Genomic DNA, 57,671 nt, shown 5'->3' on the forward strand with positions numbered 1-57,671 from the left:
GAAAGGACTTTCATGAAGATTGCCGTCATCGGTATGGGCAAGATTGGCCTGCCGCTCGCCGTCCAGTTCGCCTCGAAGGGCCATGAGGTCTTCGGCGTCGACGTCCAGCAGCGCGTCGTGGACACCATCAATGCGGGGCAGGAGCCCTTCCCCGGTGAGGCCTTCCTGGCCGAGAAGCTGGCCGAACTGGTGCCGGCCGGGAACCTGAAGGCCACCACCGACTACTCCGCCGCCATCCCCGGGGTGGACGCGATCGTGATCGTCGTGCCGCTGTTCGTCAACGACGAGACCTGGCAGCCCGACTTCGCCTGGATGGAGAACGCCACCAAGAGCTTCTCCGAGCACCTGACCCCCGGCACCCTGATCTCGTACGAGACCACCCTGCCCGTCGGGACCACCCGCAACCGGTGGAAGCCGATGATCGAACAGATCTCCGGCCTGAGCGAGGGCAAGGACTTCCACCTGGTCTTCTCCCCGGAGCGAGTGCTGACCGGCCGGGTCTTCGAGGACCTGCGCAAGTACCCCAAGCTGGTCGGTGGCCTGTCGGAGGAGGGCACCAAGAAGGCGATCGAGTTCTACGAGGCCGTGCTCGACTTCGACGTGCGTCCGGACCTGGACACCCCCAACGGCGTGTGGGACCTGGGCACCGCGGAGGCGGCCGAGATGGCCAAGCTGGCCGAGACCACCTACCGCGACGTCAACATTGGCCTGGCCAACCAGTTCGGCAAGTTCGCCGAGAAGAACGGCATCGACGTGTTCAAGGTGATCAAGGCCTCGAACTCGCAGCCCTACAGCCACATCCACCTGCCCGGCATCGCCGTCGGTGGGCACTGCATCCCGGTCTACCCGCGGCTGTACCTGTACACCGACCCGGACGCCACCATCGTGCGGACCGCGCGTGAGGCCAACATGACCATGCCCGAGCACGCCGTGACCCTGGTGGAGGGCGCGCTGGGTGGCCTGGAGGGCAAGAAGGTCCTGATCCTGGGCGCCTCCTACCGCGGCAAGGTCAAGGAGACCGCCTTCAGTGGGGTCTTCCCCACCTTCCAGATCCTGTCCGGGCGCGGCGCGGTGGCCACCGTCACCGACCCGATGTACACCGCCGAGGAACTGGCCGCGTTGAACCTCACCCCGCACACCGACGGGGACCCGGTGGATGCCGTGATCGTGCAGGCCAACCACCCCGAGTTCAGCAGCATCGGCAAGGACGCCTTCCCCGGCGTCCAGGTCCTGGTGGACGGCCGCAACTGCACCGACCCCGCCCAGTGGGACGGCGTCAAGCGCTTCGTGATCGGCGACGGCGAAGCCTGAACCTGAGGGCGGTGGCGACGCCGCCCATCATGCTGGCCAAGCCCGTCAGGGTCACCTGACAGGAACCGAAGAACAACGTGGGGCCATCCCGGATCATCCGGGATGGCCCCACGTGTTTGTCTCGTGCTCGGGTCAGAACAGCAGCCGGATCCCGTTCCAGTTCTGACCGATCTTGGTGGCGGCACCCCACCGCGGGGTGTAGGCGACGTTACCCGGCTGGATGCAGTGCATGCCCGCGTGGTCACCGGGGGAGCAGCTGTAGCCGAACGAGCTCCGGTTGGCGTAGACGTACAGGTTGCCGTCGGTGCGGCGGGCAATCAGGTCCGCCGAGGCATCCCCGTTGAGGGAGCCGGGGGACTGCACCAGCTGCATGGCGCCCCAACCCTGACCGGTTCGCACGGCGTCCAGGAAGCAGCCCATCTCGGGGTCGCAGGAGCGGTAGTGGGACCACAATGTGCCGTCGGGCTGGACCGTAGTGTACTCCGGGCCGGGCCCCGGGCCCCAGACAAAGCGCGTCGAGCTGGCGAGCCTGGGCAGGCCGTCCTCCACCACCGGTTGCCCGGGCTCGAGTTCGTGCAGTCCGGTGCTGGTCAGGCCGGTCAACCCGGTGGCCTGCACCCGCGGGCCGTTCATGGTGCGGTACTTGGCGACGTCGGAGCGCAGCTGCTTGCCGGCACCGAGCTTCCCGTTGAGTCCGACGGGGAAGCCCCACAGGGTGCCGTCCTTGCGCAGGGCAAGCAGACCGGATGCCTTGCCGACGCCGTAGCCCTCCGGCACCCGGGTGATCTCACGGAAGTTGGCCCAGCCCTTGCCGGCCTGGATGCCGCTGGCCAGGGTTCCAGCGGGGGTGGTGCGGTAGTACATCAGGCGGCCGTCGGTGGTCACGGCCAGCACGTCAGCCCGTCCGTCGCCACTGAGGTCGCCACCAACCAGCCGGGGCGGCAGACCAGCGCAGGGCGCGACGGTGACGGCCCCGACCTGCGAACCACTCGCACCGCCGTGGACCCAGCGGTAGCGTCCCGAGCCGAGCCCGGTGAAGGTGACCGTCTGCCCCGGCGCGATCTTCCTCGTCTCGGTGTCGCCCAGCGTGATCTCGGAGAACTGGTCGGCGGCGTCGCCTCCCTGCTGGGTGACCTTGAGGGTGCCGCATGACGGGTTGGACCAGACCACCCGGGGCGGGGTACTGGCATGGGCGGGCGCGGGGGCGGTGGTCAGCCCGGCGCCGACCAGGGTGAGGGTGGCTGCTGCAGTGGCGATGCGTCATCGCATGGGTGTTGCCTTTCGGGAGGCCTCGGGGGAGAGGAGTTGCTGCTCACGATATGCCCAGCGGGCCGCAGGCAATAGCCTGTCGCTGAGCCAATCTGGCTCTTGACCCAAGGAGAACCGCATGATTCCCGGCAGCCCCACCTGGATGGACCTCGGCACGCACGACGTCGAGGGTGCCAAGGCCTTCTACACCCAGCTCTTTGGCTGGGACTTCCTGGACCAGGGCCCCGACTTCGGGGGCTACCTGATGATCAAGCAGGGCGACGGCTTTGTCGGCGGCGCGATGAGCTCGCTGATGACCCCGGAGGGGCCCGCCGAGGAGCCGCAGTACCCGACGTCGTGGACCATCTACCTGCGCGTCGAGGACATTGACGCGGCGCTGGCGAAGGTGGAGCCCAATGGTGGGCAGGTGATGGTGCCGGCCATGCAGGTGGGCGAGTCCGGAAAGATGGCCGTGGTGGTCGACGCCGCCGGCGCCGTCGTCGGGATGTGGCAGCCGCTGGACTTCGACGGTTACGACTTCACCGGCCAGCCCGGCACCCCGGTCTGGTTCGAGACCATGAGCAAGGACTACGACGCCGCCGTTGCCTTCTACGCCGAGGTCTTCGGCTGGGATGTCACCGCGATGCCCGGGATCCCCGAGGGGCAGCCTCGCTATGCCACCAATGGCGGCGGGGAGCGGGCCGCCTGCGGTATCTGCGAGGCGGACTCCTTCCTGCCCGACGAGGTGCCCTCCTTCTGGCGGATGTACCTGCAGGTAGCCGACACAGACCAGGCCGTCGCCCGGATCCAGGAGCTGGGCGGGCGGCTGCTCGACGGTCCGATGGACTCCCCCTTCGGCCGGCTGGCCACCGTCGCCGATCCGCAGGGTGCGATGTTCCAGGTGATCACCTCGGCGATGCCGGGCTGAGCCTTCAGCCCTGCTCCGGTCAAGGCTGGCGTGCCGCGTCGGAATGCGTCGTCTCACCAGACGGCGTCCATGGTCTCAAAGGGTGAATGTTTGACCGTTGAATTTGCCCTGGACAGTCAGATTGTGGACCCGTTCTCGGGAGTTGAGACGACGCGTCTACGCTTTGGCCGTGAATGAGAATGACCAGAACCTCCAGCCGGACACCCGGACGTCGGAGGAGCACGCCCTGCGGCGTGGCCTGACCGGACCGCAGGTCGCCATGATCGGGCTGTCCGGGGCGCTCGGCACCGGCCTGTTCCTCGGCTCCGGCGAGATGATCAAGATCGCCGGCCCCTCGGTGATCCTCTCCTACGCCCTGACCGGCCTGCTCTCCCTCGTCGTGGTCTGGGCCCTGGCCGAGATGACCGTCGTGCACCCGGTGGCCGGCGGCTTCGGGGCCACCGCCCACGCCTACCTCGGGCCGATCGGTGGCTGGTTCATGCGGTGGAATGTCGCCGTCGTGATGTGCATCGCCGTCGGTGTGGAGGTGGTGGCCACCGGCAAGTACCTGCACTGGTTCTGGCCCGGGTTGAGTGTGGAGGTGGGCACCGTGCTCTCCTCCCTGGTGATCATCGCCATCAACATGGCAACGGTGAAGGCCTATGGCCACTCGGAGTACTGGTTCAGCATCATCAAGGTGGCGATGGTGGTTGCCTTCATCGCCCTGGGCACCATCCTGATCTTCTTCGGTCTGCCCAGTACGCCGGCCATCGGCACCCACAACTTCACCGGCGGGCATGGCTGGCAGGGCTTCGCGCCGTTCGGCATCAAGGGCATGCTGGTGGGCGCCGTGATGGCCATCTTCTCCTTCGGTGGCGTGGAGAATGTCTCCGTCGCCTCCGCGGAGAGCGAGAACCCGGAGCGCGACGTGCCCCGCGCCGCCCGCGCCATGATCCTGCGCCTGGTCTTCTTCTACGTCGGCGCCATCGCCGTCGTGATCGCCCTGCAGCCCTGGCAGCACTCGGCCACCACCAAGGAGAGCCCCTTTGTCACCGTGCTCTCCCTGGTCAACATCCCCGCCGCCGCCGGGATCATGAACTTCATCCTGATCACCGCCGCCCTGTCCGCCGCGAATGGCTGCCTGTACGCCTCCGCCCGGATGCTGCACTCGCTGGCACTGGACCACCTGGCCCCCGCGGCGGTGGCCCGCACCTCGGCCCACGGCGCGCCGCGCAATGCCGTCGCGCTGGCCACCTTGGGCATGCTGGTGGCCTCGGTCATCACCATCGTCAGCCCGGACAACGCCTTCAAGATCCTCTACGGCATCCTGATCTTCGGCCTGCTGACCACCTGGGTGCTGATCGTGATCACCTACCTGGGTTTCCGCCGCGGCCGCGCCCAGCTGGGGCTGCCCGGCGCCAGCGCCCGATTGTGGGGCGGCCCGGCGACCGCCGTGCTCACCCTGGTGGTCTTCGCCGCCATCTACGTGGCCATTTGGTTCATCGAGGGGCTGTCCTTCGCCATGCCGATCGGCGTGGGATATGTGGCCGTGCTGACCGCCGCCTACTTCCTAGTCCGCACCCGGGTGAAGAAGTTCGGGCCCAGCGTGCTGGACGACGAGCTGGTGGCCCGGGCCGACGCCGGAGTGCTGCCGGACAATGCCCTGGCTCGGGAGCGCGCCCAGCACGCCCTGGTCCGGATCGGCCGGGCGCACGGGATGGTGGCAGCCGGGAATGACGGCGAGGTGCCCGCCCCGCCGCACCTCTGAGTCCTCCGGGTCCGGGGCATCCACCTCTGTTACCGGGCCGGGGCGCCCACCTCTGAGCCCTCCGGGCCGGGGCACCCACCACTGTGACCCGCCCAGAGGTGGCCGCACTCCATCCACCACTGTGACTGCGCAGCCGTTGATGCTCGGGGCAGCCGTTCCAGCTGCTGCCCCTGGATTTAGCGGCTGCGCAGTTGTCGTCGCCCCCGGCCTCGCCATGGGTGGTCGCCCCTGGCCGTCTCCCCGGTCTCGGGGTGGCCGCACCCTATCCGTCACTGTGACCGGGCCCGGGGTGGCCGCGCCCATCCACCACTGTGACTGCGCAGTCGTTACTGCTCGGGGCAGCTGTTCCAGCTGCTGCCCCAGGACGTTGCGGCTGCGCAGTCGTCTGCCCGGCCGTGGTCTCCCCGGCCTTGGGGTGGCCGCATCCCGTCGACCACTGTGACCGGGCCCGGGGTGACTGCATCCCATCCACCACTGTGACCCGCCCAGAGGTGGCCGCACCCATCCACCACTGTGACTGCGCAGTCGTTAATGCTTGGGGCAGCTGTTCCAGCTGCTGCCCCAGGACCTTGCGGCTGCGCAGTTGTCGTCGCCCCCGCCGTCGTCTCCCCGGCCTCGGCAAGGGTGGTCGCCCCCGGCCTCTCCATCGGTGGTCCTCTCCTCGGCCGTCTCCCGGCCGGGGCTTGCCCTCCACAGTCGTCGTCTCCCGGCCCCTCGCCGCGTCGGGAGAGGGGGATGGGTCCGGGGCACTAGAGTTGGCTGCGCCCACCAAGCTCAAGGAGTTGCTCATGCGCGTCGTCAGCATCGTCGGGGCCCGCCCCCAGTTCGTGAAGCTGGCCCCCGTCGCCAAGGCATTGGATGCCGCCGGGATTGACCACAAGATCGTCCACACCGGCCAGCACTACGACGTGAACATGTCCGACAGCTTCTTCCAGGAGCTGGGCATCCCCAGTCCCGACGTGCACCTGGGCGTCGGCTCGGGCAGCCACGGCGCCCAGACCGGCTCCATGCTGGCCCAGATGGATGCCGCCTTCACCGAGCTCAAGCCGGACTGGGTGCTGGTCTACGGCGACACCAACTCCACCATCGCCGGCACTCTGGCCGCGGTGAAGATGCACATCCCCACCGCCCATCTGGAGGCGGGGCTGCGCTCCTACAACCGTCGGATGCCGGAGGAGCACAACCGGGTGCTGACCGACCATGCCGCCGACATCTGCCTGGCCCCCACCCAGGTGGCCGTGCAGCACCTCACCGACGAGGGCCTGGGCGAGCGCGCCGTGCTGGTGGGCGACGTGATGGTGGACGTCTGCTTCCAGGTGCGCGACGCCGTCAAGGACCGCCCGCTGGCCATCGAGGGCATCAATCAGGGCGACGAGTTCATCCTGGCCACCATCCACCGCGCCGACAACACCGACGACCCGGCCCGGCTCAAGACCATCCTGGAGACCCTGGCGGCGCTGCCGGTCAAGACCATCCTGCCGGTGCACCCGCGGCTGCGCGCCAAGGCCGCCGAGTTCGGCCTGGACATCGAGGCCGGCAACCTGGTGGCCGTCGACCCGCTGGCCTACCCGGACATGGTCAATGCCGTGGTGCAGTCGGTCGGCGTGGTCACCGACTCCGGCGGCCTGCAGAAGGAGGCCTACCTGCTGGGCGCCCCGTGCACCACGCTGCGCACCGAGACCGAGTGGGTGGAGACCCTGGAGGACGGCTGGAACATCCTGGACCCGGACCTGACCCAGGTGGGCCAGGTGGCCGTGCGTCCGCGGCCCGACGCCGAGCGCGGCACCCCCTATGGCACCGGCCACGCCGCCGAAGAGGTGGCCAAGGCGCTGCAGGCCTATCGCGTGGATGCCGCCGGCAATCTGGTGGGCCCCACGGCGTGACCGGGCAGCTCTCTGGGGCGGGGGCCCGGATTGCCCACCTCAGCACCGTCCACCAGTCCTGGGACAACCGCATCCTGAACAAGGAGTGCCGGGCCCTGGCCGAGGCGGGCTTCGACGTGCACCTGGTGATCTCCGCCGACGCGGACCGGGTGACCCACGGGGTGCAGGTACATGCCCTGACCCCCCGTGGCCGGGCCGCCCGGCTGCTGGGCTCCCAGGCTGAGGCGTGGCGGGCGCTGGACCGGATTGCGCCGCACCTGTTGCACTTCCATGACCCGGAGCTGATCCCGCTGGCGCTGGCCTACGGCCGTCGGCACAAGATCCCGGTGGTCTACGACGCGCACGAGGACCTGGTCAAGCAGATCGACACCAAGCCCTACCTGCAGGGGCGCAAGGGGGACGCGGCCCGGCGGGCGGCCCGTCGGCTGATCCGGATGGCCGACCGGCACTGCGATGCCATCGTCACGGTGATCGACGAGATTGCCCAGACTTTCTCCCCGGTGCGCGACGGGCGGGAACGCCCGGTGGCCGTGGTCCGCAACCTGCCGTGGAAGAGCGACTTCACCGTGGTGGACCCCGCCGCCACGGATCCGGTGGCCGTCTACACCGGCGACATCAGCCAGGAGCGCGGCCTCACCCGGATGCTGGACGCGGTGCACCACGTCGAAGGGGCACGGCTGGTGCTGGCCGGCCGGAATCTGGTGGGCGATGCGCTGCCCGTCGGGGACCCGCAGGTGGACTACTGCGGCCTGGTGCCGCCGGCTGAACTGCCCGGGATCATCGCCCAGGGCAGGGTGGGCCTGGTGCTGCTCTCCCGGCTGCCCAACTACGAGCATTCCCTGCCCACCAAGGTCTTTGAGTACATGGCCTCCGGCCTGCCCTTCCTGGCAAGCGACTTTGGCTACTGGCGGGAGCTCTTCGGCGGGATCGACGCCGGGGTCTTCGTGGACCCGGATGACCCGACGGCCGTCGGAAGCGCCCTGGCCGAGCTGCTGGCCGACCCGGCCCGGTGCGCCGAGCTGGGCGCCAATGGGCGACGAGCGGTGGCGGAGAGGTTCAGCTTCGAGGCCGAGGCGACGACGTTGGTCGGCCTGGTGAACCGCCTGCTGGCCGCCTGATTCCGGCCCCCCGAACCCACTGCGCAGCCGATCCTTCTTGGGGCAGCTGTTGGAGCTGATGCCCGGACACCCAACGGCTGCGCAGTGATGAGGTGAACTGGCAGCATCACGGTGGCCGAGCGTGCCCAGGCCCTTCGCCCGACCCAACCACGGCGGCCGATCTTGTTTCGGCCTCACGAAGAAATATCCGCCCCCCATTGCATCCGGGGCAAACGCTGACGTAACCTAACACGTGTTAGGTACTCAACGAGGAGCCAGCATGACTGACATCACACGCCGGGCGGTGCTCGGGGCGGCCGGAGCCGGGGCGGTGGGGACCGTCCTGTCTTGGAAGCGCCTCACCGGCCTGGACATCCCCGGGCGGGGCGCGGACGCGCTCAACATCGCCATCAACGGCACCGCGCAGGATGCGGCGTCCAACCAGGGCCTGATCGGCGCCTTCACGAAGCAGCACCCGGACATCAAGGTCCGGATCGTCCCCATCCAGGGCGCCGACTGGAGCGACTTCTTCGCCAAGATCCTCACCCTGGTGGCCGCCGGCACCCCGCCGGACGTCGTGATGGTGGCCACCGAGGGAACCCAGCTGTTCGCGGAGCGGCTGGCCCACCCGTTGGACGAGTTCGTCACCCGGGACAAGGAGCAGATGCGGGAGTTCTTCGAAGATGTCCACCCGTCGCTGATCGAATCCTTCATGTACCAGGGCCAACTCTTCCAGCTGCCGCTGAGCTGGAATGCCGCCAACATGTACTTCTCCTCGAAGGCAATGGAGCGGGCCGGTCTGGACTACCCGAAGCAGGACTGGACCTGGGATGACTTCCACGGGTACCTGCGCCAGATGCGCAAGGCCTCGACGGGCACTTTCCGCCCCTTCTTCTGGACCAACCGGCTGTGGGGCGGCGTCGTGCCCTGGCTGTACAGCAACGACACCTCCTTCCTGAAGCCCAGCCGCTACCCCGGCGGCGAATGGCTCTGGCGGGAGTTCTACCCGGAGCAGAAAGGCCGCAGCGGTGGCTACCGCTGGACCGAGCCCAATGCCGACGACCCCAAGGTGCTGGAGGCCTTCGAGTTCCTGCAAGGACTGGTGGCCGAGAATCTCGGCTCCTCCCCGGTGCAGGGCGGCGGCAATGAGCTGGTCAGCCGCTTTGGTTCCGGCGTGATCGGGATGACCCCCTCGGGCGGCTACTGGGTGCACGGCCTGAACCAGGCCGGGATGAAGCGTGACGACTATGACGTCGCCTTCTTCCCCAAGGGACGCACCCAGCAGCACCAGTTCGGCACCGCCGGCTACGCCATCATGCGGGCCTCCAAGCGCAAGGACGCCGCCTGGGAGTGGCTGAAGTTCTGCGTCAGCAAGGAGGGCATGAGGATCGCCCAGAAGAACCCGGACTCCAACAGCGCCCGGCGCTCGCACAACACCACGCTCTACCAGCCCACCGGACCCAAGCACTGGGAGGTCTTCTACGACACCCTGGACAAGTTCCCGACGACGGCTCCGGTGCCGGCCCCGCCACAGGAGGCCGCCGTGGAGACCGCCCTGATCAAGAACGTGCTGGGCGCCGTCACCGGCTCCCGGCCCACCGTGAAGCGCGCGCTGGCCACGCTGCAGCGCGACCTCGAACTCGCCGTGAAGGGGTCATGATGACTCTGCCCGTCAACACCGCCGCGGCCGCCAAGGCCACCCCGGACACCGCCGTCTCCCGCGCCCCCGGCAGCAAGGCCGAGGGCAAGCTGGCGGCCCTGCTGCTGGCCCCCACCGTGATCGGCATCGCGCTGTTCACCCTGGTGCCGATCATCGGATCGATTGCCCTGGCCTTCTTCGACTGGGACATCATCTCCACCCCACGCTTCGTCGGCGCCAAGAACTTCCAGACCCTGGCCAGCTCGCCCACCATCCGGGTCAGCTTCCTGAACACCTTCGCCTTCGTGATCGTCGCCGTCGCGCTGCAGATCAGCGTCGCCCTGGGGCTGGCCGTGCTCGTGCAGTCCAAGATGCCCGGCTGGCTGCGCTCCTTCTTCCGCTCGGTCTTCTTCTTCCCGCTGATCCTGTCCGCCGCGTCGGTCTCGCTGATCATGAGCTACCTGTTCAACGAGGACTTCGGCACCGTCAACAAGCTGCTCGGCCTGATCGGGATGAGCCCGGTGCACTGGCTGACCAGCACCACCGGCGCCATGATCGTCACCGTCCTGGTCTACGTCTGGCAGAACTTCGGCTTCACCTTCCTGCTCTTCATCGGCGGCCTGTCGTCGATTCCGCAGGACATCTACGAGGCCTGCGACATCGACGGGGCTTCCCCGATGCGGCGCTTCTGGCAGATCACCCTGCCGCTGGTCAGCCCGACGATGCTGGTGGCCACCGTGATGGCGATCATCGCCGCGCTGCAGATCTTCGACCAGCCCTATGTGCTCACCAAGGGCGGCCCGGGGGATTCCACCCGCACCGCCGTGATGGTGATCTACCAGTCCGCCTTCCAAGAGCTGCAGTTCGGCCTGGCCGCCGCCATCGGGCTGGTGTTGATGCTGATCATCATGCTGGTCACCTGGCTGCAATTCCGTCTGTCCAAGCGTTTCGTCTTCTACATGTGAGGGGCACCGACATGTCCACGTCAACCATCGCCCCGTCCACGACGGGAAGCACCCAACCCACCACTCGTCGCGGCCCCGGAGCCCGACGCCTGCTGCCGCTGGCCGGCCGGATCCTGGTCCTGCTGGTGGCCCTCTTCCTCACCCTGGGGCCCGTCGTGTGGACCCTGTGGGTGGCCTTCACCCCCACCGACGAGCAGGGCCGTCGCACCCTGAGCCTGGCCGCCTTCACCGACGCCTTCTCCAAGGTGGACATGGTGCGGCTGTTCTGGAACTCCATCCTGGTCACCGCGCTGTGTGCCGTCGGGCAGATGTTCACCGCGGCGCTGGCCGGCTACGCCTTCGCCCGGCTGCACTTCCGCGGCCGCAACGCGCTGTTCGCCGTGATCCTGGCCACCATGATGGTGCCGATGCAGGTGACCATCGTCCCGGTCTTCATGCTGATCCGCGGCATGGGCCTCTCGGACACCCTGCTGGCGCTGATCCTGCCCGCCCTGCCCACCGCCTTCGGCACCTTCCTGATGCGGCAGTACTTCATGGGCATTCCGGACAGCCTGGCCGAGGCCGCGCAGATCGACGGCGCCACCCCGTGGCAGGTCTTCTGGAAGGTCTACCTGCCCTTGTCCACGCCCGGCCTGGCCATCGTCGGCATCCTGGCCTTCAATGCCATCTGGAATGAGTTCTTCCGCCCGTTGATCATGACCATCAGCGAGGAGAACTTCACCCTGCCGCTCGGCCTGGTCAGCCTGCAGGGTCAGCTGGGCACCGGCAGCATGAGCACGGTCCTGGCCGGCGTCGTGCTGTCCATGATCCCCGCCCTTGTCGTCTTCGTCTTCGGGCAGCGTCCGCTGCGCGAGGGCCTCACCGCCGGAAGTGTGAAGTGAACCCCGACGTCTGCCTGCCCACCCGCCACATCCGCCCCGCGCAGGGCTGGATCAACGACCCGAACGGTCTGGTCTTCCACGACGGCCGCTGGCACGTCTTCTTCCAGTTCAACCCCGACGAACCGCGGCACGGCCAGATCCACTGGGGGCACGTCAGTTCCGACGACCTGCTGACCTGGCGCGAGGAACCCATCGCCCTGCGCCCCCGCCCCGGAACGCTCGATGCGGTGGGCTGCTGGAGCGGCTGTTGCACCCTGGACGCCGGCCTGCCCACCTTCTGCTACACCGCCGTGGATACCACCCCGGCGGATGCGGTGGGAGCCATTGCCACCGGCTCCGCGGACCTCACGGCCTGGGCCCAGACCGAAAGCCCCAGCGCAGCCCGCGTCGGGGTGGCGGTGGCCGAGACCCGGGACCCCTTCGTCGTCTGGATCGAGGGGCGACGCTACATCGTGCAGGGGCACGGCGGCCCCGGCGTCCCCGCCGAGGTCCTGGTCTACGACGCCACCGATCTTGCCGACTGGAAGCTGCTCGGGCCGCTGGTGGATGGGTCCGATCCGGTGGCCGTGGAGTTCGCCGCCGCGGACATCTGGGAGTGCCCCAACCTGGTCCAGGTGGACGGGGAATGGGTACTGATCCTCAGCCTGTGGCGCCACGACGGAACCCAGGGCCAGCTGAGCGGGGTGCGCTGGCTGGTGGGTGACGTGGCCGTGACCGACGGCTGTCCACGCTTCATCGCCCGCGATGGCGGGGTGCTGGACGACGGGCCCGCCTTCTACGCGCCCCAGGTTCTGCTGGACCGGGATGCTGGCGGCAATGACCGGGTGCTGTTGATCGGCTGGTCCTGGGAGCTGGGCCGCGACGACGCCTGGCTGGCGGAGCACGGCTGGGCCGGGGTTCTCACCGTCCCGCGCGAGCTGCATGTGCGCGACGGGAGGCTGGTGATGGAGCCGGCGCCGGAGGTGTTGACCGCTGCGGGCGAATCGTTGGGGGAGTCCTGGCCGGCCGGTGATGGGGCCGTGTTGGTCACCACGTCGGGCCCGGGGACACTGGTCTGTTCCGATCCGGACGGCCCGGGTGAGGTGGAGATTCCCGGCGCCGCGACGGTCATCGTCGACGGCTCCATCCTCGAGGTCTTCCACGGCGGGTCCTGCTTCACGACGCGGATCTACGCCCGTGAGGCCTCGGTGTGGAGTGTCCGTGCCGACGAGGCCACGGTCCGCCGCCTCTGACCCAACCACGATCCCCGAGCTTGTCTAAGGGTGGCTCGGCGTCGGATCGGCAGCCTCTGGCGCTGCGTCTCGTCGACACTCGCTCGCTCGCGTCTCCTCGCGGAACCGCGCTGCGAGGCTCCGAGCCCGACACCGAGCCGCCTTCCACGATCTCCGAGCTGCCCTTCCACGATCCCCGAGCTTGTCGAGGGGGCTTGGCTGGCCGTCGTCGTGGGGCTCAGCCCCTGGGCGGGGCCACCGACGCGCGGGAGACCGCCGGGCTGTGCACGGCGATCTCACCGGTGGGGATCTCCTTGCCCTGCAGCAGGTCCAGCAGCAGGGTGGCGGCCAGCTCGCCCATCTCCCGGTGGGGGAGCAGCACGGTGCTCAGGCCCAGCTGCGGCGCGACATTCGGGTCGTCGTCGTAACCGACCACCGACAAGTCCTCCGGGATCCGCAGCCCCTGCCGGGCGGCGGCCAGGAAGACTCCCATCGCCACCCGGTCATTGGCGCACATGATGGCCGTGGGCGGCTCGGCGACGTCCAGCACCTGGGTGCCCACCGCCAGCCCGTCGCTGATCTCCCAGCCGGAGCGCACCAGCCTGGACCGGGCGCCCGCGACGGCCAGGGCGGCCCGGTGCCCCTCGATCCGTCGGCCGTTGGCGGTCACCTCCTCGGTGCCGGTCAGGTAGGTGATCTGGCGGTGGCCCGCCGCCAGCAGCAGCTCGGTGGCCCGGCGGCCGCCCGCCACCTCGTCGGACACCACGCCGGGAACCCGGCCTTGGGGGTCGAAGGCATTGAGCAGCAGGCACTTCTCGGCCAGGAAGCCCGCCGGTGGCTCCCACGGCTGCAGGCCCTCGGCGGCAAAGAGCAGGGCGTCGCACTGGCGGGCGCGCAGCACGTCCACAGCCTCGGTCTCCAGGCCGCGGTCCTGGTGGGAGTCGATGGCCAGCAGCAGGTACCCCCGCTGGGCGGCGACGTCGGTGGCACCGGAGATCATGGCGCCGCCATAGCTGCCCGACGCGATGGAGTCGGTGACCACGCCGATGGTGTGGGTGGCGGCGCTGCGCAGGCTCCGCGCCACGCTGTTGGGGCGGTAGCCCAGCTCTTCGGCGGCCGCCCGGACCGCGGCCTGGTTCTCGGCCGAGATCACCCCGTCGGCCCGCCCGTTCAGCACCAGGGAAACCGCGGTGCGGGAGACCCCCGCCAGGGCGGCTACCTCATGCGACGTGACGCCTCGTGCCATCCGTGCCCCCGGCTCAGTGCAGCACGACGGTGCCGGTGGGCAGCACCAACTCCGGGGTGCCCTCCTCCTCGGCGCCCTGGCTGGAGACCTTGTCGAACAGGATCTTGATGGTCTGCAACCCGATCTTGAGGTCCAGCATCGGGGAGTAGGTCTTGATGTAGAGCAGGTCGAAGTTCAGCTTGGCCTGGAAGTCGCTGGCGTACTTGCCGTAGACCTGCGCATAGCCGGTCACGCCGGCGCGCACATTGTGCCGCAGCGGGTAGTGCGGGTTGATCTCGGTGAACTGCTGCACGAAGAAGGGCCGCTCCGGCCGGGGCCCGATCAGGCTCATGTCCCCGCGCAGCACATTGATCAGCTGCGGCAACTCGTCGATCCGCAGGCTGCGCAGGTACTTGCCGACGCCGGTGACCCGGGCGTCATTGCTGGTGGCCAGCATGGGGCCGGACTTGGCCTCCGCATTGGCCGCCATGGAGCGGAACTTGAGGATCTCGAATTCCTTGTTGTCCTTGGTGATCCGCACCTGCTTGTAGAAGACCGGGCCGGGGGAGGTCAGCTTCACCAGGACGGCGGTGACCAGCATGATCGGGCTGACCAGGATCAGGCCCACCAGCGCCGCCAGGAAGTCCCCGACGCGCTTGAGCAGGTCATATTCCCCGGGGATCTTGAACGGGCTGACCAGCACGATCGACTCGTCCTCGATGCTCATGATGTTGGGGTTGATCATCAGCAGCCGCTGGAAGTCCGCGGTCAGGAAGATCTCCTTGCCCTGCTCCAGCAGGTAGTCATAGACGTCGCGACGGGTGTCGTCGTCGATCTTGTCGCTGACGTGCACCGAGTCGTACTCGCCCAGCCGGTCCCGCAGGTGGGCGACGTAGTTGCCGTCGACGACGTGGGTCAGCTGGTGGCGCGGGCTGCGGTTGGACAGGAAGTTGCGCACCGCGCGGGACTCCTGGTCCGGGATCACCAGGCACATCACCCGGTTGTTGCCCCGCACCCTGCGGTAGACGCCGTAGACGATCACCCGGAGCACGGACAGTGCGACGAAGCTGACCAGCAGGTTGATTGCCAACACCCCGCGGGGGAAGGCGAACCAGTTGCCGGCAAAGGTGGCGGCCATGATGATGCCGGTCACGATGATTTGGTCGATCAGCGTGATGATCACCAGGTCCAGCCGGGTCTTGTTGTAGAGCACGTAGATGCCGGAGAAGACGCTGACCACCACGAAGCCGAGCAGGGCCCAGCTGAAGGTGGAGGTGACCGCCGCGAGGTTGCGCTTGGGCATCTCCCCGCCGAAGCGCAGCCAGACCGAGAGGAAGAGGCAGGCGGTGAAGACGGCCATGTCGGCCAGCACCATCAGCGATTTCTCGGCCTTGGCGAAATTGTCCTTGCGGGCCACGGACGTCCCTTCTGTGGTTCAACTCCCGGGGGAGGGTTCCGGCGCGCGGACTCCCATGGGTCGGCCGCCAGTCTACTTGCCCACCGCTGAGTGGCCCCTGTGCCACGACGGGTGGCGCGGGCCGCGTGGCCCCGGGGCGGTGTCATGGACTGTGTCAGACGTCCAGTTCTGGGAATCGACCCCGGGATTCCGCCCGCCCGGCGGGCCCCCGCGGGCGGTGGCGGGGCCCGGGCAGGTTGGCGGTCATTTTTCAGAATTGGACGGCTGAACAACCCCTGGTGATGTCGGGTGGGGTGCCGGGCTGGGGACGCGAATCGGGCCGGACACCCGGTGGTGTCCGGCCCGTCGTCGGGGCAGGTTACTGCTGGGCGGACTTCTTCGCCGTGTACTGCGTCACGGCCTTGTCCAGCGCGGCCTGCAGCTTGTCGGCGCTGGCCTCCAGGCTGAAGCGCTCGGTCATCAGCTGCCGGGCGCGGGCATGCCAACGGTCCATGGTGGCGGCATCGGCGTCACGCACCCGGCGGATGCCGGCCACCAGCTCCATCGGCTCCACCACGGCGCCCACCTCGTCGTCGGTGATCACCTTGCGCAGCGGCTGCTTGGCATTGGAGACCACCGCCAGGCCGGAGGCCAGGTAGTCGTATAGCTTGTTGGGGCTCATCCCCTTGTCAAAGACGCTCTGCGGGCTGACGGTGTGCAGGCCGACGTCGCCGGCCTTGAGCAGCCGCACCAGCTCCTGCTTGTTCACCTGGCCGTGGAAGCGGACATTGGTCAGGCCGCGGCTGGCCACCTCGTCGACGGCCCATTGCTTGCGGGAGCCGGAGCCAATCAGGAAGAAGTCGACGTCGGGCAGCTGCTGGGCGGCGTCCAGGATCAGGTCCAGGCCCACATAGCTGGAGTGGTTGCCGCTGAAGATGGCGGTGAACCGGGTGAAGCCCAGCTCGGTGCGCAGCTCCTGCTTGCTCTGGGGCACCTCGAACTCGGCCAGGTCCGCCCCATTGGGCACCACATTGAGCTTGGCGACGTCGATCCCCAGCCCGCGGAAGTGGTCCTCCCAGCCGTCGGTGACCGTGATGATCTGCTCGGCATTGCGGTACAGGGTGCGCTCCACGGCCACCAGCACCTTGTGCAGCGGGCTGCCGGCCTTCAGCGATCCGCCGCTGACCAGGCTCTCCGGCCACAGGTCACGGACCTCCATCACGAAGGGCTTCTTGCGCGCCTTGGCCAGCGCCATGCCCGCCACCGGCGCGAGGAGCTGCGGAGAGGAGGCGAAGACCAGGTCACAGTACTTGCCCAGCCCGGTGGCGAAGGCCTCGACGGCGAAGACGCCCCAGCCCAGGATCCGCTTGCCGCCATTTCCGGCATAGGCCGGCACCGGCACCAGGTTGAAGCGCGGGTCGACGGAGCTCATCAGCTCGCCGGTGGTGTGGTGCCGCTTGCTGGAGATGATCCGGAAGTCCCAGCCCTTCAACCGGTTGAACATGTCGAAGGTGCGGGTGATGCCGCCGTACTCCCGCGGGAAGGCGTACTGGTTGATCACCAGCGCCCGGCGGGTGCCGTCGGGCGTGCTCTGGCTGGGCTGGGTCATGAGGGGTCCCTTCTGTCCTGCGGCGGGCGGCGTCGCACCTGGCGCGACGGGCACCAGCCAGTCTAGGAGACGGCCGCGCCATCATGTCCCGGGCGTGGCCCGTGCGGGGCGGTGGCCGCGGGGGGCGGCTGCCCGACGAGCCGACAGGAGGCGCTGGTGGGGGCGGCGCTCGGTGGTGGACCGCCGGGCTTCAGGGGGTGCGCGACGACAGCTCGTCGGCCGCGCGATTTCCTGCCGGACAAGGAATTTCCCCGCCCTCAGGCTGTGTGTTGGCTGAAGGTGCATCCCTGCCTTCCGGCGGCAAAACGGGCTGACAAGCCGCTACGGCATTGGGTGGGGGGCATGGCCGGGTGAAGGGCTGTGTGTTGCCTGAAAGCGGGTGCCGGTGGTGGCGCTGCTGGGGCATCGTGTGGGGAGGAGATCCGGGTGGAGGGGGATCCTGCGCGCCCATCCGGGTGTTCGGGAACCGCGGCGGGGGCCGATAGCCTTGATCACGTGCGCACCAAGACCAATTCTCGTGGGGACGAGGGTCAGGTGCCGCGACATGACGACGGGGATGTTTTTGATTTGCTGCCATCGTAGGTCGGCCGAATGCGGATGCGGGCACTGTGCTCTGCCGCGGTTCGGCTGCGCGTGGACGGCGCTGATCAGCCGAACGGGGGGACGCGGATGACCGGTGCCGACGATCCCGCGCGCCCCGACAAGCTCGTCCGAGCAGCCCGTTCGGTGCACACCGGTGGCCTGTTCACGGCGCTGCGCGGCCGCATCCCCACCGTGATCGGCATGATCCTGCTTCCCCTGTTGATCGCCTCCACGCTGCTTTGGAGCACCGCCGGCGCCGGCGGCCGCGTGCACCGCGCCGAGGCGGCCATCGTCAACCTGGATCAGGGGGCCACCGTCGGCAAGGAGCAGGTGACCTTGGGGCAGGACTATGCCCGGCACCTGCGCCAGCAGGAGGCGCCCAATTTCTCCTGGCGCTACGGGGTCAGCGTGGAGGAGGCCGAACGCGGACTGGCGTCGGGCCAGTATTCCGCCGCGGTGATCATCCCCAGCGGCTTCTCGCGGGTGCTGACCGGCACCAGCGCGCAGGGCTCGGCGGAGAAGGCCACCCTGGTGGTGGAGCGATCCCCGGTGGCCGGCGTGAGCGACCAGGTGGTCTTCGGGCAGCTGTCCGACGCCGCAACCCAGTCCCTGTCCAGCTCGGTCACCAAGAAGTACCTGGACAACTTGTTCGTCACCTCCGCCGAGGTGGGTTCCGTGCTGGGGGGCACCTCCACCCTGGCGCAGGAGGCTGCCCTGGCGGCCGGCCGGATCGATCGCGATGCCAAGGGCGCGCAGCAGTCCTCCCGGGATCTGTCCAAGCAGGCCTCCTCGGCCTCGACGGTGGCCAAGGACGCCGCGGACAGTGCCCGTCGGGCCGCCACGACGGCCGCTTCCGCCGCCAGCCCCAGCGCCGGCCCCAGCGCCGTCAGTCCCGCCGTCGGAGGCGACGTGGCGGGGGCGCGCCAGCGGGCCGATGAACTGGCCAAGGCCTCCACCGCCAGCCAACAAGCAGCCGAGCAGGCCGCCCGGCAGGCCAGCGACGCCGCCGGCAAGGGTGCCGCGGTCCAGGGCAGCAGCGACGCCATGGCACGGGCCGCCGCCGCCAACCAGGCCGCGGCCAGCGCCTACACCGGAAAGGTGGGCCAGGCGGTGCGCCAGCAGGCCGAGCTGCAGGCCCAACTGGGCCAGCTGCAGCGCTCGCTGGGCAGCTATGTCAGCAATGTGCGGGTGGTCACCGATGCCGTGCAGCAGGTCAGCGGCCGGGTGGACGCCACCGAGGACGGCTCGGGGATCAGCGTCGGTCAGGACTCGACGGGTGGCACCGGCCCCAACCGCCCGCGCTCCGCGATGCTCGGCCCGGTGCGGGCCCAGAATGTGGGTGCCCGCACCCTTCCGCAGGGTCCGGCCGACGACGCGGCCGCCCAGCGCGATGCCCTGGTGAAGGCGCTGAAGACTGCTGCCGAACAACTGGCCACCAGCGGCCGGGAGATGGCGCCGCTGCGCCAGCATGCCGAGGCCACCGTGACCGCGGCGGAGGCCGTGCAGACCAGCTACCGCCAGCTGGTCAAGGACCTCCCCACCACCGAGGTGCAGGAGAATCCGGGCAAGGGCAATGGGCCCGAGGCCTGCCGGGCCCTTTCCTCCCCGTCGGAGCGCCAGGCCTGCAAGGTTGGCTACAACGCCGCCGTGCGGCAGGTGAACGCGGCCCTGGACACCAGCCGTCTGGCCGCCACCGCCGAGGTGATGGTCAGCCAGAGCAAGGCCACCCGCGACGGTCTGGCCGGCCTGCAGAACTCCAGCAGCACCACGGCCAAGGAATTGCTCGAGATCGCCCGGCAGTTGCAGGGGCTGACGGTGGTGGTCACGGTTGATCCGACGCCCAGCACCCAGCCGACTCCCTCCCGGAGCCCGGACCCCTCCCAGACTCCCTCGGCGGAATCCTCCTCCACTCCCGAGCCGAGCCGGACCCCGTCGGCCGAGCCGACCGCCCCGCCCACCGACAGCGCGGCACCCAGCGCAGAGCCCACCCCCAGTGCCACGAACACTCCCAGTGCCACGGACACCCCCGGAACGACGCCCTCTTCCGGCAGCGACCAGCCGAGCCCCACCGAGCAGCCCTCCTCGACGGCTGGTTCCAGTGACCAGCCCAGCGCCTCCACCGAGCCGACGTCGAGCGATGCCCCCAGTGCGTCCAGCCAACCCTCGTCGACGGATAGCCCCAGCGCGTCGACCCAGCCGTCGGACCCCGCCAGCCCTGGCACCGACCCCAGTGCCACGGCCACCTCCTCGGCGCAGCCGACCGCCACCGACGAACCCACGTCCTCCGCGACGCCCAGTTCGACGGACCAGCCGGTCCCGACGGATCAGCCCAGCGCCACGGATCAGCCGGTCCCGACGGATCAGCCCAGCGCCACGGATCAGCCCAGTTTGCCCACTCAGCCCGAGCCGACGCAGACCAGCGAGCCGGACCCCGGGAGCGGCCCCGAGCCCACCAGCGCGCCCGGGCCGGATCCCGCCGACGTCCCGTTGCCGAATGTCCCGGACCCCACCGTGCCGGATCCCGAGCAGCCGACCCTCGTCGGTCCGAAGCCCGGCACCTCCCCGACGTCGCTCAGCCCCGCCCCCGGCCAGAACCCGCCGGCCAATGCCGCGGTGGACAGTCTGCGCAGCCAGCGGGTCCGCGCGGCCATGGGTCAGCTCAATGCCAGCAGCACCACCGTGCAGCGCCAGCTGGACCAGCTGGGCAAGTCGCTGGCCACTGGACAGCAGGGTCTGGAGGGGGTCGCCAGCGGCTCCGACGCGCAGCGTGCCCTGAGTGACGGCGCCAGCTCGGTCACCCGGGCCAGCACCGCGCAGGCGTCGGTGGTCAAGCAGCTCACGTCCAGCCTGGACAGCCTGAACAAGGACATGGCCGGGCTCGGTGAGAGTCTCACCGGGCTGCAGAGCGGCGCGACCTCCCTCAGCCAGGAGCACACCCAGCTGAGCGACAATGCCACCAAGCTGGCCGGCCAGGTGGATTCGCTGAACCAGACCATCACCGGCCTGCAACGGACCACCCAGCAGGTGGCCACCGACGCCGGAACCGCGGCCACCCGCACCGCCGCATTGCAGGAGCAGATCAGTGCCCTGCAGCAGTCCAGCGGGATCGTCGACACCCGCACCAGTGCCATCGCGGAGGCGAGCGGTCAGCAGGCCAAGCGCGCCGACCGGGTGGCCAGCCAGATCTCCCAGGTGCAGGGCCAGGTGCCGGCCTTGGACACGGAGCAGCGGCAGAAGCTCTCCGACGTCGTCAGCCAGCCGATCGACACCTCGCAGAGCAATGCCTTCCGCAACATCGGCTGGATCAGCATGCTGATGCTGCTGTCCTTGTGGATTGGTGCCATGGGTCTGCACTCCACCCTGAACGGGATCAGCGAGCAGGCCAAGACCTCCCGGGCGAGCTCCCGACGGGTGTTGCTGGGCGAGATGGGTCCTTCCGCCCTGGTGGCGGTGCTGCAGGCGCTGACCGTGAGCGTCGCCGGGCAGGCGGCTCTGCACCTGTCGGCGGGGCGCTGGGCCGGCGTGACGGGTGTGCTGATCCTGGCCAGCCTTGCCTTTGCGACGGTGAACCACGCGCTGGTGGCCTTCCTGCGGGCCTTCGGCCGGCTGGTCGCCGCGGCGTGTGCGGTGATCACCGGGGTCACGGTGCTGACCCAGAGCCACCCGGCCGGGATGAACCTGCTGCTCAACATCTCGCCCGTCACGCCCGCGGTGGACGCGGTGCGTTCGGTGATGACCGGCGGCTCCTTCCCCGGCAGTTTCCTGGGGCTGCTGGCCTGGTTGGTGGTGGGTGCGTTGTTCAGCGCCCTGGCCATCCTGCGGGCCCGCTCCCCGGAGCCGATCCGGGTGCCCACCATCCACGACGAGGACTGAGCACCCCTTCGCAGGCGCTCGCTGATGCTTCGTCGCTCACGCTCGTCCGGTCATCTTCCGCCGCTCGCTGGCCGCCGCTCGGGTTTCGTTTTCCCGCGTCGGATCAATCCGACGCGGGAAAACCAAACCCGAGCGGGAGTGGACCTGAGCTGGGGACCGGCTTGGGCCGGAGCCCTGGAGGCTGGGAGTTGGGCCGGGCCTTGGGATCAGGGAGTTGGGCCGGGCCTTTGGAGCCGGGGGATTGAGCTGGGGGCTTGGGCTGGATCAGCCCCGGATCTCGTCGACCGTGACCGTGGTCAGCCGCACCTCGACGGGGATCTCGTCGCCCACGGCCACCGAGCCGGCGCCGGGCAGGAAGACCAGTGAGCTCTGCATGTGCGGCGGTTCCACGAAGAAGCGCTTCTTCCCGGCCAGGGTGTACGGGCTGAGGGCAAAGCCGAGCGCCTCCATCGAGCCGGAGACCATGGTGATGGCCCGCTGGCGCAGGGTCGCGGCCGACGTGGGGGCCTCCAGGGCGATCCCGTTGGCGGTGCCGCCGCTGAGCACCACCACCCAGCCGTCGGAGGGCATCCGTCGCTGCCAGTAGCCGACCCGCTCGCCCCGGCGGACCCGGTGCATGTCCAGCACCCGCGCCGTGGTGCGACGGGTCCTGGGCGCGCCCAGCCACAGCTTGGTGCCCACCCGCAGGTGGCAGTCGACGCCGACCTCATCGCGCAGGGTGTCGTATTCGGCGGCGGTGAGGTGGGAGAGCCACAGCGGGGCGCGGTGTGCGGCCAGTGCGGCGGCGGTCAGAGCCCGGGCCTCGCGCAGCCGGTCGTCGGCCACCATCGGCAGGTGGATGGTCCAGCCCGCCACCCGCAACTCGCCCAGCCGCTCGGCGGCGCGCTGCAGCTCGTCGACGCCCAGCCCGTGCCGACGCATGGAGGTCATCACCTCCAGCACCACCCGGGCACGCGGGTTGACCGCCTGCGCGGCGGCCAGATCATCCAGCCGGGCGATGGTGCTGATCACGTGCTCGTCGCGCAGGATCTCCTTGCCGTCGAACGGGCTCCACGGGGTGAGCACGACGACGTCGCCGCCCCAGCCACCCGCACGGACCGTGGCCACCTCCGGCTGGGTGCCGACGGCCAGCACCTGCGGCCCGTCGGGCTGCTGACTGAGCAGGGTGGCCTCCTGCGCCAGCCGCTCCAGGCCGTAGCCATAGCCATTTCCCTTGGCGACCGGCACCAGCCCGGGCGCCTGCTCGGCGAAATTGCGCAGGTGGGCGCGCCAGGCCTCGGTGTCGATCTGCAGGGCGAGGCTCACTGCTGGGCCTCCTCGCCGCGGGCCGGCTCGGCCGATTCCCGGGTGGGGGCGCCGGGAGAGAACTCCGGTTCCTCGGCCCGGGCCCGCTTGGGAGCTGTGGCCGCAGGAGCCTCGGCCCGGGCAATGGGCTGCTCGGCCTTCGCACCGTCGGCTGCCGCGCCCGGCTGGGCCTGTTCGCTTGGTGATTGTTCGCTCTGGGGTGCTTCCGGTTGGGCCGGCCCGTTCTGGTGCTCGTCGGAAGCGACGACGGCACCCTTGGCCGGCCGCACCTTGCTTGCCAAACCCTTGCCCGCCAACCCCTTGGCGGCGGCGGTCTTCTGCGCCACGGCGCCCTTCAGCTTGTCCCGGTTCATGTAGGCGTCGAAGGCCAGGTAGAGCGCCTTGTTGAGCGGCAGGTCCCATTCGCCCGGGTAGTCGACGGCGCGGCCGCCGGTGCCCACCTTGAACTGGATCAGGCCGATCTCCGGGTCGTCGGCGGCAATCCCCTCGGTGATCCCGCGCAGGTCGTAGACCGTCGCGCCGGCCGCCAGCGAATCCTGGATCATCTGCCACTGGATCCGGTTGCTGCCGCGCACCTCGCGCTTGGAATTGGAGCTGGCGCCGTAGGAGTACCAGGTGTGCTTGCCGACCCCGATCCAGGTGGTGGCGGCCACCACGTCGCCCTCGTGCTTGGCCAGGTAGACCCGCATCCGGTCTTCCTTCTCCCCGTTGAGTGCGTCCCACATGGTCTGGAAGTAGCCCAGCGGGCGGGGGTGGAAGTGGTCGCGTTCCGCGGTGACCAGGTAGACCTCGTGGAAGGCGGCCAGATCATCCCGGGTGCCGCGGATGATCTCGACGCCCGCCTTGTCGGCCTTCTTGATATTGCGTCGCCACAGCTGGTTCATCCCCTTGAGCACCTCGTCGGCGGTCTTGGGGGTGCCGTCGTCGTGGGTCAGCGGCAGCTGGAAGTTGAACTTGGGCTGTCCGGCGGCAAAACCCTCGCCGTCCTTGGGCGCCTTCCACCCGAGCTGGCGCAGGGTTTCGGAGACCTTGGCGACGTCGGAATTGGTGACGTCTGGGGTGGCCTGGCTGAGCCGGGTCAGGTTCTGGTCGGCGACGGCGGTCTTGATGGTGTCCGGACCCCAGGCGTGCTCGACGATGGCCGGGCCGATCCGCACCCCGAAGGCTCCCTTGGCCTTCACGTGCTCGGCCAGCGCGGTGAGGATCTCATCCAGGTCATCGCGCAGCCAGTCGACCACCGGGCCCTCGGGCAGGTAGGCCAGGTAGCGCTTCAGCTTGGGCAGCTGGCGGTAGAGCACCAGCCCGGCGCCGATCAGCTCCGAGCCGTCGAAGAAGCCCAGCGACTCCGAGCCCCATTCCGGCTTGACCTTGGCCCAGGCGGGCAGCTGCAGGAAGCTCACGGTGGTGGGGTAGTTGCGGTCCGCGGCCTTGGCCTCGACGAAGGCGAGGTGCTCGGCGGCGGTGATCTGGCGCACGGTGATCGTCACCCTTCGAGGCTACCGGAAGCCCACGCCCGCCTCACGGATCGACGCTGGGGCCGCACGCAAGCCGGATGTGGGCCGTCCTGTCCGGAGGGCACGCCAAAGTTGGCAGACTTTTTGCGATTTGAACGTGTCCAATCGGTTTCTGTGTCCACAGGGCCGCCAACTTTGGCAGCAGGTTGCCGCCGGCGGGGGCCTCGACGGGCGGATCGTCGACTTGTCGAATGGCGGCCACCGTGGTCAGGCCAGCGATCCGTCCCTGAGACAGGGAACGGCCGCCGTGGTTGGAGCAACCACAGCGGCCGAGCTTGTCGAACCCTCTCGGGTGGGCCGGAACTCAGGCGTCGTCGGAGTTGGTGCTGATCCCGGGGCGCCCGTCGTGGACGATCTTGCCCGGGTTCAGGTTCTTGCCCGGGTCCACGCCCTCGAACAGCTTCCTCTGGATGTGCACGCCGGCCGGGGAGATGTCCTGCTCCATCCACGGCGAATGCTCCTCACCCACACCGTGGTGGTGGCTGACCGTCCCGCCGTGGTCCATGAAGGACTGCTGCACCGCGCGCTTCACGTGGTCATAGGTGGCCATGTTGTTCTCCGAGCCGTCGGCGACGGCGAAGGTGAAGTACTGGCAGGCGCCCGCGTGGTAGCTGTGGGAGATGTGGCACATGATGAAACCCTTGTGCCCGGTCTCGGCGAAGGCCTTCTCTGCGGCCTTGACCGTCTCGTCGTGGATCTCCTTGGTGCGGCTCCACGGCGTCGAGGTCTCGCTCACATCGGCCGGGATGCCCATGTTCAGCAGGAAGTCCCGGATGTAGGGGATGTCGTACTTCTTCTGGTCGAACAGGGTGCCGGGGCCCTTGCCGACGTTCATGCCGCCCTGTGCGCGCACGATCTTGTTCACGACGCTCTTGGCGTAGCGCACGTGCACCGGGCTGCCCTCGAAGCCCACGAAGGAGATGCAGATCTCCTCCAGGTTCCAGCCCTTGGCCTCCATCACCTTCTGCATGGCCTTGTTGATGTAGTGGCTCTTCTTGCTGGACTTCTTGCCGTTCGCCATGGAGAACTGGGTCTCGGCGGCGTCGGAGACACGCAGCATCATCGGCTTGGCGTCGGAGTGGGCAATCAGCTCGGCGGCCTTCAGGCCGGCGTCGTAGGTGGGGTAGAAGTAGGCTTGGATCTCGCGGGCCTCCGCAATCCGGTGCACCTGCATCCACGCCTGGGTGATGATCCCCAGCCGGCCCTCCGAACCCAGCACCATCTCCCGCACGCTCGGTCCCGAGGAGTAGGACGGCAGCGGCCGCAGGCTGAGCACCTGGGTGCGTCGCTCGGAACCGGGCTCGGCGGGCATCACCATCTCCAGCCCGCGGGTGATGTCGGCGATGTCGCCGTACTTGTCCGACTGGGAGCCGGTGGAGCGGGTCGCGATCCAGCCACCGACGGTGGACCACATGAAGGAGTCCGGGAAGTGGCCCAGGGTCCAGCCCTTGGCGTTCAGCTGCTCCTCCATGTCTGGGCCCAGGGCGCCGGCCTGGATCAGCGCGATCTCCGCGGTCTCGTCGATCTGCAGCACCTTGTTCATCCGGCCCATGTCGACGGTCACCACCACGCGCTGCTCGCCTGGCTCGGCCTCCAGCGCGGCGACGATGTTGGAACCGCCGCCATAGGGGATCAGCACGGCATCGGCGCGCAGGCAGGCCTCCATCACGGCCTCCACCTCGGCGGAGCTGCCGGGGTAGACCACGACGTCGGGCACCCGGCCCAGGATGCCGCGGCGCACCCGCACCAGGTCACGGACACCCTTGCCGTAGGCGTGCACGACGCGCATCTCGTCGTCGGTGCGGACATTGGCCTCGCCGACGGTGCCCACCAGCTGGGCCTTCAGCTCTTCGCCCAGAATGCTGGCCGGGACGTCGATGTCGGCCAGCTGGGGCTCCTCCAAGTCCTTGGCCAGGATGTCCACGCCCAGCCGCTCCATCGCGAAGGGCGGGAACTTCGGCTTGTCGGCGACGGCATAGGGCTTGTCTCCATCGGCGCCCCAACCCCACCACTTCTGGTACTTGGCGGGGGCGGCGGGCTTGGAAGCGGTCACGGCTTCTCCTTGTTCTCGGTGGTCTTCGCCTTCTCCAGGGCGGCGGTGTGGGCGTATTCGGCGAGCGTCTTCATGCCATAGGCGCGGGCGGTGGAATCGTGCAGCTCCAGCACCTGGCGTCGCATCCGCTCGTTGAACTGGTGGGCGATCTCACCCGGGTGGGGGTGCATCGGGGCGCCGATCACCACGTGCACGGTGGGCCGGTTCAGCGGCAGCGTCTTCTGGGTCGACGGCCAGGCGGCGTAGGCACCCACCAGGGCGATCGGCACGGCGGGCACCTTGCGGCTGATGCACAACGCGGCGGCGCCGGGCTTGAAGGGAGCCATCGCGCCGGTGCGGGAGCGGGTGCCCTCCGGGAAGAGGAGCAGCGGCACCCCGTCGCTCAGCAGGCTGCCGGCCAGGCCCTTTCGGCCCCGGGTGCCCTTGCGGTCCACCGGGAAGGCGTTGAAGAACAGGGCGGTGGGGGCGGCCTTCCACCAGGCGTCGAAGAAGTAGTCCGCGGCGGCGCCGGCGGAGAGGAACTGCGACAACCGACGCGGCAGCGAGCCGATGATCAGCGGGGCGTCGAAGTGGCTGGAATGGTTGGCCACCGCAATGAAGGCGCCCTCCAGATCATCCAAGTTCTCCTGGCCGACGACGTGGACGTCCAACAACCGCCAGATGGCCGGTTTGAGCAGCAGCAGTTGGGCGCTGCTGCGCGTCGTGGCCAACGGCTTGGAGCGATAGCGTGCGCGCTCACCCCCGGGGAACTTGATCCGATCGGTGAAGGCGTTCACTTCTTGTGCCTGCTCGACGAGAGCTTGCCGGAGAACCAGCGGATGAAACCCCGAGGGCCATGGGTGGCCACCCCGATGGCAACCTTCCACTTGGCGGTGGGGATGGAGATCGGCTTGCCCGCCTCCGCGTCGGCCAGGGCCTCGCGCACCAGCACGTCGGGATCCACCCAGACGACGCCGGGCAGATTGTCCGAGCTGATCCCGGCCCGCTGGTGGAATTCGGTGTGCACCCAACCCGGGCACAGCGCGGTCGCGGTGACCCCCGTGCCCTTCAGCTCGATCCCCAACGCCTGGGTGTAGCTCAGCACCCACGCCTTGATCGCCGAATAGTTGCCGCTGAAGATCCATGCGCTGGTGGAGGAGACATTGATGATCCGGCCGCTGCCGCGGGCCGCCATCGCGCGCCCGGCGGCGCCGGACAGCTGCAGCACGGCGAAGCACATCACGTCCATCGCACGGCGCTGGGTCTCCAACTGGTCCTTGTCCAGCAGCTTGGCGTGCAGCCCGAAGCCGGCATTGTTCACCACCAGGTCCAGCGGATGCGCCGGGTCCTCGATCCAGTCGGCCACCCGGGTCACGTCCTCGGGCTTCGACAGGTCAGCGGTGAGGCATTCCACCTGCACCCCGTGCGCGGAGGACAGTTCCGCGGCAAGGGCATTCATCCGTTCGGTGTCCCGGGCGACGATCACGACGTCGTCCCCGCGGGCCGCGAGAACCCGGACGAAGGCGTTGCCGATGCCGGAGGTGCCACCGGTGACCAGAGCTGTTGCCATGCCCCAAACTTACGGCACCGCGAGGGGCGTCGCATTTCACGGGTCGTGGCCGGGAGCCTCCGGGCCGGTCGCCCGGAGGCTAGGCTGACGGAGTTGACGCCGACGTCGGCGCCCCGGGTCTGACCGGAGGCTGTCACCAGAAGGAGTTTCCCATGTCCATCCGCCGCACCGTCCTGGCCACGGCCGCCCTGGCCCTGGTGATCCCGTTGGCTGCCTGCGGGGGGAGCCAGGACACCCCGGCCACCACCAGCCCCGCCAGCTCGTCGTCGGCCCCCGGTGAGGTGGCCGGCACCGCCGGTGGACAGCCGAGCGCGTCCGAGGCCACCGACGCCACCACGCCGGAGGCCGCCGTCACTGGTGACGGGTCACAGAGCACGGCGGCCAGCCCGGCCAGTCCCGCAGCGAGCCAGGCCCGTACGGCGGCCAGCCAGGCCAGCGCCGCGGCCAGCCTGCCGGCCGGCGTCAAGAAGTTCGCCACCGCCACGCTGCCCGCCAAGGTTGGCAACTACACCGGCAACAACGGGATGTACACCGGCGGCTCGCAGGACGACATGGTGATGATGACCCTGTCTCCAAACCTGGAGTTCACGAAGGTGGTGGGCAAGCTCTCCGGCAAGGTCACCGACGGACTGGCCACCTGCGGCACCGCCGACGGGGTGACCAGCTGCTTCGCCCCGCTCGACGGTGGGGTGCTGTGGCTGCAGGGCACGGACCAGACCAAGGCCGTCGAGCTGGCCCAGCTGACCAAGCAGGTCTACGCCACCTTCGCCTGAGACGGGGCGCACGCCCCGGGCTCAGCCCCGGCGCAGCGTGTTGTCCACCACGTAGGAGTCGCCCCGGTAGGAGTGCTCCCCATACTCCAGGCCCTTGCCGTCGGCGCCGTGGCTGAGCCACTGCACCGTGAGGACCGCGTCGGCCCGGGTCAGGCCCAGCAGGCGCCGTTCCCGGGCGGTGGGCAACCGAGCCCCGATCCGTTGCTGCACCTCGGCCTTGTCATGCCCGCGTTCGGCCAGCACCGCATAGAGGCTCCGGCCGGTGAAGTCGTCGGCGGTCACGTCGTGGAAGTCCGGTGGCAGCCAGGATCGCAGGACCACCAGGGGAATCCCGTCGCTGTAGCGCAGCCGCTCCAGGTAGACCAGCGGGGTGCCCGGCGCCAAGCCCAGGGCCTCCGCGGCCAGCCGGTTGGGGCGGGAGGCCTGCAGCCGCAGCACCTCGGTGCGCGGATCCCGGCCGGCGCCCTGCAACTCGTCGAAGAGCGGAGTCAGGGAGTCCTTCTTGCCCACCACCTGCCGCGCGACGTGGGTGCCCACGCCACGTCGTCGCACCAGCAGGCCCTGACGGACCAGCTCGTTGATCGCCTTGCGGATGGTGGGGCGGGACAGGTGGAGGCGGGCCACCAGCGCCAGCTCGTTCTCGAAGGGGTCGCCCGGCTTCAATGCCCCGCTGCGGATGGCGCCGGCCCACTGTTCGGCCAGTTGATGGTAGAGCGGGACAGGACTGGTGCGGTCCACCACCACCGGGAGGCTGCTGGGCATGGAAGCCAAGCTATCAGCGCAACGGCCGGGGTACAGTGACAATGATGACCTTTGTCACCTGTCCTTGTCACCTCTCCCCACAGGAGAACCCCGTGAAGTCCCGTCTGATCCCCAGCCTGGCCATCGTGGCCTCCCTCCTGCTGATGGCTGGTTGCTCGGCCACCGGTGGCCGAGCGGCCGCCGAGAAGTCGGCCGCCGGCGGTGGCTGCGCCAGCACCACCATGAAGGTCACGATGATCACCCACTCCGCTCCCGGCGACGACTTCTGGGACCTGGTGCGCAAGGGCGCGGAGGACGCCGCCAAGAAGGACTGCATCGCGCTGGAGTACCAGGCCAGCCCGGAGGGTGCCGAGCAGGCCAACCTGGTCAATGCCGCGGTGGACAAGAAGGTGGACGGGATTGCCGTCACCCTGTCCAAGCCGGAGCAGATGACCCCGGCGGTCAAGGCGGCCGTCAAGGCTGGCGTCCCGGTCACCGCGCTGAACGGCGGCGTCGACGTCTGGCAGGGGCTGGGCGTGCAGGGTTTCTTCGGCCAGGAGGACAAGGTGGCCGGCCAGAAGACCGGCGAGAAGCTCAAGGCCGACGGGGCGCAGAAGGTGCTGTGCATCCTGCACGAGCAGGGCAATGTGGGCAATGAATCCCGCTGCGCCGGCGTGAAGCAGGTGCTGCCCACCACCGAGACGCTCTATGTCACCGGCACTGACATCGCCGACGTCGAGACCAAGATCACCGCCAAGCTGCAGCAGGACAAGCAGATCGACACCGTGCTGGGGCTCAAGGCATCCGTCGCCTTGACCGCCGTGAAGTCGGTCAAGGAGGCCAAGTCGAGCGCGAAGGTCGCCACCTTCGACACCAATGCCGAGCTGGTCAAGGCCATTCAGGACGGCAGCATCGCCTTCGCGGTGGACCAGCAGCCCTACCTGCAGGGCTACCTGGCCGTCGACGCGCTGTGGCTCTACAAGACCAATGGCAACTCGATTGGCGGCGGCACCGCGACGCTGACCGGGCCCGCCTTCATTGACAAGTCCAATGTGGACAGCGTCGCCACCTACGCCGCGGCGGGCAAGCGATGAGTGCGCAGGAAACAGGTGCCGTCGCCACAGCAGAGGGCGGGCCTGGGAATGGTGACCCACTGGGCGAACAGGTGGCCGACGACCGGACCCGCGAGCGTTCCCTGGCCACCCGGCTGCTGGTGCGCCCGGAGATCGGGTCCCTGGTGGGCGGGCTGGCGATCATGGTCTTCTTCCTGGCCGTCGCCCCCAGCTTCCGGAACCTGGACAACATCGGGACAATCCTCTACCAGGCGTCGACCATCGGCATGATGGCCGTTCCCATTGCCATGTTGATGATCGGTGGGGAGTTCGACCTCTCGGCCGGCGTGCTGGTCACCACCGCCGGTCTGGCCGCGGCCCTGCTCAGCTGGTGGTTCAACCTGAACGTCTGGGTGGGGGTGCTGCTGGCGCTGCTGGTGACATTGGCGATTGGCCTGGTCAACGGGTTGTTGTTGGTGCGCACCAAGTTGCCCAGCTTCCTCACCACCCTGAGCACCTTCTTCGTGCTGCAGGGCGTGAATCTGGGTGTGACCCGCTGGGTCAGCGGCGGCGTCGCCTCGGCGTCGATCAGCGACATGGAGGGCTGGGAATCCGCCCGCAAGCTGTTTGCCGCCCAGTTTGCGCTGAACTTCGGCGGGCACACCATCACGTTGCGGATCACCCTGCTCTTCTGGCTGCTGCTCACCCTGGTGGGGGCATGGATCATGCTGCGCACCCGGCAGGGCAACTGGGTGCTGGCCGTCGGCGGCGACGAGTCCGCCGCCCGCGCCTCCGGTGTGCCGGTGCGACGCACCAAGGTGGCGCTCTATCTGTTCGTCGGCTTCTGTGCCTGGCTGAGCGGGATGCACCTGCTGTTCGGCTACGGCGTGGTGCAGTCCGGTGAGGGTGTCGGCAAGGAGTTCATCTACATCATCGCCGCGGTGATCGGCGGCTGCCTGATGAATGGTGGCTTCGGGTCCGTCGTCGGTGCCTCCGTCGGGGCGCTGATCTACGGCATGACCCAGTTGGGCATCAACTACGCCGGCTGGAATCCCGACTGGTTCAAGACCTTCCTGGGCGTGATGCTCCTGGCCTCCACGCTGCTGAATGTCTGGCTGAAGCGAAAGGCGGAACAGCGATGAGTGCTGAGCAGAGCAAGGGGGGACGACCCCCCTTGAACCCCCCGAAGGACTCGCGCGTCTCGCTCCTCGCAGGCTCGGAGCTGCGCTCGTCAGAGGAAGATCCAGTCCCATCCACGGCCTCGGAAGGATCCGGGGCTGGGGAGACCGCGATCTTGGAACTCAAGGACGCGGGGAAGAGCTACGGGAATGTCGAGGCGCTGCGCGGGGTGAACCTGGTGGCTCGCGCCGGTGAGGTCACCTGCGTGCTGGGTGACAACGGCGCCGGCAAGTCCACCCTGATCAAGATCATTGCGGGGTTGCACGAGCACTCGTCGGGGGAACTGCTGGTGGCCGGCGAACCCACCCGCTTCGGCTCCCCCCGGGATGCCCAGGCCGCCGGGATCGCGACGGTCTACCAGGACCTGGCGCTGGCGCCGCTGATGGCGGTCTGGCGCAACTTCTTCCTGGGCAATGAGCTGACCCGCAAGCCCTTCGGCCGGCTGGACATCGCCCGGATGAAGCAGATCAGCGGCGACGCGATGCGCCGGATGGGGATCGACATCCCGGACCTGGAGACCCCCGTCGGGTCATTGTCCGGCGGGCAGCGCCAGTGCGTCGCGATCGCCCGGGCGGTGCACTTCGGCGCCAAGGTGCTGGTGCTGGACGAGCCGACCGCCGCGCTGGGCGTGAAGCAGTCCGGCGTGGTGCTGCGCTACATCGCCAAGGCCCGCCAGGCCGGCGTCGCGGTGGTCTTCATCACCCACAACCCCAACCACGCCTGGCTGGTGGGCGACCACTTCGTCGTGCTGAAGCTGGGGCGGGTGAGCCTGGACGGCACCAAGGAGTCGATCACGCTGGACCAGCTGACCGCGGAGATGGCCGGCGGGGCCGAGCTGGACGCCCTGGCGCACGAGCTGCAGGCCTGAGCCCCGGCGCACGTCGGACCTGGCTGTGGGCAGCCCCGGTCGTGGCACAGTTGACCGGGTGCGCGTTCCCTCCCTGTATCGACGGCTGTTCTGGCCGATCCTGGCCCCGTCGCTGCTGATCGGCGTTGCTGGCGGGGCGACGGTACCGGTGCAGGTACTGGCCGCGATGCAGCTGGGCGCCTCCGCGTCGCTGGCGGCGGCCATCGTTGCGATCGTCGGTGGGATCGGTTTGGCGACGACGGTGCATGCCGGCCGGCTGATCGACCGGTTGGGTGACAAGCGCGCGATGCTGCTGGCCACCGGGGTGATCGCCGTCTTCACCGCCGTGACCATAGCCGCGCTGGTCTGGGGCGGGCGTGGGGCGCTGGTGCTGTTCATGGCCGCCGCCTTCGGCCGGGCACCCGCGATGAACATCTGGAGCCTGGCTCGGCAGGCCTACACCGCGGATCACGTCGGCCCCGACGAGGTGGGCAGGGCAATGACCGCGCTGGGCGGCACCATGCGGATCGGCAACCTGATCGGCCCGCTGGTGGGCGGTGTGCTTCTGCTCTGGCTGCCGCTGTGGAGCGTCTTCGTGCTGAGCGTGCTCTGCGCGGTGCTGGCCGTCGCGATCCTCTATCGCCCGGAAGGGTCCGTGGTGGCCGCCCAACCCCTCGACAGGCGCGGGGACCGTGGTTCCGTCGCTGCCCACGCAACCACGATGGCCCAGCCTGTCGAGGCCGCTGGTGGTGACGTGCGCGCCGAACCAACCACGATGGCCGAGCCTGTCGAGGCCTCCTCGCCCAGCGGTGTCCGCTGGAGCCGGGTGATCCTGGCGGGGATAGCCATCACCACCCTGGCCGTCGCCCGCGTCGCGCAGCCCGTGACCGTGCAGCTCTGGGGCGTGCACATCGGTCTGCATGAATCCACCATCTCGCTGGTGATCGCCGCCGGTGCGGCAATCGAGATCATCCTGATGTTCCCCGGCGGTTACCTCAAGGACCGGCTGGGCCGGGCGATGATCCTGATCACCTGCCTGTTGATCTACGGCACCGGCTTCCTGCTGGTGGTTCCGTTCAGCGCCTGGTGGGGGCTGGTGGGCATGGTGCTGGCCGTCGTCGTGATGGCCGTCGGCAATGGTCTGGGCGCCGGGGTGAACATGACGATCGGCGCCGACCTGAGCCCCAGCCAGGGGCGCGGCCGCTTCCTGGGGGGTCTGGGCGCTGTTCAGCAATGTGGGTGTGCTGGGCGGGCCGCTGCTGATCTCGCTGCTGGTGGCGACGGTCAGCGTCCAGGCCGCGGTGCTGGCGATCGGCGGAATCGCCGTTGCCGGGGCGGCCTGGATGACGGCCTTCGCCGGGAGGATCGGTCTGCCCAAGGGAGTCGCCCGGCAGGGCTGAGGCCCAGCGACGCCCCCGCCTCAGCGGGTCAGCTTCTTCAGGTCGATCGAGGCGTCAGCCAGCTTCTCGGGGTCGACGATGATCCCCCGGTCGATGATCCGACGGGCGGCGCGCACGGTGTTGCCACCGTCGATGGCCGCGGCGCCCACCATCCGCCCCTCGATGTCCAGGTTGAACGAGGCCACCGGCACGCCGTCCACCTCCCGGGTGATCAGCTGGCCACCGGCCAGGCCGCCGACGGCCTCGGCGTGCACCCCGTGGCGATCCGACCACATCCAGGGCGCCGCCGGCTCCGTGACGCTGCCGCCCGTCAACACCGCGGCCAGCCGCTGGCCGGAGTGCATCGCCGTCTCCCAGTGGCCATGCCCGGGCACCACCGAACCGTCGGGGCGCAGCATCCGGGCGACGTCGCCCACCGCCCAGACGTGCGGGATGGAGGTCTGCTGACGCTGGTCCACGATGATGCCGCCGTCGACGGTCACCCCCGCGGTCTCGGCCAGCTCGCACTCGTTCACGGTGCCGATGCTGGCCAGCAGCGTGTCCGCCTCGACGGTCTCCTCACAGGACAGGTGGACCCGGAAGCCCTCCCCGGCCTGCTCCACCTCATGCGGCACGGCATTGATCACCCGAATGCCCTTGTCGGTGTGCATCTGGTGCAGCCGCTCGGCCAGCGGCCGACCCCACAGCGGCACACCAGGCACCGGTGAGGAGCTGACCAGGGTCACGTCGCAGCCCGCGGCAACGGCCGTCGAGGCAACCTCGGAGCCGATCAGGCCGGCGCCGATGATGCAGATCCGACGGCCGGGCGTCAGCTGCTCCCGCAGCTGGCTGGCCTGGGACCTGGTCACCAGGGTGCAGATGCCGGGCAGTTCGCCGCCGGGAATCGGCAGCGGGCGCGGCCGGCCTCCCATCGCGAGCACGATCTCGTCGGCCTCCAGCACCTGACCGTCCGCGAGGGTGACGGTCAGTTCCTTGCCGTCGATCGCGGTGGCCCGGCCGGTGATCATCGTGACCCCGTTCTCCTCATACCACTCCTGCGGCACGAAGGGGAGCTTCTCGGCGGGCTGCTGGCCGGTCAGGAACTCCTTGCTGAGCGGAGGCCGGTCATAGGGCAGGCCCTCCGGGTCGATGATGGTGATCTCGGCCTCGCTGCCCAGCTTGCGCAGCTCCTGGGCGGTGGTGAAACCGGCCAGCCCGCCGCCGACGATGACGACCTTCATCGGCATCACTCGGCCGCGAGGGCCGCGCCCTCGACGGGGGTGCCGGGGTGGAGCCAGATCTCGTCGCCGCGCACCTCCACCTTGTGGGTCTTGGCGGGGATGCTGGCCGGCAGGCACTTGGCGGCGCCGGTGGACAGGCAGAACTTGGCCGAGTGCAGCGGGCACTCCACCTCGTCGCCCTCGATCCAGCCGTCGGCCAGCGACGCGGTCTCGTGCGTGCAGACGTCATTCAGCGCGTAGTAGTTGCCGTCGGAGAAGAAGACGGCGATGTCCTCGCCGGTGCCATTGGTCTCGCCGTCGACGATGATGGCCTCCTCGTCCTCGATGTCTCCGGCGTTGGCAACCTTGATCGGCTCGGGCATTGCTCTCTCCTTCGTGGTGTTCCGGCGTCGATGCCGGGAAGTCCAGTTTTGCAGTGAGGCCCCCTCGACGGGCTCGGGGACCGGGAGGTGGGCTCGGTCAGCTGGCCAGCCACACGATGGTGCCGCTGAAGCCCTCCGGAGTGGTCGGCTGCCAGCGGTTGTAGTGGTGCTCAAAGCAATGCTCGCCATCTTCCTGTCCAAGGAGACGGCGCGGCGCCAGACGCACCAGGAGCGCTTCATCGAGGAAGCTGTCTTCGAGGCCTGATCCCGGACGCCGTTGGCCACCGCCCGTCGTCGCTGACCCCCCCAGTCGGCGACGAGGGCGGGGCACGGCCTCAGCAGCCGGCCAGCGTCGCCCGGTTCAGGATGCTGAGCGGCTCGTTCACGTCGAAGAAGTGCACTTCAATGGCGGTCACGCCGAAGCCGGCCATGCGCTCGCGGTGCATCGCGACATAGGCCTCTGCGTGCTGCCGGCTGTCGAAGACGTAGATACCGCCGGAGAGTTCGCCGGGCTGGTCCTCGATCCACACTTTCCACAGGAAGCCCGGCTCGTCGTTGATCGTCGACGCGAGCTCCCGGAAGCCGTCGGACATCTCGGAGCCCCACGGCCCGTGGTGGGCGAAGTTCATCTGCACCAGGACGGCCATCTCAGGCGCCGATCGCCTTGATGGTCTCCCGCACCATGGCCAGCTCCTCATTGGTGGGGATCACCAGGATCTCCACTCTGGACTCCGGGGTGGAGATCCGCCGCGGCTCCTTGGAACGCACCAGGTTCGCGTCGTCGTCCAGCACGGCGCCGAAGTAGCCCAGCTTGTCCACCACGGCCTTGCGGACATCGGCGGCATTCTCCCCGACGCCGGCGGTGAAGGTGATGCAGTCGATCCCGCCCAGGTGGGCGATGTAGTTGCCCAGGTAGCCCACCAGGCGGTGGACGTAGACCTCCATGCCGATCTGGGCATTCTCGTCGCCCTCGGCAATCAGCTTCGCGATGTCGCGCATGTCGGTCTTGCCGGTCAGCCCCAGCATCCCGGAACGCTTGTTCAGAAGGGAATCCACCTCGGCGGTGTCCAGCTTCATCTCGCGCGCCAGGTAGGCGTGCAGGCCCGGGTCGACGTCGCCGGAGCGGGTGCCCATCACCAGGCCCTGCAGCGGGGTCAGGCCCATCGACGTCTCGATCGGGTGACCGCCGTCGATGGCGGAAACCGACGCGCCATTGCCCAGGTGGCAGACGATCTGCTTCAGCTCGGAGATGTCCTTGCCCAGGAACTTGGCCGCCTGCCCGCTGACGTACTGGTGCGAGGTGCCGTGGAAGCCGTAGCGACGGATCTGGTGCTCGTGGGCCAGCTGCTGGTCAATGGCGTAGGTGTGCGCGGCGCGCGGCAGTTCGGCAAAGAAGGCGGTGTCAAAGATGGCGACGTGCGGCACGTCGGGCAGGATCTCCCGGGCGGCCCGGATGCCGGCGATGCCGGGCGGGTTGTGCAGCGGGGCCAGGCCGGACAGGTGCACCAGCTTGTCGATCACCGCCTGGTCAATGATGGTGGTGGAGTTGAAGTCGGTGCCGCCATGCACCGTGCGGTGGCCGACGGCGACGGCGTCGGTGATGTCCGGGCCGTAGTTGTCGAACATCTTCACCACGGCGGCGATCGCCTCGGTGTGGCTGGGGAAGTACGTGCTGTCGTGGAACTCCTCGCCGTCCACCTCATGATCGATGGTGCCCGGCGTCGGTTCACCGACCTTCTGCACGAGGCCCACGGCCATCACGTCTTCGGTGTCAGCGTCGATCATCTGGTACTTGATGCTGGACGATCCGCAGTTGAGCAGCAGGATGGGCTTCGGCATGGCGCCAGCCTATCGGGCGGCCCCCGGGCAATTTTCCCGGGGATCGCCGTGGCTGTTTCCGGCGGGTACAAGCCAGCACTGCCCGCCCACTGGCACGGGGCTGTTGCTGGACGGGGTGGGCCAATTACTTTGGTGCCAGCGAGACGACGGCGTCCCGCGTCCGAAGGAGCCAGCGATGTCCACCCGTCTCAGCGCCACCCAGTTTGTCCAGACCGTCGTCGACGAGGGCAGTTTCACCCCGTGGCGGCTGCCACTGGAGACCCCGGATGACCCGGACTATGCCGCCGAGCTGGCTGCAGCTCGGGAGAAGACCGGGCTGGACGAGTCAGTGCTCACCGGTGAGGCCACACTGGACGGGCGTCGGGTGGCCCTGGTGGTGGGCGAATTCCGCTTCCTGGGCGGATCGGTGGGGCACGCCGCCAGCGACCTGATCCTGCAGGCCGTGGACCGCGCCACCGCCGAGCGGATCCCGCTGCTGGCCGCGCCGTGCTCCGGCGGCACCCGGATGCAGGAGGGCACCGCCGCCTTCGTGCAGATGGTCAAGATCGGGCAGGCGGTGCAGGCCCACCGCCACGCCGGGCTGGTCTACCTGGTGCACCTGCGCCACCCCACCACCGGCGGGGTACTGGCGTCGTGGGGATCCCTGGGCCAGTACACGACGGCCGAACCGGGGGCGCTGGTGGGTTTCCTGGGGCCGCGCGCCCAGGAGGCGATTGCCGGGGAGATGATCCCGGAGGGCATCCAGCGCGCCGAGAACCTGCAGCAGCGCGGGATCGTCGACGCCGTCGTGCCCAACGACGAGTTGCGCGCGGTCTGGGCCACCCTGCTGTCGGCCGCCGGCGCGCCACGGACCGGCCCGCGGGTGGTGCGTCGCGAGGCCGCCAGCCTGGTGACCGACGCCGATCCGTGGGAGTCCGTGCAGGCCACCCGGGACAGTGCGCGGCCGGGCCTGGTGGACCTGGCGCACTTCGAGTGCACGGACATGGTGTGGTTCAGCGGCACCGGTGACGGCCAGGTGGATCCGGCGGTGCGCGTCGGCCTGGCCAAGTTCCGCGACATCCCATGCGTGCTGGTGGGGCACGACCGGTCCGCCAGCCACGGCGAGCCACTCTCCCCGGCCGGGTTGCGGCTGGCCCGACGAGGATTCCGGCTGGCCGACGAGCTGAACCTGCCGGTGGTCAGCATCATCGACACCCCCGGCGCGGCGCTGACCCAGCAGGCCGAGGAGATGGCCCTGGCCGGCGAGATTGCCCGCACCCTGGGTTGGCTGGCCGACCTGCCGGTGCCCACCGTCTCGGTGATCCTGGGGCAGGGTGGTGGTGGCGCCGCCCTGGCGATGCTCCCGGCCGACCGGATGCTGTGCGCCGGCAAGGGCTGGCTGGCGCCGCTGCCGCCGGAGGGGGCCAGCGCCATTGTGCACCGCAGCTCTGACATGGCGGCCGAGATGTCGCGTCGCCAGCGGCTGGGCGCTTTTGACCTGGAGCGGGACGGCGTGGTGGACGAGGTGGTCAGCGAGCCCGACGAGATGTCCGGCGACGGCGCCGAGGTCTTCTGCCACGCGGTGGGGGAGGCCGTCGCGCACCACCTGCACGAGCTCTTGGACATGCCCGACGACGAGCGCCTGGCCCGACGCCGGGAACGCTTCCGCAGCATGGGCCGCTGAGGGACGCGACGAGGCTCCCGTCGGGACTGAATGGGGAAAGGAAGAGATGCAGGCCCTGCCGGGGCGGGCCGAGGACAGATGCAGGAGGGGTACCCAACGCCATGGTGGCGCTGGGTACCCCTCCTGCATCTGTTGTGGGTGGGCCCCTCGGGGCTGGGCGGTTACTGGCCCATCCGCTGGGCCTGCTGCTCCAGCCGCATGATCCGGTCCGCGGTGGCCGGGTGGGTGCTGAACAGCTGGCGCACGTTCAGGCCACCGAAGGGGTTGGCGATCATCATGTGGCTGGCGTTCACCAGATCCTTGGTGGGCGGCAGCGGCGCGGAGTACACGCCCTGCTCGATCTTCATCAGGGCGCGGGCCAGGGCAGTCGGGTCCCCGGTGAGCTGGGAGCCGTCCTCGTCGGCGTCGAACTCCCGGGTGCGGCTGATCGCCATCTGGATCACCGAGGCGGCCAGCGGCGCCATCAGCGCGGCCACCAGGATGCCGATCCCGGAGCCCCGGTCTTCGTCGCTGCGCCCGCCGCCGAACATGGCGCCGAAGCTGAGCATCTGGCCCACCGAGCTGATCACGCCGGCGATGGCCGCCGCCACCGAGCCGGTCAGGATGTCCCGGTTGTAGACGTGCATCAGCTCATGGCCCAGCACCGCGCGCAGCTCCCGCTCGTCCAGCAGTTGCAGGATGCCCTGGGTGCAGCAGACCGCGGCATGCTGCGGGTTGCGGCCGGTGGCGAAGGCATTGGGGCTCATCGTCGGGCTGATGTAGAGCCGGGGCATCGGCTGCCCGGCCTTGGCGGACAGCTCCTGCACGATCCGGTACATCCCGGGCGCCTGCTCAGGGCTGACCGGCTGCGCGCCCATGGCGCGGATGGCCAGCTTGTCCGAGTTCCAGTAGCTGTAGAAGGTGCTGGCGACGCCGAACAGGGCGAAGACCCAGATGAAGGTGGAGTTGTTGGTGTACGCGGCCAGGGCGCCACCCAGCAGCAGGAGCAGGCCGAAGATACCGCCGAACAGCATCGCGGTCTTCACTCCGTTGAAGTGGTTGTGCATGCCTTCACAACGTCCGGCGCGGCCAAATCCTTCCCGGTGGGATGCGATCTCGAGGTTTGCGCCACAAACTGCATTCTGATTGCGACCCGATGCCAGATAGGCACTGGGTCCGGATCAGGATGCAGTTTGTGGCACAAACCGGGGAACCCATGTGGAGGCCCTGCCGGGAAGCCGTGTCCTGGGCGCTTGCCGCTGCCAATCTGTGCCGATCACCTGGGCAGGGGCCCATGGCCGAGCAGGGGGAGTTGCCCATGTCTGGGTGGCTGGGTGGGACCTGCCCAGCGACTCAGGGGACGCCAGGACCGGCTGCTGGGCGGTGGAACCTCGGACAGGCGCGGGGATCGTGGCTTCGATGGGTGCGAATCCAGACGGGGCGTTGCCGAGGTGGCCCAGGACGTGACGAAGCCCCTCGTCGGGCTCGGGGACCGGGTCCCGTCACCCGTCGAGGGGCTTGGTCGGTACTGGCTCAGGCCTCGCGCAGCGGCGAACCCGCACCGGCCGGGCGCTCCTGCGCCTGGATGGCGGTGATCGCCACGGTGCTGACGATGTCGTCCACCGTCGCACCCCGGGAGAGGTCGTTGACCGCGCAGTTCAGACCCTGCAGGGCGGGGCCGACGGCGATCGCGCCGGAGGTCCGCTGCACGGCCTTGTAGGTGTTGTTGCCGGTGTTCAGGTCCGGGAAGACGAAGACCGTGGCCTGGCCGGCCACCGGGGAACCCGGCATCTTCTTCTGCCCCACGGTGGGATCAATCGCGGCATCGAACTGGATCGGCCCCTCCACCACCAGGTCGGGGCGGGCCTGCTTGACCAGCTCGGTGGCCTCGCGCACCGCGTCGACGTCCGGGCCGGAACCCGATTCGCCGGTGGAGTAGCTCAGCATGGCCACCTTGGGCTCGATCCCGAAGGACTTGGCGGTGTCGGCGGAGCTGATCGCGATGTCGGCCAGCTGCTCCGGCGTCGGGTTGGGGTTGACGGCGCAGTCCCCGAAGACCAGCACCCGGTCCGGCATGCACATCAGGAAGGAGCTGGAGACCACCTTGATGCCCGGCTTGGTCTTGATGAACTCCAGGCTGGGCCGGATGGTGTTGGCGGTGGTGTTCACCGCGCCGGAGACCATGCCGTCGGCCATCCCGAAGTGCACCAGCATGGTGCCGAAGTAGGACGGGTCGGCCAGCTTCTCCTTGGCCTGCTCGAAGGTGACGCCCTTCTTGGCGCGCAGCTTGGCGTACTCGCCGGCGAACTTGTTCAGCAGCTCGTCGTCGGTCGGGTCGATGATCCGGGCCTTGGAGAGGTCGATCTTGAGCTTGCGGGCGCGCTTGTTGATGGTCAGCGAATCCCCGAGCAGCACGATCTGGGCCACATTGCGCTCCAGGATGATCGCGGCCGATTCCAGGATCCTGTCGTCCTGAGACTCGGGCAGCACGATGGTGCGCACGTCGGAGCGGGCCATGCTCATGATCTGGTTCTCGAACATCAGGGGGGTCCGCAGCTCGGAGCCGTGCCGGGCCAGCGAGTCCAGCAGCTGGGCCCCGTTGATGTTGTCGGCGAACAGCTTGCGGCTGATCTCCATCTTGCGCGGGGAGCTGGTGCGGGTGCCCTCCAGCCGGGACAGCCGCTGGGCCGTCTCGTAGGTGGTCTCCTGGACGGTGCAGATCGGCAGCCGGGCGTCGATGCTGTTCATCAGCGTGCGCACATTGGCCGGGATCTCGTAACCGCCGGTCAGCACGACGGCCGCCAGGTCCGGGAAGGACTGCGAGCGGTGCGCCAGCACCAGGCCGGGCAGCAGGTCCACCCGGTCCGCGGGCATCACGACGGTGTGGTCGGGCTGCATCCGGTTCAGCAGGTTGGGCAGGGTCATGCCGGCGACAGTGATGCCCAGCGACTCCTTGCTCAGCTCCCGCTGGCTGCCGATCCACAGGTCGGCACCCAAGGCGTCCACCTGCATCTCGACGGTGGGGGCGGCCAGCAGGTTGGTCTCCGGCAGCACACCGGTGACCAGGTCACCGCGGATCCCGGCCAGGGCGATCCGGGCCTCGTCGGACAGCTCGGGGGCAATCCGGGTGGCGATCACCGCGAAGATGGAATTGTGCAGCCGCTCGAACTCGGCCAAGCCCACCTCGGCGGAGCGACGCACCTCGTCGACGGTGCGGTTCTTGCCGCGCACGGCCAGCAGCACCGGGGCGTTCAGGTTGGCGGCCACCCGGGCGTTGAAGTTCATCTCGATCGGGGCCGAGACATCGGCGTAGTCCGAACCGACGATCACCAGCGCGTCGTACTTCTTGCGCAGCGTCTCGTAGCGGTTGACGATCGTGGTCATTGCCTCGTCGGGATCGGCGGCGAACTCGGCGTAGTCGATGCCGATGGCGTCGTCATAGGACTGGGGGACCGCCTCCTGGGCGATCAGCGTGCGGGTGACGATGTCGTCGTCCGCGTGCTTCACCAGCGGACGGAAGACTCCCACGGAGTTGACGGTACGAGCGAGGGCTTCGACAAGGCCGAGAGCAATCGTGCTCTTGCCGACACCACCCTCGGAGGACGCGATGTATACGGCTGTGGTCACACTGCGACCCTACCCCCGCCGAGCATCGGCTGGGAACGCGGGATCCGGTCTGCCGGAACCGCCCGGCACCGGTCAGTGGACGGCGGAGTCCGCCGTGGAACGGGTGGCGGCCTGCGAGGCGCGGTCGATGAAGTGGCCGGCCGCCAGCCCGTCGACCAGGCCCAGGCCACCGCCAACCCAGCCGATCCACTCGTGGCCGGCCCAGAAGGCAACGCCCAGGATTGCCAGCAGCACGGCGAAGCCGTAGGCCAGCCAGAAGGGGCGGGCCAGGTGGCTGAACTGGCGGGCGATGTGCCGGTGGTTGTTGGCGAAGATGCCCAACGCGGCCACGCACGCGCCGACCACCAGCAGGGCGGCGGGAATGGCGATCTTCAGGCTCAGCACGCTGAGCAGGAAGCCGGCCACCAGCGCCGCCAACCCCAGCAGCACGAAGTACAGGGCAAAGGTGCGTCCGGCTCGGCGGGACACCGCGAGCAGGGCATTCGGGTCGGCGATGCTCGACTGGCCCGGGGTGTGCTGGTGCTGGCTCATGCCCACAGTTTCGCAGATTCTTTGTCGCAGGTGCCCGGACGCGCCCGGATGCGCCCGGCCCATGGGCCCCGGGCGGAGGGGTGGCGGTGCGAAGGCGTCGGTGGCGCGGAAATGTCACAGGTGCCGATTAGAGTCGTGGTCATGATCCAGATGGGTGCGCATGTTGACCAGACTGACCCGATTGCGGAGGCCACCGCCCGCGGGGCCACCGCCGTGCAGTTCTTCCTGGGCGACCCGCAGGGCTGGAAGGGGCCGCGGGTGGACTATGCCGGCGGCGCGGAGCAGCTGAAGGCCGACGCCGAGGCGGCCGGCATCCAGCTGTGGGTGCATGCCCCCTATGTGATCAACCTGGCCAGCACCAACAACCGCATCCGGATCCCGTCGCGCAAGCTGCTGCAGCAGAACGTCAAGGCGGCTGCCGAGATCGGGGCGGCCGGGGTGATCGTGCACGGTGGCCACGTCGGCAAGGAGGATGACCCGGCCGTCGGCTTCGACAACTGGCGCAAGGCCGTCGACGGGTTGGAGATGGCCTGCCCGATCCTGATCGAGAACACCGCCGGCGGCGCCAATGCAATGGCCCGGCACCTGGAGCGGATCGACCAGCTGTGGAGCACCATCGGCTCCGCGTCGGATGCCGACCAGGTGGGTTTCTGCCTGGACACCTGTCATGCGCACGCGGGCGGTGAGGAACTCGTCGGTCTGGTGGACCGGATCAAGGCCATCACCGGCCGGATCGACCTGGTGCACGTCAACGATTCCCGCGACGCCTTCAACTCCGGCGCCGACCGGCACGCCAACCTGGGGCAGGGGCAGGTGGATCCCTCGGGTCTGACCGAGGTGGCTAGGCTGGCCGCCGCACCCCTGGTGCTGGAAACCCCTGGGGACGCCCAGGTACACGCCCTGGAGCTGGACTACCTGAAGGAGAACCTCGCCTGATGAGCATTGACCAGTCCGGACCGAGCCCCAAGGTGATTGCCCCCCGGCCGGATCTGCCGCCGGTGCCGCGTACCTCCCCCGCGCAGGTGATCGACGAGAGCAACTTCCACCTGGCCCGGATGATCGCGGACTCGGCGGTGCGCTTCGCGACCCGGCCGGCGACCCGCGTCGAGGGACCCGACGGCCAGTGGCAGGTGGACAGCTACCCGGACTTCCACACCAAAATCCTGGCGCTTGCCCGGGCGCTGGTGGCCCGCGGTGTCCAGCCCGGGGAGCGGGTGGTGATCTTCAGCAGCAATCGGCCGGAGTGGTCGGTCTGTGACCTGGGTGGGCTGAGCGCGGGCGCCATCATGGTGCCGATCTTTGCCACCTCGACGGCCGCGCAGGTGCGGCACATCCTGACCGACTCCGGTGCGGGCTGGGTCTTCGTCGCCGGGCAGCGCGAAGCGGAACTGGTCTTCGAGGCCTTGGGTGTGGCGGCGTCCGATGACCCGTCGATGGGCTTGGGGAGCATGTCGACGGACTCTGAAGGGGTGACCGTCTTCTCCTTCGACCCGGTGCCCCGCCTGACGTCGCTGGCCGAGCTGTTGGCCGAGGACAATGCCTCCCAGACCGACGAGGTGGAGCGGCGCATCGCGGCCGGCCGGCCGGAAGACGTCGCCACCATCGTCTACACGTCGGGCACCACCGGCATCGCCAAGGGTGTCATGCTCACGCACGGCGGCTTCGGCAACCAGCTGGCCGCCATCGACGACTGCTGGGACTTCCAGCCCGAGGACCATTCGGTCTGCTTCCTGCCGCTGGCGCACTCGTTGGAGCGGCTGTGGACCTTCCACCTGTTCCACTGCGGCTGCCAGAACACCTACTGCCCCAACCCCAAGAAGATCGGCGAGCTGCTGCCCAAGGCGCAGCCGACGCTGCTGGTCAGTGTCCCGATGCTGTTCGAGAAGGTGATGGCCGGCGCCAAGGAGAAGGCCTCCGGCTCGGCGGCCCGGCAGACCATGGAGTGGGCCCTTCGGGTGGGCGGCCAGTGCCAACGCGCCTACCGCAAGGGCAAGCAACCCGCGGCCTACTGGCGGGCGCAGCTGCCGTTGGCGGACAAGCTGGTGCTCTCCAAGATCAGGCAGGCCGTCGGCGGCAACAAGACCCTGATGGTCTCCGGCGGTGCCCCGCTGCGGCGTGAGGTGGAGGAATTCTTCTCCGCCGCCGGAATCCTGCTGGGCCAGGGATACGGTTTGACCGAATCCGGCCCCATGATGACCATCTACCGCAACAACCACTACAAGCTGGGCACCGTCGGCTTCGTGATCAAGGGCAGTGACCTGAGCATCGCCGACGGCGGGGAGATCCTGGTCCGCGGCGGCAGCGTGATGAAGGGTTACTGGAACAATCCGGAGGCCACCGCGGCCGCCATCCGCGACGGGTGGCTGCACACCGGCGACGTCGGCTACGTGGATCCGGAGGGATTCGTCACCATCACCGACCGGCTGAAGGACATCATCGTCACCGCCAACGGCAAGAACGTGGCGCCGCAGGCGGTGGAGGCCGCGCTGATGGCCGACCCGATCTTCGAGCAGACCATCGTGGTGGGGGATGCCCGGCCCTGCCTGGTGGCGGTGGTGCAGCCCAGCCGCGACGGCTGGAAGAGTCTGGCCGACGAGCTGGGGCTGGACGACGACCCGCAGCAGCTCACCCGTGATCCCACGGTGATCGAGGCCTTGCGCTCCCGGGTGGCGAAGCTGACCGAGGAACTGGCGCACCACGAGCAGGTGCGCGGGGTGGTGCTGGCCAATGACCGGATCACCCTGGCGAGCGGCCTGGTCACGTCGACGATGAAGTTGAAGCGCCGGGAGATCGAGAAGGTCTTTGCCAAGGAGATCGAGCAGCTCTACGCGGAACTCAAGCGCTCGCGGCGTCGCTGAACCCCAGATCGGCTGAGGACTTGTGGGGGTCGACGTGGCGGAATGGCCCCGCGGATGCAAGAATCTTGGCTACGCAACCGTAGGTTTCCCCTCCGTCTCTCCGAAAGGTCTGGCATGGAACACCTCGCCCACATGTTCCGTTCCGTCGTCGCCGAGCACGGTCATCGGCCGGCAACCAGGGTCCTGGTCGACGACGACTGGGTGGTACAGACCTATTCCGAGCTCGCCCTGGCGGTGCACCGGACGGCGCGCGCCCTGGTGGACGCCGGCGTGCAGGCGGGTGACCGAGTCTCGATCTTTGCCCACAATTGCCCGGAGTGGACCCAGATCGACTACGCCTGCATGACCATCGGAGCGGTGCCCACCCCGATCTACGCCACCAGCACCTCGGAGCAGATCAGGCACATCATCAACGACTCCGGCGCACGGTTGATCTTCGTCGGTGGGGAGTCCGAGGCGCGTCGCTGCCTTGAGGTGCTGCCCGAGATGCCCAGCGTGCTCAAGCTGGTCTCGATCGATTCGCTGCCCGTGGGGTTGGGGGAGCCCGGGCTCGTGACGGGGTTGACGCAGTTCGACGAGGTGTCCGGTGACGAGGCTCGGCTGGCCGAGCTGGACGCGGAGGTGGAGCGACGGTTCAACGCCGTCAGCCCGGATGACCTGAGCGCGATCATCTACACCTCCGGCACCACCGGGGATCCCAAGGGTGTGATGCTGCAGCACAAGGCGATGATGGCGCAGGTCGCCGCGCTCGAGGTGCATTTCAACTACGTCACCCCCGATGACCACAGCCTGTGCTTCCTGCCGCTCTCCCACGCACTGGAACGCGGGTGGTTCACCTTCGTCGTCAGTCACGGCTGCATGAACACCTACGTGCCCGATGCCAAGCAGGTGGCGGACATGCTGGTGCGGGCCAAGCCGACGATGATGGCCAGCGTCCCCAAGCTGTTCGAGAAGGTCTACGCGACGGCGCATGCCAAGGTGGCCAACGACCCCGCTCGCAAGAGGATCTTCGACTGGGCGCTGCGGGTGGGTGGTCAGTGCCAACGCGCCTTCCGCAAGGGCAAGCAGCCCAACCTGTACTGGCGCGCCCAGCTTCCGCTGGCGGACAAGCTGGTGCTGTCCAGCATCCGTGAGGCGATGGGGGGCAACAAGCAGGTGCTGGCCTGCGGCGGCGCGCCATTGCGGGTCCAGGTGGAGGAGTTCTTCTCCGCAGCGGGTTTGCTGGTGCTGCAGGGTTTCGGACTGACCGAGGCCTCTCCGCTGGTCAGCTTCAATCCGCCGACGGCCTTCAAGTTCGGCACCTGTGGGCCGGTGATGCCCGGTGGCGAGCTGCGGATCGGCGAGGGTGGGGAGATCCTGTACCAGGGGCCCAACGTGATGAAGGGCTACTGGAACAATCCGGAGGCCACTGCCGCGGCCTTCACCGAGGACGGCTGGCTGCGCACCGGCGATGGCGGGTACGTAGACAATGACGGCTACCTGGTGATCAATGACCGACTCAAGGACATCATCGTCACCCTGAATGGCAAGAACATCGCTCCGCAGCCGATCGAGGGTCTGCTGCTGGCCGACCCGCTCTTCGAGCATGCGGTGTTGCTGGGCGACAACCGCCCCTGCCTCACCCTGTTGGTCAAGCCGTCGCTGCCGCACCTGGCGGAGATCGCGGAGAAGCGCGGGATCAGCTATGCTAGCCCGGCCGAGTTGATGGACAACTCCGAGGTGGCCGAGGAGCTGCGCCAGCGGGTGTTGGCGCTGACCGCCAAGCTCCCCAGCCACGAGCAGATCCGGGACCTGCGGGTGCTGCTGGAGGACTTCACGATGGACAACGGGCTGCTCACCCCGACGCTGAAGGTGAAGCGGCGCGAGGTGGAGAAGCGCTTCGGTGAGGTGATCGACGACATGTACGCCAAGATGGCCGAGCGCCGCAAGGGGTCCCCGGAGAAGTAGCCCCCACGGCAGGGCCACGGGCGCACGGGAAGCGGCTCAAAAGCCCAGGTGGCGCAGCACCGCCAGGCTCAGCGGGGCCTGGTCGGCGGGGAAGGGGAGCGTCGCGTCCAGCCAACGTAGCTCCTCGATCTCCGCGGCCACCCCGTGGATCGGGACCGACGGGTGGCTGAAGACCACCGACTCCACCAGGTGTCCCGCCTCATTGGCGGCCGCGGCGCTGAAGGTCCCGATCAGTTCCAGCCGGTCGGGGTCCAGCGCGACGCCCAACTCCTCATGCAGTTCCCGAAGTGCGGTCTGTGCTGGGTCCTCGCCCGGCTCCGGCTTGCCGCCCGGGAACATGAACATGCTGGTGCCGCGCTTGCGCACCGTGAGGAAGTGGCCCCGCTCGTCGCGCAGGACGACGGCGGAGACCCGGATGACCGGCTGGTGATCGTTCACCCGGGCGACGCTATCCGATCCGCGTGACCTGGGCATCTGCGGCGGCGTCGACGGCTTCCGCCACCGGGCTCGGCCCGGCGCTGGGGCCCGGTCCTTGCGGCATCAGGGGCGACTCCCGTCCTCGGCCACCCGGGTGCGTGCCAGCTCCGGCCGGTCGGCCAGTGAGATCCGGGGGGACGGGCATTCCAGTTCCAGGATGGTGACCCGGTGCTCGCCGGGGCCCAGCAACGGCGGGGGCAGGTACAGGGTCTGCTGTGGCCCAATGGCCCAGTACCGGCCCACGCAGTGGCCGTCGACCCAGGCAATCCCCCGCCCGCAGCGCGAGGTGTCCAGAAGGGCGTGCCGGCCGCCGGTGGCTTGCAGGGTCGTGGTGGCGAGCAGGGGCGGCGTGGGCGCACCGGCCGCAACCGTGGAGCGGCAGGCTTCGGTGAGCACACCGCCCATCTCCTCCAGCGGCAGCGGCACCACCTCCCAGTTGAGCAGGAAGCGCATCCCGTGCCAGATACCGCCCAGGATTCCCTTGCGCTCACCCAGCAGGGGGCCGAAGTTGACCCGGCCCTGGTTCTCCACCAGTACCTCCAGCAGCACCTCGTGGTGCGCGTCGCGCCTGGTCGGGAGCCCGGGCAGGCCGGCCAAGGACACCGTGGGTGGCGAGTCATTGCGGCTGGCAACCCCCGCCAGGACGCCGTCCACCAGCACATGGGCCCGGTCGGCCAGACTGTGGAAGACCAGCGGGTAGGGCACCCCGTCGGGGTCGAGGCTGAGCTCCACCCGTCGCCGCAGCAGCAGCATCCCGCGCTCCAGGCCCAGCTCCTCGAAGCTGGGTGGCTTGGGGTGACGGGTACCCGGAGCCTGCCAGACCGGGGTCCGGCCCAGTGGCACCATCGACTGCCAGGGCAGTTCCCCGGCCGGGAGGGGCCGGGGGCTCGCGTCGATACCCAACTGCGCGAGGTGCTCGTCCAGGGCTGGCAACTCGCGGTGCCGGGAGATCACCTCCCGGTAGGCGTGGAACTTGGGGGTCAGGCTCCCGTCCTCCGCGATCGGCGCATCGTAGTCATAACTCGTGATGGTGGGCTGGTGGACTCCGCGGTAGGTGTTGGCTCCGGCCCACAGGCCGGGGCTGGTGCCGCCGTGCGCCATGTAGATGTTGGTGCTCATGCCCAGCCGCAGCATCTCGGCCAGCTCGTCGGCCGCCTCCCCGGCCGGGCGGAGGTGGTGTTCCTCGCCCCAGTGGTCAAACCAGCCATTCCAGAACTCCATGCACATCTGGGGGCCGTCGCCCAGCTCCTTGCGGGCCCGGATCAGCACCTGCTCGGTGCGGGAGCCGAAGTTCAGCGTCGGCCAGGCTCCCGGCACCACGCCGCCGCGCAGCCAGCGTTCATCGGGGCCGTCGCTGGTCACCAGCAACTCGTCGATGCCCCGACGGCGCAGGCCGTCCCGCAGGTACTCCAGATAGGCACGGTCATCCCCGTAGGAGCCGTACTCGTTCTCCACCTGCACCGCCACCACATTCCCGCCGCGGCAGTGCTGGAGGCGGGCGATCCGGGGGATCAGGATGTCGAACCAGTCATCCACGGCGCGCAGATAGCGCGGATCCAGGCAACGCAGGGACGGCGTGGGCCCCAGCACGTCGTCGGACAGGAGCCACCCCGGAAAGCCGCCGCCCTCCCACTCGGCGCAGATGTAGGGCCCCGGGCGCACGATGGCGTCCAGGCCCAGCCTCCCGGCGAGCTGCAGGAAGCGTTCCACGTCGGCCGGCCCGGTGAAGTCCACCCGGTCCGGGGTGGGGGCGTGCAGATTCCAGGCCACATAGGTCTCGACGGTGTTGCACCCCATGGCCACCAGGCGCTTCAGCCGGTCCTCCCACAGCGCGGGGTGGACGCGGAAGTAGTGGATGGCTCCGGAGATGATCTGGTGCGGACGGCCCAACCGGGTCAGGCCGTCCGCAGCCAGCTGCAGGGTGCTGCCGGGGGTGGCTGCCACGAGGCGCTCACACCTGCCCGTGGTCGAAGTAGTCCCGCAGGTCCTGGGGCAGGGCCGGGACCTCCAGCAGGGAGCCGTCGGTGCGGATGGACTCGGCCCCCACGCAGCCGGTGGCGACCGCCTCCCGGGCCGCCACGGCCGAGACGTCGGTGCGGCCACCCTCGCGCACGAAGCGCAGGAATTCCGCCACCAGGTTCGGGTCGGCGCCACCGTGCCCGCCGTCGCCCCGGTCAATCACCTCGACGGCATCCGGCCGGCCGGCACCGCCGTGCCGCGAGGTCCAGATGTTGATGAAGTCACCGCCCTCGTCGCCCATGTTCTCGATCCGTCCGGCGTCGCCGATCACGGTGTAGTTGCGCCAGTAGTCCGGCGTGAAATGGCACTGCTCGTAGTTGGCCAGCACGCCATTGTCCAGCACCAGGTTCAGCATCGAGATGTCCTCGACGTCGATGGTGGGGTTGAGCTCGGTCTGCGCGGTGGGCGGCCAGTTGTCCGCGCTGTACCAGTCCCACATCCGACGGTCGGAATTGTCCCGCCGGTCGGTGATGTCGCCGTAGACGGCCAACTTGCCGATCCCGGAGACCCGACGGGTGTAGCCCCCCGCCAGCCAGTGGATCACGTCCAGGTCATGGGCCCCCTTCTGCAGCAGGAGGCTGGTGACCTTGCTGCGCTCGGCATGCCAGTCCTTGAAGTAGAAGTCACCGCCGGCGCCGACGAAGTGCCGGCACCACACCGCGCGCACCCGGCCGATCCGGCCGGAGTCGATGATCTGCTTCATCTGCCGGATCACCGGCATGTGCCGCATGTTGTGGCCGATGTAGAGCCGCGTCTGGTGCTCCCGCGCGGTGGTGAGCATGCTGTCGGCGTCGTCCAGGGTGATCGCCATCGGCTTCTCGCTGAAGGTGGCCAACCCGGCGGCCAGGGTGCGACGGGCGATCTCCGCGTGGGTGTGGTCGGGGGAGAGCACCATCACCGCATCCAGCGGCTGCTCCAACAACTCGTCGAGCGTGCGCACGCAGCGCACCTGATCGCCCAGGCGCTTGCGGGCGTCCTCGATCCCCCGGTCGGTGGGTTCGCAGACGACGGTGACCGCGGACCCCTCCCCCGGGCGATGCGCGTGCCGGGCCAGCCCGCCGCGCGCTCCGTACCCCACGACTCCGATTCTCAGATCCTGCATGACCAGCCATCTCCTCACTGACGGGGCGGTCAAGAAGTTGGTCCCAACCCCTTGCCCCTCGCATGCTAATCGATTAGCCTCCCGTTCATAACCCCTGAGGAGGGAAGATGAGCAAAGTCGCTCACCGGCAATTGCCGCTACGGCAGCGGTGGCAGAAGGACTGGCAACGAGTACTGATGCTCTTGCCGGCAGTGGTCATGCTGCTGCTCTTCTTCTACATCCCGATCCTGGGCAATGTGATCGCCTTCCAGGACTACCAACCCTTCCTGGGGATCAGCGGCTCGGAGTGGGTGGGCCTGGAGAACTTCACCAGCCTGCTGGACGAGCCGGACTTCCTGACCGCCCTGAAGAACACCCTGGTGCTGGCCCTGTTCCAGCTGGTCTTCTTCTTCCCGGTGCCGCTGCTGCTGGCCCTGATGGTGGATTCGCTGCTCAACGACAAGATCAAGCGGATCTTCCAGACCATCGTCTACCTGCCCCACTTCTTCAGCTGGGTGCTGGTGATCGCGCTCTTCCAGCAGACGCTGGGTGGCGCCGGGCTGCTGAACAACTTCCTGCGTAGCACCGGCCACCAACCGATCGACATCATGACCAACCCGGCCACCTTCCCCTGGTTGGCCACCGGGCAGCTGATCTGGAAGGACGCCGGCTGGGCGATGATCATCTTCCTGGCGGCGCTGGCCAATGTCGACGTCGAGCTCTACGAGGCGGCGGCCTCCGACGGCGCCAGCAAGTGGCGACGGATGTGGCACGTCACCCTGCCCAGCATCCGGGGCGTGGTGATCCTGCTGCTGATCCTGCGGATCGGCGACATCCTGTCCGTCGGCTTCGAACAGTTCATCCTGCAGCGCGACAACGTCGGGGCCGGCGCCGCCGAGGTCCTGGACACCTACACCTACTACGCGGGCGTGGTCGGCGGCGGGTGGAGCATCGGCGCTGCCGCCGGTCTGGCCAAGGGTGTGATCGGGGCGCTGCTGATCTGGGCTGCCAACTCCATTGCCCACCGGATGGGCGAACCCGGAATCTTCCAGTCGGCCAAGGAGAAGTGATGGCAAAGCACACCCCCTCCCACCTGCCGGCCTGGATGGAGAAGCCCTCCAAGATCAGCCTGGCCCTCAAGGGCCTGGTCATCCTGGCCGTGAGCTTCTCCATCCTGTTCCCGCTGTTGGTGGTGATCAGCACGTCGATCGCCAGCGAGGCAGAGATCGTCCAGGCCGGCGGCTATGTGGTCTTCCCCAAGAACCCCACCCTTGAGGCCTACGCCACACTCTTCCGCGGGCCCTTCATGATGCGCGCCCTGATGATCTCGGCCTTCATCACCATCATCGGCACCGTCAGTGCGCTCTTCGTCACCACCACCGCCGCCTACGCCACGTCGCGGCCCTGCCTGTTCGGCCGCCCAGCGCTCTTCCTCATCCTGTTCACCCTGCTCTTCGCGCCCGGGCTCATCCCGATGTTCCTGATGATCCGCAGCATGGGTCTGCTGGACTCGGTGTGGTCGCTGATCCTGCCGGGCACGTTGAGCGCCTTCAACTTCGTGGTGTTGCGGTCCTTCTTCCAAGGGATCCCCCAGGAGTTGATCGAGTCGGCCCAAATCGACGGCGCCAGTGACTTCACCATCCTGCGGCGGATCATGCTGCCACTGTCCAAGGCGCCCCTGGCCGTGGTGGGGCTGTTCTACGCCGTCGGTTTCTGGAATTCCTTCTTCAATGCCCTGCTCTACCTGCAGCGACGCACGGACCTCTACCCGGTCCAGGTGATCCTGCGTTCCTATGTGGTGCAGGGCAATTCGCTGGCTGCAGACCAGTTGGGCGTGGACAAGGCGCCGCCCCCGCAGTCGCTGCAGATGGCCATCGTGATGGTTGCGCTGGTCCCCATCCTGTGTGTCTACCCGTTCCTGCAACGCCACTTCACGAAGGGCGTCATCACCGGTGCCGTCAAGGGCTGACGAGCACCACAACAGAAAGGCCGGTCCATGTCACTGTCACGTCGAACGCTGCTCCAGGCAAGCACGGCTGCTGCGGCGCTGGCCGCCACGGGCTGCAGCTCCAAGTCCGGTGGTGGCGGCAATGCCTCCGACTCCGCCGGGGTGCAGCTTCCCACCTACGTCGAGTTCAACAAGGTCAAGCCGGATCTGCCGGGCAATGAGCAGGGGCTGCAACAGGGCTTCCTGAAGTTCCCGGAGGAGTTCGTCGCCTCCACCAAGGGGGCACCGCTGAAGGGCAAGGTCACCGGGCTGAGCGAGACCTTCGCCGTGCCGTCGCCCGCCATGAACAAGAACCCGTTCTGGCAGCGGCTGAACAAGTCCCTGGGTGGAGAGCTGGACCTGATCATCGGCACCGATCCGGGCTATCCGGAGAAGTTCGCCACCATCCTGGCCAGTGACGACCTGCCGGACATGATGTGGGTGCCGCCGAACCAGGGCATCCCCAATGTCGGGCCGATGCTGGAGGCCAAGTTCACCGACCTCACCAAGTACCTCAGTGGCGACGCGGTCAAGGAGTACCCGAACCTCGCGGCGCTCAAACCGGAATCCTGGCGCACGGCCGTGGTCAACGGCAAGATCTGGGGCGCCCCCATCCCCAGCACGCCCTTCGGGCAGGTGATGGGCGGGAATCCCGACGTCTGGAAGAAGGTCGGCGGGATGCAGTGCAAGACCGCCGACGAGTTCTTCGAGAAGTGCAAGGAGCTCAGTACCGGCAACCGGTACGCGCTGGAACCGTCCTACATCAACATGATGCACATGTTCGGCGAATGGTTCGGCGTCCCGAACGGCTGGCGGGTGAACAAGGACCGCACCCTGACCTGGGGGATGGAGACCGACAACTACAAGGCCGCTCTGGAGTATGCAGCCAAGCTGTTCAAGGCCGGCGTCTTCCATCCCAATGCCAACATGCCCGACGCCCGGCCGCTGGTGGCACAGGGCCAGTTGGCCGCCTTCGTCTCCGTAGGCCCGATCGCCGTCGGTGAGCTGCGCGCCTTCAAGAAGGACGTCCAGGCCGACGTCATGGTGCCTTTCGGCTGGGACGGCAAGGCCAAGCCCGTCTATGACATGGGATACGGCACCGTTGGCTTCACCCCCTTCAAGAAGGCCGACGAGGGCAAGATCCGGGAGCTGTTGAGCCTGATCGACTGGCTCTCCGCCCCCTTCGGCACCGCGGAATGGGTGGCCAAGAACTTCGGCGCGGAGGGCCAGGACTGGGTTCGCAAGGACGACGACCTGGTCTTCACCCCGGCGGCCGAGACCAATGCCCCCGGGCTGGTCTCCGCGCTGCAGATCATGAGCAGTTGCGAGAACCCGCTCTACCAGTCCGGTCATCCGGAGGACACCAGGAAGGCACACGAGCTGGAGCAGAAACTGCTGCCGATCGCGCAGCAGTCGCCCACCAAGGGCACCTACTCGGACACCAACTCCAAGAAGGGCGCCAAGATCGGCGCCGAGGTCCGAGACACCATGGTGGACGTTCTGACCGGCCGCAAGAAGATGGCCGAGTTCGACGCGGCGTTGAAGCGGTGGCGCTCGCAGGGTGGCGACAAGATCCGCGAGGAATACCAGAAGGTCTTGCCGGAGGGTGTTCCGGTCACCGAGTGAGGCAGTTCGATACCGTCTGCCCATGAACTCGCAACGCCCGACGATGCGGATGGTGGCGGCCGAGGCCGGAGTCTCGACCGCCATCGTCTCGCAGGTGCTGAACGGCCGCACCGACACCGCGTCGCCAGCCACCCGGGAGCGGGTCTTCGCCGCTGCCAAAGCGTTGGGTTACCGGATCAACCGCACCGCGCGGGCGATGCGGACCGGCCGCACCGGTCTGGCGCTGCTCTCCTTGACCATGCTCCCCGACCCGTGGAGCCAGGAGGCGGCGCAGGCTCTCACCCGGCGGCTGGCGGCTGAAGGGGTCCAGGCACTGGTGCTGCCCGACGGCAACTGGCGCGAGGTGTTGCGCCAGCACGACTTCGACGTCGCCTTCATCGATGCGGCCGAGGATGCCCATCAGGAGACCCTGACCCAGCTGGTCAAGGAGGGGAACAGACTGGTGGTGATGGGCGGCAAGGCGCTGCAGGCCGACGGCTTCGACGTGGTGCGATCGCCTGGGCTGGATGGCTGCCGGGCGGCGATGCGGCATCTGGTCCAGATGGGTCACCGTCGGATTCACTGCCTGGGCGGTCGTGTCGACGGGGTGTACACGCCGCGCGTCGAGGCCTGGCGGGAGGTGCTGACCGAACATGGCCTGCCGTGCGGTGAACAGATGCTGCATCCCTTCGGCTATGACCGCAATGAGGCGATGGCCGCGGCCCTGGCGGCACTGGGGCGGGGTCAGGACGGGCCCACGGCGCTGTTCTGCACCACCGACTTCGCGGCCATCGCCGCGGTCCAGGCAGCGCGTTTCCTGAACCTGCGCGTACCCGACGACATCTCCATCATCGGGGCGGGCAACACAGCGGAGGGGCGGGGGCTGAAGCCCGCCCTCTCCTCGGTGGGGCCCGAGAACTTCATGGACCGGGTTGCGGACATCCTGATGGATCGGCTGTACGACCGACGCGAACCTCTGGTCCATACATTCGGCTGGGAGTTGTTCGTGCGCGAGAGCAGCGCGGCTCCCGCGACGAGGGGCCCGGCCAGGTGAGCTCTGGACAAGTCTGGGAACCGCGCCTCAGCTGAACTCCGGGCTACGACGCCTTCGACGCCAGGTCATCACTGAGGCGGCAGAGCCGTCGGGAAAGGGCGGGGCTGCCGCCCTGGGCACGGTACCCGGCAAGAGCCTTCGGGCAGAGTCTGTATACACACCACCATCCACACTCTCGTGCTGAAGTCTCTGGCCAAGTGCTCGCTGCACGGTCTGGCCAGGGGGGGCGGGGTCTCCGGCGGGCGTGGAGCAGCCGGGTGGGAAGGGTGGCTGAGTCGGTCAGAGCCATCCGGGGCCGGTGGCCGTGCGTCAGTCGTCGGATTCCGGGTCTCCCAAGCCCAGGGCGACGTCCTCGGCGTCCTCCTCGGCCTGCTCCTCGGCTTCGATCGCCTCCAGCTTGTCCTCGTCGTCCAGCCGCGCGACGGGGGCGAAGACCACGTCGGCAGCCTTGCACAGCCGGGAGGTTACGCCGGGCAGTCGCGTGGTCCACGCCAGCTTGTTCACCACCGCCACCAGCTCTTCGCCGGTGAAGTGCAGCGCGTCGTAGGAGGCGCCGGCCGCCGTGTGGGCGTCCTCCACCAGCGTCGTGTCATAGCCGCGGTAGAGGGCCCCGAACAGGGTGCTGCGGACGCAGAAGTCGCTCTGGGCGCCGGTGACCCAGACATGGTTGGCGCCGGCGGCGGCCAGCACGTCGTCCAGGTCCGTCTCCGCGAAGGAGTCCCCGTAGCGCTTCTCGATGATCTGTTCGCCGGGTTCGGGCAGCAGCTCGGGCACGATCTGCCACTCCTGGCTGCCTGCCTCCAGCCCGGGGCTCTGGTGCCGTACCCAGACCACCGGGGTACCGGCCAACCGCGCCCGGCGCACCAGGTCCACGATGGTCTCGATGATCCGGTGCGCATGCCACAGGTCCTGCATCACCCCAACCTGGACGTCGACGACCAGCAGGGCATCACCACTGCGCTGTGGGAACAGGCTCATCACGGCTCCTTTCCTGGAGGTAAGACGAGCCTAGCGGTTGGAAATGGGCCGAGGGCCCGGCTCACTGAGCCGGGCCCTCGGGAGGGTCTTGCGGTTGATCAGGCAGTGCTTGATCAGGCGGGGCGCACGGCGCCAGCGATCGGCATCGAGTCGACGGCCACCTTGGCCACCGGCTTGCCGGGGCGCGAGGAGTGGATGATCATGCCGTCGCCGACGTAGATGCCCACGTGGCCACCGCCGTAGTAGATCACCAGGTCGCCGGGCTGCAGGTTGGAGGTGGAGACGCTCTGCAGACCGCTCCACTGGGCGTAGCTGGTGCGCGGGATGTTCACGCCGGCCGAGGCCCAAGCGGCCGAGGTCAGGCCGGAGCAGTCGTAGCCACCGTTGCCGGTGCCACCGTAGACATAGGAGCTGCCGATGGCGCCGTAGGCGTAGT

The 57,671-nt window shown here is 68.8% G+C and carries 44 protein-coding genes and 2 pseudogenes (1 of these 46 running past the window's edge); 24 read left to right on the forward strand and 22 right to left on the reverse strand.

Going from position 1 to position 57,671, the window contains the following annotated elements:
* Positions 1–12 precede the first annotated feature (12 nt).
* Positions 13–1,311 carry a nucleotide sugar dehydrogenase gene (locus AAEX60_RS13610; RefSeq protein ID WP_342104107.1) on the forward strand — a complete coding sequence of 433 codons (1,299 nt, stop codon included), beginning with the start codon at positions 13–15 and terminating at the stop codon, positions 1,309–1,311.
* Between the two features lie 132 nt (positions 1,312–1,443).
* On the opposite strand, the gene AAEX60_RS13615 is transcribed toward AAEX60_RS13610, so the two are convergent.
* Entirely contained in the window at positions 1,444–2,481 is a 1,038-nt protein-coding gene (locus AAEX60_RS13615) for a hypothetical protein (protein WP_342104108.1), read from the reverse strand.
* Between the two features lie 217 nt (positions 2,482–2,698).
* On the opposite strand from AAEX60_RS13615, the gene AAEX60_RS13620 reads away from it, so the two are divergent.
* The 8 genes from AAEX60_RS13620 (at position 2,699) to AAEX60_RS13655 (ending at position 12,931) form a co-directional block, all read left to right on the forward strand.
* Positions 2,699–3,487: a VOC family protein gene (locus AAEX60_RS13620; protein WP_342104109.1), complete on the forward strand. Its 789-nt coding sequence runs from the start codon at positions 2,699–2,701 to the stop codon at positions 3,485–3,487.
* 169 nt (positions 3,488–3,656) lie between these two features.
* Positions 3,657–5,234, forward strand: coding sequence for an amino acid permease (locus AAEX60_RS13625; RefSeq protein ID WP_342104110.1), 1,578 nt, complete (start codon positions 3,657–3,659; stop codon positions 5,232–5,234).
* 788 nt (positions 5,235–6,022) lie between these two features.
* Positions 6,023–7,117, forward strand: a complete 1,095-nt coding sequence (gene wecB, locus AAEX60_RS13630) for a non-hydrolyzing UDP-N-acetylglucosamine 2-epimerase (RefSeq protein ID WP_342104111.1) — start codon at positions 6,023–6,025, stop codon at positions 7,115–7,117.
* Positions 7,114–8,235 carry a glycosyltransferase family 4 protein gene (locus tag AAEX60_RS13635; RefSeq protein ID WP_342104112.1) on the forward strand — a complete coding sequence of 374 codons (1,122 nt, stop codon included), beginning with the start codon at positions 7,114–7,116 and terminating at the stop codon, positions 8,233–8,235. The genes wecB and AAEX60_RS13635 overlap by 4 nt, the downstream gene beginning before the upstream one ends.
* A gap of 259 nt (positions 8,236–8,494) precedes the next feature.
* Positions 8,495–9,874, forward strand: coding sequence for an ABC transporter substrate-binding protein (locus AAEX60_RS13640; protein WP_342104113.1), 1,380 nt, complete (start codon positions 8,495–8,497; stop codon positions 9,872–9,874).
* Complete coding sequence (locus AAEX60_RS13645) at positions 9,874–10,818, forward strand: carbohydrate ABC transporter permease (protein ID WP_342104114.1); 945 nt, start codon at positions 9,874–9,876, stop codon at positions 10,816–10,818. Before AAEX60_RS13640 ends, AAEX60_RS13645 begins: the two co-directional genes overlap by 1 nt.
* Positions 10,819–10,829: 11 nt before the next feature.
* Positions 10,830–11,699, forward strand: coding sequence for a carbohydrate ABC transporter permease (locus tag AAEX60_RS13650; protein WP_342104115.1), 870 nt, complete (start codon positions 10,830–10,832; stop codon positions 11,697–11,699).
* A complete protein-coding gene (locus AAEX60_RS13655) occupies positions 11,696–12,931 on the forward strand; it encodes a glycoside hydrolase family 32 protein (protein ID WP_342104116.1) in 1,236 nt (411 codons plus the stop codon). Before AAEX60_RS13650 ends, AAEX60_RS13655 begins: the two co-directional genes overlap by 4 nt.
* A gap of 217 nt (positions 12,932–13,148) precedes the next feature.
* On the opposite strand, the gene AAEX60_RS13660 is transcribed toward AAEX60_RS13655, so the two are convergent.
* The 3 genes from AAEX60_RS13660 to AAEX60_RS13670 form a co-directional block, all read right to left on the reverse strand.
* Positions 13,149–14,156, reverse strand: a complete 1,008-nt coding sequence (locus AAEX60_RS13660; protein ID WP_342104117.1) for a LacI family DNA-binding transcriptional regulator — start codon at positions 14,154–14,156, stop codon at positions 13,149–13,151.
* A gap of 13 nt (positions 14,157–14,169) precedes the next feature.
* Positions 14,170–15,510 (reverse strand): sugar transferase, encoded by a 1,341-nt coding sequence (locus AAEX60_RS13665; RefSeq protein WP_342104186.1) that lies wholly within the window; start codon positions 15,508–15,510, stop codon positions 14,170–14,172.
* A gap of 400 nt (positions 15,511–15,910) precedes the next feature.
* Complete coding sequence (locus AAEX60_RS13670; RefSeq protein WP_342104118.1) at positions 15,911–17,140, reverse strand: glycosyltransferase family 4 protein; 1,230 nt, start codon at positions 17,138–17,140, stop codon at positions 15,911–15,913.
* A gap of 669 nt (positions 17,141–17,809) precedes the next feature.
* Here AAEX60_RS13670 and AAEX60_RS13675 point away from each other — a divergent pair.
* Complete coding sequence (locus tag AAEX60_RS13675; RefSeq protein WP_342104119.1) at positions 17,810–21,595, forward strand: ABC transporter permease; 3,786 nt, start codon at positions 17,810–17,812, stop codon at positions 21,593–21,595.
* A 264-nt stretch (positions 21,596–21,859) separates the two neighbouring features.
* Here the strand turns inward: AAEX60_RS13675 and AAEX60_RS13680 are convergent, their stop codons facing one another.
* The 5 genes and pseudogenes from AAEX60_RS13680 to AAEX60_RS13700 all read right to left on the reverse strand — a co-directional run bounded on the left by AAEX60_RS13680 (position 21,860) and on the right by AAEX60_RS13700 (position 28,016).
* Positions 21,860–22,900, reverse strand: a complete 1,041-nt coding sequence (locus AAEX60_RS13680; protein WP_342104120.1) for an alanine racemase — start codon at positions 22,898–22,900, stop codon at positions 21,860–21,862.
* A gap of 341 nt (positions 22,901–23,241) precedes the next feature.
* Positions 23,242–24,387: pseudogene (locus tag AAEX60_RS13685) on the reverse strand (lipid II:glycine glycyltransferase FemX); the annotation flags it as partial.
* A gap of 331 nt (positions 24,388–24,718) precedes the next feature.
* Positions 24,719–26,467, reverse strand: a complete 1,749-nt coding sequence (locus tag AAEX60_RS13690) for an FAD-binding oxidoreductase (RefSeq protein WP_342104121.1) — start codon at positions 26,465–26,467, stop codon at positions 24,719–24,721.
* A complete protein-coding gene (locus AAEX60_RS13695; RefSeq protein WP_342104122.1) occupies positions 26,464–27,243 on the reverse strand; it encodes a lysophospholipid acyltransferase family protein in 780 nt (259 codons plus the stop codon). Before AAEX60_RS13695 ends, AAEX60_RS13690 begins: the two co-directional genes overlap by 4 nt.
* Positions 27,240–28,016, reverse strand: a complete 777-nt coding sequence (locus tag AAEX60_RS13700) for an SDR family NAD(P)-dependent oxidoreductase (RefSeq protein ID WP_342104123.1) — start codon at positions 28,014–28,016, stop codon at positions 27,240–27,242. Before AAEX60_RS13700 ends, AAEX60_RS13695 begins: the two co-directional genes overlap by 4 nt.
* Before the next feature lie 152 nt (positions 28,017–28,168).
* Here AAEX60_RS13700 and AAEX60_RS13705 point away from each other — a divergent pair, with 152 nt between their 5' ends.
* Positions 28,169–28,789, forward strand: a complete 621-nt coding sequence (locus tag AAEX60_RS13705; RefSeq protein ID WP_342104124.1) for a hypothetical protein — start codon at positions 28,169–28,171, stop codon at positions 28,787–28,789.
* 21 nt (positions 28,790–28,810) lie between these two features.
* Here the strand turns inward: AAEX60_RS13705 and AAEX60_RS13710 are convergent, their stop codons facing one another.
* Positions 28,811–29,551 (reverse strand): GntR family transcriptional regulator, encoded by a 741-nt coding sequence (locus AAEX60_RS13710; protein ID WP_342104125.1) that lies wholly within the window; start codon positions 29,549–29,551, stop codon positions 28,811–28,813.
* A 92-nt stretch (positions 29,552–29,643) separates the two neighbouring features.
* On the opposite strand from AAEX60_RS13710, the gene AAEX60_RS13715 reads away from it, so the two are divergent.
* The 5 genes and pseudogenes from AAEX60_RS13715 to AAEX60_RS13730 all read left to right on the forward strand — a co-directional run bounded on the left by AAEX60_RS13715 (position 29,644) and on the right by AAEX60_RS13730 (position 34,008).
* Positions 29,644–30,624, forward strand: coding sequence for a substrate-binding domain-containing protein (locus AAEX60_RS13715; protein WP_342104126.1), 981 nt, complete (start codon positions 29,644–29,646; stop codon positions 30,622–30,624).
* Positions 30,625–30,695: 71 nt separating this feature from the next.
* Positions 30,696–31,724 carry an ABC transporter permease gene (locus AAEX60_RS13720; RefSeq protein ID WP_342104127.1) on the forward strand — a complete coding sequence of 343 codons (1,029 nt, stop codon included), beginning with the start codon at positions 30,696–30,698 and terminating at the stop codon, positions 31,722–31,724.
* Between the two features lie 152 nt (positions 31,725–31,876).
* The gene (locus AAEX60_RS13725; protein ID WP_342104128.1) at positions 31,877–32,629 is read left to right on the forward strand and encodes an ATP-binding cassette domain-containing protein; all 753 of its coding nucleotides are present in this window, start codon (positions 31,877–31,879) and stop codon (positions 32,627–32,629) included.
* 166 nt (positions 32,630–32,795) lie between these two features.
* Positions 32,796–33,791 (forward strand): annotated as a pseudogene (locus AAEX60_RS16415) (MFS transporter); the annotation flags it as partial.
* 58 nt (positions 33,792–33,849) lie between these two features.
* The gene (locus AAEX60_RS13730; protein WP_342104129.1) at positions 33,850–34,008 is read left to right on the forward strand and encodes a hypothetical protein; all 159 of its coding nucleotides are present in this window, start codon (positions 33,850–33,852) and stop codon (positions 34,006–34,008) included.
* A 20-nt stretch (positions 34,009–34,028) separates the two neighbouring features.
* On the opposite strand, the gene AAEX60_RS13735 is transcribed toward AAEX60_RS13730, so the two are convergent.
* The 4 genes from AAEX60_RS13735 to AAEX60_RS13750 form a co-directional block, all read right to left on the reverse strand.
* Positions 34,029–35,228, reverse strand: coding sequence for an NAD(P)/FAD-dependent oxidoreductase (locus AAEX60_RS13735; RefSeq protein ID WP_342104130.1), 1,200 nt, complete (start codon positions 35,226–35,228; stop codon positions 34,029–34,031).
* 5 nt (positions 35,229–35,233) lie between these two features.
* Complete coding sequence (locus AAEX60_RS13740; protein ID WP_342104131.1) at positions 35,234–35,590, reverse strand: non-heme iron oxygenase ferredoxin subunit; 357 nt, start codon at positions 35,588–35,590, stop codon at positions 35,234–35,236.
* Between the two features lie 335 nt (positions 35,591–35,925).
* The gene (locus tag AAEX60_RS13745; RefSeq protein WP_342104132.1) at positions 35,926–36,237 is read right to left on the reverse strand and encodes a monooxygenase; all 312 of its coding nucleotides are present in this window, start codon (positions 36,235–36,237) and stop codon (positions 35,926–35,928) included.
* A gap of 1 nt (position 36,238) precedes the next feature.
* The gene (locus AAEX60_RS13750) at positions 36,239–37,429 is read right to left on the reverse strand and encodes an acetate/propionate family kinase (protein WP_342104133.1); all 1,191 of its coding nucleotides are present in this window, start codon (positions 37,427–37,429) and stop codon (positions 36,239–36,241) included.
* 175 nt (positions 37,430–37,604) lie between these two features.
* On the opposite strand from AAEX60_RS13750, the gene AAEX60_RS13755 reads away from it, so the two are divergent.
* A complete protein-coding gene (locus AAEX60_RS13755; RefSeq protein WP_342104134.1) occupies positions 37,605–39,092 on the forward strand; it encodes a carboxyl transferase domain-containing protein in 1,488 nt (495 codons plus the stop codon).
* Positions 39,093–39,253: 161 nt separating this feature from the next.
* On the opposite strand, the gene htpX is transcribed toward AAEX60_RS13755, so the two are convergent.
* The 3 genes from htpX to AAEX60_RS13770 form a co-directional block, all read right to left on the reverse strand.
* Positions 39,254–40,138 (reverse strand): zinc metalloprotease HtpX, encoded by an 885-nt coding sequence (htpX, locus tag AAEX60_RS13760; RefSeq protein WP_342104135.1) that lies wholly within the window; start codon positions 40,136–40,138, stop codon positions 39,254–39,256.
* Between the two features lie 466 nt (positions 40,139–40,604).
* On the reverse strand, positions 40,605–42,698 hold the full coding sequence (gene pta / locus AAEX60_RS13765; protein WP_342104136.1) for a phosphate acetyltransferase: 2,094 nt from the start codon (positions 42,696–42,698) through the stop codon (positions 40,605–40,607).
* A gap of 72 nt (positions 42,699–42,770) precedes the next feature.
* Positions 42,771–43,229, reverse strand: a complete 459-nt coding sequence (locus AAEX60_RS13770) for a hypothetical protein (protein WP_342104137.1) — start codon at positions 43,227–43,229, stop codon at positions 42,771–42,773.
* A gap of 141 nt (positions 43,230–43,370) precedes the next feature.
* Between AAEX60_RS13770 and AAEX60_RS13775 the strand changes: the two genes are divergently transcribed.
* The 3 genes from AAEX60_RS13775 to AAEX60_RS13785 all read left to right on the forward strand — a co-directional run bounded on the left by AAEX60_RS13775 (position 43,371) and on the right by AAEX60_RS13785 (position 48,034).
* Complete coding sequence (locus AAEX60_RS13775) at positions 43,371–44,165, forward strand: deoxyribonuclease IV (protein ID WP_342104138.1); 795 nt, start codon at positions 43,371–43,373, stop codon at positions 44,163–44,165.
* A complete protein-coding gene (locus AAEX60_RS13780; RefSeq protein ID WP_342104139.1) occupies positions 44,165–46,087 on the forward strand; it encodes an AMP-dependent synthetase/ligase in 1,923 nt (640 codons plus the stop codon). Before AAEX60_RS13775 ends, AAEX60_RS13780 begins: the two co-directional genes overlap by 1 nt.
* A gap of 114 nt (positions 46,088–46,201) precedes the next feature.
* Positions 46,202–48,034: an AMP-dependent synthetase/ligase gene (locus AAEX60_RS13785; protein ID WP_342104140.1), complete on the forward strand. Its 1,833-nt coding sequence runs from the start codon at positions 46,202–46,204 to the stop codon at positions 48,032–48,034.
* Positions 48,035–48,070: 36 nt separating this feature from the next.
* Here the strand turns inward: AAEX60_RS13785 and AAEX60_RS13790 are convergent, their stop codons facing one another.
* The 3 genes from AAEX60_RS13790 to AAEX60_RS13800 form a co-directional block, all read right to left on the reverse strand.
* Positions 48,071–48,472, reverse strand: a complete 402-nt coding sequence (locus tag AAEX60_RS13790; protein WP_342104141.1) for an NUDIX hydrolase — start codon at positions 48,470–48,472, stop codon at positions 48,071–48,073.
* Between the two features lie 102 nt (positions 48,473–48,574).
* Complete coding sequence (locus AAEX60_RS13795) at positions 48,575–50,455, reverse strand: glycoside hydrolase family 35 protein (protein WP_342104142.1); 1,881 nt, start codon at positions 50,453–50,455, stop codon at positions 48,575–48,577.
* A 7-nt stretch (positions 50,456–50,462) separates the two neighbouring features.
* A complete protein-coding gene (locus AAEX60_RS13800) occupies positions 50,463–51,632 on the reverse strand; it encodes a Gfo/Idh/MocA family protein (RefSeq protein WP_342104143.1) in 1,170 nt (389 codons plus the stop codon).
* Positions 51,633–51,739: 107 nt separating this feature from the next.
* Here AAEX60_RS13800 and AAEX60_RS13805 point away from each other — a divergent pair, with 107 nt between their 5' ends.
* The 4 genes from AAEX60_RS13805 to AAEX60_RS13820 are packed head-to-tail and all read left to right on the forward strand — an operon-like array spanning position 51,740 to position 56,257.
* A complete protein-coding gene (locus AAEX60_RS13805) occupies positions 51,740–52,681 on the forward strand; it encodes an ABC transporter permease (RefSeq protein ID WP_342104144.1) in 942 nt (313 codons plus the stop codon).
* Positions 52,681–53,580, forward strand: a complete 900-nt coding sequence (locus AAEX60_RS13810; protein ID WP_342104145.1) for a carbohydrate ABC transporter permease — start codon at positions 52,681–52,683, stop codon at positions 53,578–53,580. Before AAEX60_RS13805 ends, AAEX60_RS13810 begins: the two co-directional genes overlap by 1 nt.
* Positions 53,581–53,607: 27 nt before the next feature.
* The gene (locus tag AAEX60_RS13815) at positions 53,608–55,224 is read left to right on the forward strand and encodes a sugar ABC transporter substrate-binding protein (RefSeq protein ID WP_342104146.1); all 1,617 of its coding nucleotides are present in this window, start codon (positions 53,608–53,610) and stop codon (positions 55,222–55,224) included.
* A gap of 22 nt (positions 55,225–55,246) precedes the next feature.
* Positions 55,247–56,257: a LacI family DNA-binding transcriptional regulator gene (locus AAEX60_RS13820; RefSeq protein WP_342104147.1), complete on the forward strand. Its 1,011-nt coding sequence runs from the start codon at positions 55,247–55,249 to the stop codon at positions 56,255–56,257.
* 309 nt (positions 56,258–56,566) lie between these two features.
* Here the strand turns inward: AAEX60_RS13820 and AAEX60_RS13825 are convergent, their stop codons facing one another.
* Together AAEX60_RS13825 and AAEX60_RS13830 are read right to left on the reverse strand one after the other, a co-directional pair.
* Complete coding sequence (locus AAEX60_RS13825) at positions 56,567–57,235, reverse strand: isochorismatase family protein (protein WP_342104148.1); 669 nt, start codon at positions 57,233–57,235, stop codon at positions 56,567–56,569.
* Between the two features lie 113 nt (positions 57,236–57,348).
* On the reverse strand, positions 57,349–57,671 hold the final stretch of the coding sequence (locus AAEX60_RS13830; RefSeq protein ID WP_342104149.1) for a C40 family peptidase. The gene runs 526 nt beyond the window's last position; the window shows 323 of its 849 coding nt (coding positions 527–849); its start codon lies beyond the right edge, outside the window — the gene reads right to left on this strand; it ends in the stop codon at positions 57,349–57,351.

Source organism: Luteococcus sp. H101 (assembly GCF_038433155.1).
Taxonomy (GTDB): domain Bacteria; phylum Actinomycetota; class Actinomycetes; order Propionibacteriales; family Propionibacteriaceae; genus Luteococcus.

Bases quoted from the DNA above. Each gene is read 5' to 3' on its own strand.
- AAEX60_RS13610 (WP_342104107.1), top strand. From the start codon at position 13: ATGAAGATTGCCGTCATCGGTATGGGCAAGATTGGCCTGCCGCTCGCC.
- AAEX60_RS13620 (WP_342104109.1), top strand. From the start codon at position 2,699: ATGATTCCCGGCAGCCCCACCTGGATGGACCTCGGCACGCACGACGTC.
- wecB (WP_342104111.1), top strand. From the start codon at position 6,023: ATGCGCGTCGTCAGCATCGTCGGGGCCCGCCCCCAGTTCGTGAAGCTG.
- AAEX60_RS13640 (WP_342104113.1), top strand. From the start codon at position 8,495: ATGACTGACATCACACGCCGGGCGGTGCTCGGGGCGGCCGGAGCCGGG.
- AAEX60_RS13645 (WP_342104114.1), top strand. From the start codon at position 9,874: ATGACTCTGCCCGTCAACACCGCCGCGGCCGCCAAGGCCACCCCGGAC.
- AAEX60_RS13650 (WP_342104115.1), top strand. From the start codon at position 10,830: ATGTCCACGTCAACCATCGCCCCGTCCACGACGGGAAGCACCCAACCC.
- AAEX60_RS13660 (WP_342104117.1), bottom strand. From the start codon at position 14,156: ATGGCACGAGGCGTCACGTCGCATGAGGTAGCCGCCCTGGCGGGGGTC.
- AAEX60_RS13665 (WP_342104186.1), bottom strand. From the start codon at position 15,510: ATGGTGCTGGCCGACATGGCCGTCTTCACCGCCTGCCTCTTCCTCTCG.
- AAEX60_RS13670 (WP_342104118.1), bottom strand. From the start codon at position 17,140: ATGACCCAGCCCAGCCAGAGCACGCCCGACGGCACCCGCCGGGCGCTG.
- AAEX60_RS13675 (WP_342104119.1), top strand. From the start codon at position 17,810: ATGACCGGTGCCGACGATCCCGCGCGCCCCGACAAGCTCGTCCGAGCA.
- AAEX60_RS13700 (WP_342104123.1), bottom strand. From the start codon at position 28,016: ATGGCAACAGCTCTGGTCACCGGTGGCACCTCCGGCATCGGCAACGCC.
- AAEX60_RS13705 (WP_342104124.1), top strand. From the start codon at position 28,169: ATGTCCATCCGCCGCACCGTCCTGGCCACGGCCGCCCTGGCCCTGGTG.
- AAEX60_RS13710 (WP_342104125.1), bottom strand. From the start codon at position 29,551: ATGCCCAGCAGCCTCCCGGTGGTGGTGGACCGCACCAGTCCTGTCCCG.
- AAEX60_RS13735 (WP_342104130.1), bottom strand. From the start codon at position 35,228: ATGAAGGTCGTCATCGTCGGCGGCGGGCTGGCCGGTTTCACCACCGCC.
- AAEX60_RS13740 (WP_342104131.1), bottom strand. From the start codon at position 35,590: ATGCCCGAGCCGATCAAGGTTGCCAACGCCGGAGACATCGAGGACGAG.
- AAEX60_RS13745 (WP_342104132.1), bottom strand. From the start codon at position 36,237: ATGGCCGTCCTGGTGCAGATGAACTTCGCCCACCACGGGCCGTGGGGC.
- AAEX60_RS13750 (WP_342104133.1), bottom strand. From the start codon at position 37,429: ATGCCGAAGCCCATCCTGCTGCTCAACTGCGGATCGTCCAGCATCAAG.
- AAEX60_RS13755 (WP_342104134.1), top strand. From the start codon at position 37,605: ATGTCCACCCGTCTCAGCGCCACCCAGTTTGTCCAGACCGTCGTCGAC.
- htpX (WP_342104135.1), bottom strand. From the start codon at position 40,138: ATGCACAACCACTTCAACGGAGTGAAGACCGCGATGCTGTTCGGCGGT.
- AAEX60_RS13770 (WP_342104137.1), bottom strand. From the start codon at position 43,229: ATGAGCCAGCACCAGCACACCCCGGGCCAGTCGAGCATCGCCGACCCG.
- AAEX60_RS13775 (WP_342104138.1), top strand. From the start codon at position 43,371: ATGATCCAGATGGGTGCGCATGTTGACCAGACTGACCCGATTGCGGAG.
- AAEX60_RS13780 (WP_342104139.1), top strand. From the start codon at position 44,165: ATGAGCATTGACCAGTCCGGACCGAGCCCCAAGGTGATTGCCCCCCGG.
- AAEX60_RS13785 (WP_342104140.1), top strand. From the start codon at position 46,202: ATGGAACACCTCGCCCACATGTTCCGTTCCGTCGTCGCCGAGCACGGT.
- AAEX60_RS13800 (WP_342104143.1), bottom strand. From the start codon at position 51,632: ATGCAGGATCTGAGAATCGGAGTCGTGGGGTACGGAGCGCGCGGCGGG.
- AAEX60_RS13805 (WP_342104144.1), top strand. From the start codon at position 51,740: ATGAGCAAAGTCGCTCACCGGCAATTGCCGCTACGGCAGCGGTGGCAG.
- AAEX60_RS13810 (WP_342104145.1), top strand. From the start codon at position 52,681: ATGGCAAAGCACACCCCCTCCCACCTGCCGGCCTGGATGGAGAAGCCC.
- AAEX60_RS13815 (WP_342104146.1), top strand. From the start codon at position 53,608: ATGTCACTGTCACGTCGAACGCTGCTCCAGGCAAGCACGGCTGCTGCG.
- AAEX60_RS13820 (WP_342104147.1), top strand. From the start codon at position 55,247: ATGAACTCGCAACGCCCGACGATGCGGATGGTGGCGGCCGAGGCCGGA.
- AAEX60_RS13825 (WP_342104148.1), bottom strand. From the start codon at position 57,235: ATGAGCCTGTTCCCACAGCGCAGTGGTGATGCCCTGCTGGTCGTCGAC.